The organism is Rhodococcus sp. 15-2388-1-1a, from assembly GCF_002259145.1.
GTDB lineage: Bacteria > Actinomycetota > Actinomycetes > Mycobacteriales > Mycobacteriaceae > Rhodococcoides.
Window position 1 is genome coordinate 115,343 of record NZ_NPFP01000048.1, and the last position, 40,576, is coordinate 155,918.

Sequence of the window (40,576 nt, forward strand, 5' to 3'; positions counted from 1 at the left end):
CGGTCGGAGCCAACATGCCCTGGTGCACGCCACCCATGCAGCGCATGGCGGCCGCCGCGATGATGCCCTCGGGAGTTCCACCGGTGCCCATGAGGATGTCGATGGGGGAGGTGGGGCGAGCGGCGGCGATGGCACCGGCGACGTCGCCGTCGGAGATCAGTCGAATGCGGGCACCGGTGTCGCGGACCTGCTGGATCAGCTCGGCGTGCCGGGGTCGGTCGAGGATGCACACCGTGACGTCGGAGGTGGATCCCTTCTTGATCTTGGCGACGCGGGCGATGTTCTCGGCGACCGGTGCGGTGATGTCGATGACGTCGGCGAAGTCGGGTCCGACGGCGATCTTCTTCATGTAGAAGACGGCGGACGGATCGAACATCGCGCCGCGCTCGGCGACGGCGAGAACCGAGATGGCGTTGGGCATGCCCTTGGCCATCAACGTCGTGCCGTCGACGGGATCGACGGCGAAGTCGACCTCGGGTCCGTTGCCGTTGCCGACCTGTTCGCCGTTGTAGAGCATCGGCGCTTCGTCCTTCTCGCCCTCGCCGATGACGACGACGCCGCGCATCGAGACCGAGCTGACCAACTGACGCATGGCGTCGACTGCTGCTCCGTCGCCACCTTCCTTGTCGCCGCGACCGACCCAGCGACCCGAGGCGAGCGCACCGGCCTCGGTGACGCGTACGAGTTCGAGTGCGAGGTTGCGATCTGGCGCCATGGCGCGAGTGGACTCGGTGCTGGCCGTCATCGGTTTGTAGCCTCCTGGTTGGTGGGGTGTTACCCAGGCGCGATTATCTCACTTCTGTGATGCCCGCGGTGGGGTCGGGTCGTCTGTGAGGCACGCGCCGATCGAGCACTGCTGCGCAGAGGGGATACTGGTGGGGTGGCAAACAGCAAACCTCGGATTCTCAACAACAGTCGCGACATGGTGTGGTCGCTCATTCCGCTGGTCATCGCGTGTTTGTTGATTGCGGGCATCGCCAGTCAGTGCTCGCTGAGCCCCGGCGGGCCCCAGCAGGGCCCCATCCCCAACTTCGACATCGACACCGCATTGCAGTACGACGCGTCGGAAATCGGCTTTCCGGTGCGTAATCCGGCTGTTCCCGAGGATTGGACGCCCAACTCGGGCAGTCGCCCGACGATCGCAGGCGACAACGGCGGACCGGTGTCGACTGTCGGATACATCACCGGATCGGGTGCGTATCTGCAGCTGACCCAGACCAGCGCCGTCGAGGAGGTGTTGGTTCCCTTCGTGGCAGGCGACGAGACGGTGTACGCGTCGGGCGCGCAGAACGTGTCGGGTCGAGACTGGGTCGTCTACGGCGAGGAAGGCTCGCGGAAGTACTGGGTCTCGGACTTCGGCGATGTGCGGATCCTGCTGGGCGGTACCGCGAACGATGGGGACTTCACCACGCTCGCCGAGTCGCTCGAGGTCACCGAACCGCTCGCGCCCTAGCTGTCCTTCTCGGTGCTCGCGAGCGCGGTCTCGATCCGCTTGCGGGCACCGGCGAGCTGTTCCTCGCAGCGAGTGGCCAGCTGCTCTCCCCGCTCCCACAGGGCCAGGGAGGCGTCGAGATCGAGGCCGCCCTGCTCGAGGATCTTCACCACGCCCACCAGTTCGTCGCGGGCCTCTTCGTAGCCCAGTTCCGATACCGGCTTGTCGTTCTCGCTCATCCGTACTCCTTCTGTCATTTGACTCGCCCCATGACTGCGGCGGTGACGGCACCGTCGGCCACGCGCACTCTGATCTGTGTACCCGGTGGCGCGTCCTCGACCGAACGCAGAACCTCGGGATCCGAACCCGCGACCACCCGCTGTACGACGGCATAGCCCCGAGCAAGTGTGGCAGCAGGTCCCAGCGTCGACAGCCTGGCCCGCAGGTGTTCGACGAGCGTGTCCTGGGTGGTGAGTTCGCGTTGAACGTCGCGTCGGGCCGCGTCGAGCAGCCGCCGAACCTCCTCGCGCCGTTGCTCGAGCGAGGCCAGTGGGTCGGCCAGCACCGGCCGGTGTCGGAGCATGTCCAGGCCGCGTGCCTCGCGCTCGACCCAATTGCGGAGCGCTGCAGCGCTTCTCGACTTCAGTTCCGAGACCAGAGCTTGTTCGGCGACGGCGTCGGGCACCACGAGTTTGGCGGCATCGGTGGGGGTTGCGGCCCGCAGGTCCGCTACGTGGTCGCTCAGAGGGCTGTCGGGCTCGTGGCCGATGGCACTGACGATCGGCGTGGTGGCGCGAGAGATGGCGCGGCACAGAGCCTCGTCCGAGAACGGCAGCAGATCCTCGACGCTACCGCCGCCGCGGGCGAGGATGATGACGTCGACGCTTGGGTCGTCGTTCAGTTCCTTCAGCGCGTCCAGAATCGCCGGCACCGATTGTGGGCCCTGGACCGGGGTGTTGCGGACCTCGAATCGGACCGCGGGCCAACGTCTCTGCGCGACGGTCAGTACGTCCTTCTCCGCCGCGCTGGCGCGCGCGGTGATCAGGCCGATGGTGCCCGGCAGGAACGGCAGCGGACGTTTGAGGCGTGGGTCGAACAACCCCTCGGCGGCGAGCAGGGCTCTGAGTCGTTCGATGCGAGCCAGCAGCTCGCCGACCCCCACCGCACGAATGTCGGTGGCGCGCAGCGAGATCGTTCCCCTACCGGTGAAGAACGACAGCTTTCCGTAGAGGATGACGCGCGCACCCTCGGTCAGCGGAACGGGTGAACGCTCGAGCAACTGCGGCGAACACGTGACCGACAGCGACATGTCGGCCGACGGATCACGCAGCGTCAGAAAGGCAGTCCTGGTGCCGGGGCGAGCATTGATCTGGGTGAGCTGCCCTTCCACCCAGATGGAGCCGAGCTTGTCGATCCAGCCGGCAACCTTCATGGCGACGGTACGCACCGGCCATGGCTGTTCGGCGGTGCTCGCGCCTGGCTGGGTGGGACCGGACTGGGGTGGGGGAGTGCTCACTTGGCCTTGGCGGTGGTGATGCGGTTGGCGAGCATCGTCTGGAAGGGCGCGCGGGAGAGCGTGTCGTTCTCGTAGTCGAGCAGGGTTTCGAGGTCCTCGATCGAGAGCGTGCGCAGTCGGGCGCGCAGCTGTGCAAGGGCAAGGGTGTCGAAGTCGATCATCTCGACGATCTCGGGCTTGTCGGCGGATCGAGCGCGCTTGGCCGAGGTGTCCTGGACCGGCTCGTCCAGCGGAGGCGTCGAGTACAGAGCGAAGCGACCGTTCGCCGCGACCGGCTCGGCCACGGGGGCGTCGGGGACATCGACGTCGTCGGTGATCACGGGGGCGAGGAAGGTGTTCTCGTCTTCGTCCTCGTCGAAGCTGGCCCAGGAGGGCTGCTCCTCGGTCGGGGTGCCGATGACCGGCAGGCTCGCGATGACCAGATCGCCCTTGATGGCCAACGCCGTCACCTGCTGCTGGAATCGCATGCTGCGCGCCAGTGCCTCGCTGACGACCGTCATCGGCAGCATCAGGGCGGAACCGGGAAGCTTGCGAGCCTCTTCCACGACGGTCACGGCGACGCCTGCAGCCACACGCGCTGCAAAGGGGACTCGAGTCATGTGCACCAGACTGCCCGAAACGGTGAACTTTGGGTAGCCGACAGGCTGTACGCCCCTCTTCAGCCGGGGCTGAGGGACGTGGAAAAGAGGCGGGCGAGCTCGGTGCACGTATCCTGGGAAGTATGTCTTCGGCTGTTCCACTGAATCTTGGTATTGCACAGTCCGCCGGTGCGGGTAAGTCCGCCTACGCCGGGGGTAAGCGAGTGCTGCTCGCGGAGCCGCGGGGCTATTGCGCGGGCGTCGATCGCGCGGTCGAGACCGTCGAGAAAGCGCTGGAACAGCACGGTGCGCCGGTGTACGTGCGCAAGGAGATCGTGCACAACCGGCATGTGGTCGAGACTCTGTCCGATCGCGGCGCGGTGTTCGTCGAGGAGACCGACGAGGTTCCCGAGGGATCGCTGCTGGTGTTCTCCGCGCACGGCGTCTCACCCGCCGTGCACACCTCCGCGGCCGAGCGAAACCTGCGCACCATCGACGCCACCTGCCCGTTGGTGACCAAGGTGCACCAGGAAGCCAAGCGCTTCGCCCGAGACGACTACGACATCCTGCTCATCGGTCACGAGGGCCACGAGGAGGTCGAGGGCACCGCAGGCGAGGCTCCCGAACACATTCAGCTGGTGGACGGCCCGGATTCGGTCGACAGCGTCACCGTCCGAGACGAGAACAAGGTCATCTGGCTGTCCCAGACCACGCTGAGCGTCGACGAGACGATGACGACGGTCGCCAAACTGCGTGAGCGCTTCCCGACGCTTCAGGACCCGCCGAGCGACGACATCTGCTACGCCACGCAGAACCGTCAGGTCGCGGTGAAGGCGATGGCCCCGGAATGCGATCTGGTGATCGTCGTCGGGTCCAAGAACTCCTCGAACTCGGTGCGGTTGGTGGAGGTCGCACTGGGCGCGGGTGCACGGGCGAGCTACCTCGTCGACTACGCCAAGGAAATCGACCTGGCCTGGCTCGACGGAGTCGAGACGATCGGCATCACCTCGGGTGCATCCGTACCGGAGATCCTGGTGCAGGGCGTCATCGAACTGTTCGCCGAGCACGGCTACGCAGACGTACAGCCGGTCACGACCGCAAACGAGACTCTGGTGTTCTCCTTGCCCCGCGAGCTGCGCCCAGCTCGCTAGCAGCGAGGTCGGGCAACGAATTAAGCCCCGTACCGGGATTCCTGCGCAGGAGCAGGAAAACCGATACGGGGCGTTTCTCGTGTTCGGGCTAGTCGCTGTGACGGTCGCGGTAGCGAACCTTCGGCACCGGATGCGGGGGAATGTCGTCCCGGTGCGGGGTTGGTAGCGAATGACTGCCCTGGCCGCTACCGGCGGTGGAGTCGGCGGCAGTGGAACCGCTCGCGGGGGCGCTCGTCCGAGGAGTCACGACGGGCCTGGCTCCGGTGTTGTACGGATCGGCGACCTCGCGAGGAGCGTGTACCCGGTCCGATCGCTCGCGACGAGGTTCGGTCGAGTACCGGGACTGTGCTTCTCGCGGCACCTGCCGAGACTGTGCCTGCGGATACTGCGTTCGCGAGTAGTCGGGCTTCTGGTACTCGGGCTTGTAATCGTGCCGGGGGGAGTCGGTGGCGGCGTATCGAGTCTGTGGTGCCGGTGCCGACGCAGCCGATCGTCGGGGGCTCGCGGTGGGATCCGCTGCAGTACGCGAGCCGGGGCGAGGGGTCGAACTCGCGCGAGGGTCGGTATCGGGACGCGGACGAGAATCGGTGCTTCGGCGACCGACGTACGGCCCGGGCACGATGTCGGTGGCCTCGGCCGCAGAGTCGGTGCTGCGATCGACTGCGGCTGCCCGCCTGCGGGATCGTTCGGGGCGCTCTGCCTGTGCCCGACGCTGTGCTCTGGTGGGCTTGTCGTCGCTGGGCTTCGGACTGCGTCGAACAGCAGGGGCGTGCGTGTTCTGCCGTTTGAGCACGATGCGCAGTACTCCGAGTCCGACGGCGACCAGGGTGCCGAGCAACATCAGCGGAAAGCGGTTGACCAGCGGAATGGCAACGTTGAGGATGATGTCCTTGAGGCTGGTGCCGGCGTTGTCGGTGAAGTACTGGTACGACAGCGGCACGGCCACGAACAGGATCAGAGGGGCTTGCACCATCGCCGTGAACAGTCCGCGGAAGCGGACGAGCAGGACGCCGGCGATGCAGCCGAGGACGTACATGAACGCGAACGCACCGGTCAGCTCGGTACCGCGTGCGGCATCGATCAGAAATCCGAGAAAAGTCAGTCCCGCGGCGATCGCGACGGCACCCCATGCAGGAACGCCGGGCAGGGTCGCGAGTATGGATCGGTGATCCAGCGGTACCCCGGAGCGGGCACGTTGGGAGGTAGACACCCCCCGAGGTTAGCCGTTGTTCAGCCCACTGCATCGCTGACATGACCGAAGTCGTGCCGGTAGCGGGACGAATCGGACAGTTTGGGTCGCTCGTCCACTCGGGCGATGTCCACCGGCTCGGCGTCGAACAGCTCGAGCTCGTGCAGCTTTCTCGCCGTCACGCTCACCCTGGTATCGACGGAACCGACGGTGGAATTGAACGACTCCACGGCCTTGCCGAGGTGGGCACCGAGCTTGTCCAGGTGCGTCGAGACGACACCGATTCGCGTGTACAGCTCGCGTCCCAGTTGCTGGATGCGCGCAGCGTCCTCGGCCAGAGACTCCTGCTTCCACGTGTAGGCGACGGTCCGTAGCAACGCGACCAGGGTGGTCGGGGTGGCCAGGATCACGTTCCGGCCGAAGGCGTACTCGAGCAGGCCTGTGTCCGACGTCAGAGCCGCGTCGAGAAACGGGTCGCCGGGAACGAACAGCACGACGAATTCCGGTGTCGGCTCGAATGCCTGCCAGTACGCCTTGTCGGCCAATTGGTCGATGTGGGTCCGTAGTTGCTTGGCGTGGCGTCGCAGATTCTTCTCCCGCGCGCCGAGATCCTCGTCCTGAGCGGCATCGAGGTACGCCGCGAACGGCACTTTGGCATCGACCACTATCTGCCGACCGCCGGCGAGACGGACGATCATGTCGGGTCTGATGCCGTCCTTGCTGACCTGCGTGTCGAAATCGCAGTGCTTGAGCATGCCCGCCAGCTCGACGACACGTTCGAGCTGGATCTCGCCCCACCGGCCGCGGATCTGCGGTGCGCGCAGTGCCGTGACCAGCTGACCGGTCTGGGTGGACAGATGCATCGACGCTCGATGCATACCGGTGACCTGCTCGGACAGTCCCGCGTATGCCCGGATGCGGTTGTGCTCGACCTGCCGCACGTGCTCGGAGAGAGCGTCGACGGCATCGTGCAACGGCTCGACCAGGTGTGAGACCTGCTGGCCGATCACGGTCGAATTGCGCCGCGCGGAATCCTCGTTGACCGCACTCAGTGACTGCCGAAGCATGCCCTCGTGCTCGCGCATCGCGGCCAGTTGGGCTTCGGCTCGGACCGCACGATCGCCCATCCGCGAGGCGTGCAACAACCAGCCGACGACCGCGCCGATACCGAGAGCGACGAGCAGGCCGAACGCGGTGAGAATGTTCATGGAGCAGATGATGCAGGACGGTACCGACAACTTCGGTGCGCGAAGCCTGTGGACCGAGCTCACGTCCGACAGGCCGAGGCACCTCGGGGAGTTTGTCGGTGGTTCCCGATAGCGTCGAACGCATGAGAATCCTGCACACCTCGGACTGGCACATCGGTCGCACCTTTCACGGTGTCGACCTGTTGGCCGATCAGGGCGCTGTGCTTGGGTCCATCGCGGAACTGGTTGCGGCACAATCGATCGACGTGGTGGTGGTGCCGGGCGACATCTACGACCGCGCTGTTCCCAGCGCCGACGCCGTCCTGGTCTGCAATCGCGGGCTGGAGGCGATCAGAGCGGCCGGTGCGGTGATCGTCGCGACGTCGGGAAACCACGATTCACCCGCGCGGCTGGGCGCAGGCGCTGCTTTCGCCTCGGCAGGAGGGCTGCATCTGATGACGCGGGTGGGCGACGTCGCCACTCCGGTCGTCATCGAGGACGAGCACGGCTCCGTTGCGTTCTACGGCATTCCGTACCTCGAGCCCGAAACCACTCGCCTCGAACTCGACGTTCCCACTGCGCGTACTCATGCCGAGGTGCTCGATGCCGCGATGGATCGGGTACGCGGCGACCTCGCGACGAGAAGCGAAGCAGGGCAACATGTTCGCTCGGTCGTGCTCGCCCACGCTTTCATCGTCGGCGGTGAGGCGACCGGATCGGAGCGATCGATTTCCTCCGGCGGCATCGAAACTGCACCGGCGTCGGCGTTCGACGGTGTCGACTACGTGGCGCTCGGACATCTGCATTCGCCCCAGATCCTCAGCGACCGGGTGCGGTACTCCGGTTCCCCCCTGCCGTATTCGTTCGGTGAGCGGTCGCATCGCAAGGCGGTATGGATTCTCGATCTCGACGCGGACGGGCTCGGCAGTGTCGAGCGCGTCGATCTGCCGGTGGTGCGCGGACTCGCCCGCATCGAAGGCACGGTAGAGGAATTGACAACGGACACAGCGTATTGCGAGTTCGAGGATCATTACGTCTCCGCCGTGCTCACCGACGAGGTACGTCCGGTGGACGCAATGCGCGCGCTGCAGCAGCGTTTCCCGCACGCGATCCATCTGGAATGGCGTCGCCCCGAGGGATCCGGCGAGCTTCGCTACCGCGACCGTGTGCGCGGCCGTAGCGATCTCGACATCGCCACCTCGTTCGTGACGGACATGCGCAGCGTGCCGACGGCAGCGGAGTCCGCGCTCCTGGCTCGCGCTCTGGCCACCGTGCAACGCGAGACCGAGGCCACCCGCGGGACGGCCACCACAGCCGACCGCGGTGCTGCATGAGGCTGCATTCGCTCGAGATCACCGCCTTCGGCCCCTTCGCGGGCACCGAGACGGTGGACTTCGACGCACTGGGGGCCGACGGGCTCTTCCTGCTGCACGGTCAGACCGGAGCCGGCAAGACGACGGTGCTCGACGCGGTGGCGTTCGCGCTGTACGGAACTGTGCCCGGAGCTCGTCGGGAGGGCAAGCGCCTGCTGTCCGATCACGCAGCCAAGGGTGCGGTGCCACAGGTCACGTTGGAGGCGACACTCGGTGGGCGGCGCATCAGAATAGTGCGCAGTCCGGAGTTCCTGCGGCCCAAGCTCCGCAGCACGGGCACCACCAAGCAACACGCCAAGGCCAGTCTCACCTGGCTCGACGGCCGAGGACAGAACCTCACCCGGCTCAGCGAGATCGGCGACGCCGTCAACGCGCTGCTCGGGATGAGTGCCGATCAGTTCTTCCAGGTGGTGCTGTTGCCGCAGGGTGAGTTCGCGCGATTCCTCCGAGCCGACAGCGACGAACGCGGCAATCTGCTCGAAAGGCTCTTCGACACAGGCCGATTCGGTGATGTCGAAGAGTGGTTCGCACAGCGCCGCCGGGAGCTCGCCGCCGAGCTCGCCGACGCCCACCACGCCATCGACATCATGCTCGGCCGGGTGTCGCAGGCGTCGGGAGTGCCCGAGCCCGAGGGCGAGGACAGCGAGCAGCCGGACCCGCTCGAATGGGCGGCCGACGTCCTCGACGATGCCCGGCAGAATCGGACCCTCGCACAAGGTCGGGCGGTACTGATCGACGCGGCAGCTCGGCGTGCGTCGGCAGCTCTGGCGAAGGCCACCACCGTTCTCGATCTGCAGCGGCGACGTACTCTCGCCGAGGGTCAGCTCGCGCAGTACCGGGAGAGCGAGACGGCACGAGCAGCACGCCGAAGCGAGCTCGCCGATTCCGCGGCCGCAGGGCCGATCGCGGCCACTGTCGCAGACCTCCGCCTGGCACGCCTCGCCACCGACGCCGCAACCTCCGCACTCGCGGCGGCGGAGCGTGCGCTACCGACGACGGCGGAGGGACAACGCTTCCACGCCGCGCTGCATTGGCCACCCGCGCCGGCGGATCCGTCGGCCGAGCGCACGGTCGTTGCACAGTTCGTGCGTGACTGGACCACCGATGTCGCGCGGTTGCAGTCCCTGCTCGGTCTCGCCCGTGAAGCCGATCGACTCGACGGCACCCTCGCCGATTATCGTGCGCAGCAGCGCACTACCGCAGCGGCGATCGAACGCACCGTGCAATTGCAGGCCTCGATGCCCGAGCAGATCGCCGCGGTCGAATCACGGATGGCACGAGCCTCCTCGGCTGCGGCAGAGTTGCCCGGCCTCGAGGAGCGCTGCAGTCGCGCCCGCGTGGCAGCCGAGTCTGCACTCGAACTGGTACGCAAGCGAGCGACTCTGGCCGAGGCCGAACGTGCCCGAGACACCGCAGGAGCAGCCCACAACACAGCCCGGTCGCACCTGCTCGACCTCCGTGAGCGACGCATCGACGGGATGGCTGCCGAGTTGGCGGCGCGTCTGGAAGCGGGCGAGCCCTGTGTCGTGTGCGGATCGGAGGTGCACCCGCATCCCGCTGCACCGTCGACGTCGACGGTGACCAGGGCACAGGAAGACAAGGCCGCCGCTGCAGAACGCAAGGCCGCCGCTGCGCTCGATCACGCGGTCGCGGTTGTCGCTCGAGCGCAACGGGACGTGGATCTGCTGCACGACCGCACCGGTGGGGCCTCCGCTGCGGAGTTGACCCAGATGCTCGATGCCGCGACCGCCGCACTGCGGGACGCCCGCGCGCGTGCCGCCGATGTCGAACCGGCAACCGCGGAACTCGATCGCCTGCGGAGCGAATCGGACGCGCTGACGGTCACGCTCCACGACCTGGTCGCCTCGCGTGGTGCCGTGGACGAGCGCATCTCGGCCACCGAGGAATCGCTGGCGAAGATGCGTGCGTCGGTGGCCGAGGAAGTGAACGAGGGCGCGTCGCTGGCAGACCGAATCTCGGAGCGGGAGGCCTTGATCGACGGTGCCCGGCGAATTCAGGAGGCGCGCATCGCCTGGCTCGACGCCACTGCGCGGGCCGATGCACTGGCAGCCGAACTGGACCGACGGGTGGAGGCGTCGAGCTTCGAGTCCGTCGACGCTGCGGCCGGGGCAGTGTTGGCCGCCGACCGCGTCGAGCAGATCGAGACCGAGCTGCGCACCGCCGAGGAGGCGCGTGCGCATGCCGAGCACGTGTTGCGCGAGCCCGCCATCGTCGACGTGGCCGGTCGGCCGCCGGTGGATCTGGGTCCGTTGGAGCAGGCGTGCGCCGAGCTGGACGACGCGGTCCGGGCGGCCGCCGCGGGGGTGGCTGAATGTCGAAGGCGCGCAGATGATCTGGAACGGCTGATCGCCGAACTGTTCACCGCGGCCCAGGCCATCGCGCCACAACGTGCCGAATTCGACGAGCTCGCCAACCTCGCGGACGTGGTGGCAGGGCGGGGGCAGAATGCTCGCAAGATGTCGTTGCGCTCGTACGTCCTCGCGTCGCGCCTCGAGGACGTCGCCGAGTCCGCCTCCGCGCGGCTGCGTCGAATGTCCTCGGGGCGCTACGAATTCGTGCACTCCGACGAGGCCGGCGTCCGCGGCAAGCGGGGCGGTCTCGGACTGGACATTCGGGACGACTACACCGGCGTCGTGCGCTCGGCCAAGACCCTGTCGGGCGGTGAGGCGTTCCTCGCGTCGCTCTCGCTCGCGTTGGGCCTCGCCGATGTCGTGGCCGCCGAATCCGGCGGTGTCGTCCTCGACACCATGTTCATCGACGAAGGATTCGGCACGCTCGACGCCGACACCCTCGAATCGGTGATGGCGGTTCTCGACGAACTACGTGCAGGCGGACGCGTCGTCGGCGTCGTCAGCCACGTCGACGAGATGCGTCAACGCATTCCCAGCCGCCTCCACGTCAAGCGTGAGCGCACCGGTTCGACGCTTCAGGTCGTTGCGTCCTGACCTGACGCCTGCTTGTCCGACTTCGACTCGTCCTGGTCGTCGAGGCCGGCCTGTTCGTCGGTCAGTCCCTCGGGCGGCGGGATTTCGTCTTCGAGTTCGTCCTGATCCGGTTCGTTCGAGCGCGCGTCGATCTGCTCGGACAGGTACCTGATCAGCACGGCGGCAACCGCGGCAGCCGGGACGGCGAGGAACGCGCCGATGATGCCGAACAACGAGCTGCCGGCCGTCACGGCGAGCAGCACGATCGCCGGATGCAGGTTCATGCTGCGACTCTGCAGAATGGGCTGCAGCACATTGCCTTCCAACTGCTGCACCGCGACGATGATGGCGAGCACGATCAGCGCCGTGGTGAGCCCGTTTGCGACCAGGGCCACGAGGACGGCGAGTGCGCCCGCGACGAACGCGCCGACGATCGGAATGAAGCCACCGATGAACGTCAGGGTCGCCAGTACCAGGGCCAGCGGAACGCCGAGAATGACCAGTCCGAGACCGATGAAGAATGCATCGATGAAACTGACGATGGCCTGAGTTCGGATGAATCCGCCGAGGGTCCCCCACATCCGCGAGAGCACCTCGCCCAGATGGGTTCCGGCGCGGCCGCCGGAGAACCCGTGCAGCCACGGCAGGAACTTCGGTCCGTCCTTGACGAAGAAGAACGTCAGCACCAACACCAGCGCCAGGGTGACCAGCAGCGAGCCTGCGGCGGATACGCCGGTGAACACGCCGGTGGCGATGACCTCGCCGCTGTCCTGTAGACGCGACACGATCGCCGACACGGCCGAGTCGATCTGGTCGTCGCCGATGTTCAGCGGCGGCCCCTTCAACCAGTCCTGTACCTGCGCGATACCGCCCGATGCCTGGTCGACCAACTCCGGTGCCTGCTCGGCGACCGACGGAACGATCAAGGTGATGATGCCGCCGATGACGACGAAGAACACCACGAGCGATACCGACGCGGCCAGGGCGGGCGGAGATCCCAGACGCATCATCAGCTTCGCCGGCGGCCACAGCACCGTCGCGACGATCACGGCGAGCAGGACCGGCAGCAGGATCACCCAGAGGTGCCCGATCAGCCAGCCCAACACCCACGCCCCGGCTGCGATCGAGATGAGGATCAGCGACCACTTGGCCAGCCACAGGCCGCCGACCCCGATGAGGTCACCACGATCACTGCCGGACGTCTTGGACTTCGACGTACTACCGGGCACTGCCGATTCGGTCACTGTGGCTTCCTCACATTCGGCGGATGGCGGATCGTGAAGAACCATAACGTCTCGGCCTGCCCAGCTGTGTGCCACCGCCGTCCAAGGCGAGGCCGGTCAGGCCGCCTCGTGTGCCAACAGCCATTCCTTGACGGGCAGTCCCCAGCGGAAACCGCCGAGAGCCCCGCCGATTCGAACCACCCGGTGGCACGGCACGAACAGCGCGGCAGCGTTGCGAGCGCATGCCGACGCAGCACCGCGGATTGCTGCCGGTCTGCCGGACAGTTCTGCGAACTGGGAGTAGGTCACCGGCGCACCGGGTTCGACGGTGCGCAGGACGCCCCAGGCATGCATGAGAAATTCGCCGGATCGTTGCGCGACGGCAACGGAGTCGATGACGGTCAGCTCACCGCGGTGATAGTTCTCGACGGCGCGCGTCACATTGCCGAGATCGGCCGCGGTGCGCACGCTGTCGGGTCGCATCGTCGGGTGGATCAGGACGCGGAGTTCTTCGACGTCGGCGGTCCAGCCGGACGCGAGCACGCGCTGATCTTCGTCGACGATGGTGCTGAACGGCCCGATCGGGGTGTCCTGGGTGGCGGCGGTGGCTGTCATGGCTGTCTTCTTTCCAGTGCGGTGACCCACAGGTGCATCGAGACGTACGAACGCCACGGAGCCCAGCGGGCGGAATCGTTCAACGAGATGCCGAGTGCCTGAGCACCTTGGCGGACGACGAGATCGGTATCGAGCAGAACATCGGGATCACCGAGCAGGCGCATCACGACGTACCGGGCGGTCCAGGGTCCGATTCCTTTGAGCGCGAGCAGTTCTCGCTCCAGTTCCGGCCCTTCTCGCGCGGGATGCAGCACGACGGTTCCCGACGCGATGGCGTCGGCGACGCGGATGACGGTCTGCACACGGGCGGCCGGTCCGGTGAGAACCTCGTGACCGCGTTCGGCAATGACGGCCGGTTCGGGAAACAATCTGGTGACGGTGTCGTTGCCGAGATCGACCGGTGCACCGAGAGCGTCGACGAGCCGGGCGGTGTGGGTGGCCGCAGCCTTCAGCGAGATCTGCTGCCCGATCACTGTGCGCAGCAACATCTCTGCGCCGTCGACCACACCCAGTGCGCGGATGCCCGGGTGGGCGTCGACGCTCGGTGCCAACTGCGGGTCCGAGCGCAGTGCGTCGTCGACGGCGAGTGGGTCGGCGTCGAGATCGAGCAGGTGGCGGATTCGGGCGACGGCAGGGGCCAGGTCTCGCATGTCCTGCAATGTCACTGCCGCGCTGACGAATCCGTCCATCACCCGTAGTGCGACGAGCCCGGCTGCGTGCGGCAGTCGCAGGGAACGTACGTATTCGCCGTCCTCGGCGAAGAACTCGATGCCCTCGACCACGTGGCCTCGAAGGAACCACTCGATCCAGCCGCGGTCCAGCGGTGGTCGGTACGGCAATCGCAGAGTGACGGTTCCGCCCGCGGTCGGTACGGCGGTGCGGTGTGCTTCTCGACGCAATGTCGACGGGTCGACTGCGAAGACTTCCTTGATGGTGTCGTTGAATTGCCTGACGCTGGAGAAGCCGGCCGCGAAGGCGATGTCGGCCATCGACATGTCGGTGGTCTGAATCAGCGTGCGGGCGGTGTGAGCGCGGTGCGCGCGGGCCAGGGCGAGCGGTCCTGCACCGACCTCGGCCGTGAGCACGCGGGTCAGCTGCCGGGTCGAGTAGCCGAGGGTGCTGGCGAGGCCGTCGACGCCACCGCGTTCGACGGCTCCATCGGAGATCAGCCGCATGGCGCGAGAACTGAGGTCCGAGTGGATGTTCCAGCGTGGGGAACCGGGGGTGGCGTCGGGCTGGCAGCGGCGGCAGGCGCGGTAGCCGGATTGTTGGGCCGCCGCTGCGGTGGCCAGAAACGAGACGTTGCCCGGCTTGGGGGTGCGGGCCGGGCAGGAGGGTCGGCAGTAGATGCCGGTGGTGGAGACGGCGGTGAAGAACTGGCCGTCGAACCGTGCGTCGCGCGAGGAGACCGCGCGATAACACCGATCGAAGTCCAGTTCTTGCACCTGCCGTTCACTGCTCATGCACCTACTGTGTCAGCGCGGACGCGTCGGTGCTAGCGGAAATCGGACATCACCGTGTCAGCAGCACCGAGCCCCCGGGTTTCGGTCCGCCTCCGCGTGCCGGTCCTTCCAGTACTGCCGCACGGTCGGTGGTTCCTGGCCCGGGTGGTGGCGGGCCAGATGGGCGACGTAGCGGTCGTAATCGTGGTCGCCCATCACCGAGGTGATCCACCACCACAGGCCCCGCATCTAATGCGCCGATCCGGGGCGACGGACGGTGCCCGCCTCGATCAGCTCGTCCCATTCGGCCTGAATCTTCTTCTCGGCCGGGGTGAGGACGAAACCGGTGGGGCCGAAGATCTTCGACGGCACCTCGGGCTCCTCGTTGTCGGGCAAGGTGTCTCCTCGAACTGCCTTGATGCACACCCACACTCCGGCGAACACGACGACCAGGACGAGCACCGCGAAGATGATCGACAGCGTGCCCTGAATGAAGGTGTTGCGGATGACGGCGTCGATGGCCTCGGGGGTCTTGGCGCTGCCGAATTCGGTGAGCCCCTGAGCCTTGGCGTCGCGGAACTGCGAGTGCTGAGTCCAGTAGCCGATGGCCGGGACGGAGGAGAAGATCTTCTGGTACGACGCCGTCATGGTGACGATGAGGTCCCACGCCAGCGGAACCCCGGGAATCCAGGCCCACTTGTAGAGGCCACGCTTGACGACGATGACCATCACCACCGTCAATGCGATGGCGGCGAGAAGCTGGTTGGCGATACCGAACAGCGGGAACAGGGTGTTGATGCCGCCCAGCGGGTCGGTGACGCCCATGAGAAGGATTGCGCCCCAGGCTGCGACGACAATCAGCGAGCAGATCCAGGCGCCGGGACGCCACGACGGATCCTTGAACTTCTTGGCCGAGGCTCCGGGCAGGTTGCCGATGCTGTCGGAGAGCATGAAGCGTGCGACGCGGGTGCCTGCGTCGACCGTGGTGAGGATGAACAATGCCTCGAACATGATCGCGAAGTGGTACCAGAACGACTTGAGTGATTCGCCGCCGAACACCTGGTGCAGTACCTCGGACATGCCGAACGCGAGTGTCGGTGCGCCGCCGGTGCGGGAGATGATCGATTCCTCACCCACATCGGTTGCGGCCTGGCTCAGTTCGGCGGGGGTGATGTCGCCGCCGCTCAGTCCCAGTCCGTTGACGTAGGTCGCTGCGGTCTCGGGAGTGCCGCCGGTCAGGGTGGCCGGAGCATTCAGTGCGAAGTAGATGTGCTGATCGAGGACACATGCGGTGATCAGAGCCATGATGGCGACGAACGACTCGGTGAGCATGCCGCCGTAGCCGATCATGCGCATCTGCTTTTCCTTCTCGAGCAACTTCGGCGTGGTGCCGGAGGAGATCAGAGCGTGGAAGCCGGACAGCGCACCGCAGGCGATGGTGATGAACAGGAACGGGAACAGCGATCCCGCGAACGCCGGTCCGTTGCCTTCGGTGGCGAAGGTTGTCATCGCAGGCATCTGGATTTCGGGACGTGCGATGAGAATGCCCACGGCCAGCAGAGCGATGGTGCCGACCTTCATGAACGTCGACAGGTAGTCGCGAGGTGCCAGCAGCAGCCAGACAGGCAGGATGCAGGCGAGCAGGCCGTAGCCGATCAGCAGCCACGCGACGGTGACCTTGGAGAGGGTGAACCAATCGGTGCCCCAGTCGGTTTCGGCAACCCAGCCGCCGGCGACGATGGCGAGCAGGAGCAGTACGACGCCGATGAGCGAGACCTCGGTGACGTTGCCCGGTCGCAGGAAGCGCAGGTAGACGCCCATGAAGAGTGCGATCGGAATGGTCAGTGCAATGGAGAAGACGCCCCACGGGCTTTCGGCGAGTGCGTTGACGACGACGAGCGCGAGCACCGCGATGAGGATGATCATGATGACGAACACCGCGACCAGAGCGGCGGTGCCGCCGACGACGCCGAGTTCGTCGCGGGCCATCTGGCCGAGGCTGCGGCCGTGCCGACGCGTCGAGATCCACAGCACCAGGAAGTCCTGTACGGCACCGGCGAACACGACGCCGATGATGATCCACATGGTGCCGGGCAGGTAGCCCATCTGAGCGGCGAGGACGGGGCCGACGAGCGGGCCTGCTCCGGCGATCGCGGCGAAGTGGTGGCCGAACAGCACCCGACGGTCCGTCGGCATGTAGTCCTTGCCGTTTTCCAGGATCTCGGCCGGTGTCGCTCTGTCGTCGCGTGGGAAGACGATCTTGCGTTCGATCAGCCTGGCGTAGAAGCGAAAAGCGAAGATGTACGTACACACCGCGGCGATGACGAACCAAACGGCGTTGGGGTTCTCTCCGCGGACGATCGCGATGATCGTCCACGCGACACCGCCGAGTAGGCCGATGGCAACGAGCATCAGACGCTTGATCGGCGTCATGGGATGAGAGTCGACGACCCCGACGGGTGGGAGGTCGGGGTCGGTCTTCAGCAATTCGACGTGTGGATCGTCGGGCGCTTTCAATGACATGTGTGGGGTCTCCATGCTCGCAGTTTGTGACTGCGATCACCCTATGTGCGCCGCGGGTGTGCGTCCTCGAATCGGCACATCGTCGTGCGCCCGGCGGTCGCTGGAGTGCGACGAGCGGAGGGGGCGACGACGCATCCCCGTGGTCAGCTACCGAGAGCCTCGTCGACGGCCCGGGCGCTGAGCACCTGATCCAACACCAGCGCTGCGCTGCCGATGACACCCGACAGGTCGCCGTGGGTGGTGGCCTGGATGGTCAGTGCTTTGGTGGCGAGCGCGGTGGCGTTGCCGTAGACGGTCTCGCGCAGTCCTGCGACGAAGATGTCGTAGGCGTTCGCCATGTCGCCGCCGATGATGAGTACCTCGGGGTTGAGCAGGTTGACGGCCCCGGCCAGGGTTTCGCCGATGTGGCGTCCGCTGTCGCGGATGAGTCTGCGCGCTTCGGGGTCACCGCTGACCGCGAGGTCGACGACGCCGCGCACGTGGCCGACTTCGCGGCCCTGCTCGTTCAGTGCGCGCACCAGAGCCCAGCCACCCGCGATGGCCTCGAGGCAGCCGCTGTCGCCGCACCTGCACGCGACCCCTGCGGCTGCTGCGGTCTTGGTGTGGCCGAATTCGCCTGCAGCGCCCAATGATCCGCGCTGCAGTGCGCCGCCGGCGACGATCCCGGCTCCGAGACCCGTCGAGGCCTTGACCAACAGGGCGTTCTGGAAGCGATCTCGATTGTCGCGGCGTTCGGCCAGCACCATCGCGTTGGCGTCGTTGTCGAGAAACACCGGAGCCGACGTGGTGTCGGCGAAGAACGGTGCGAGCGGCACCCCGTCCCAGCCGTGCATGATCGGCGAGTCCAGGCTGCAACCTCTGGCGGTGTCGGCGGTGCCGGGGATGGACAGCCCGACCCCGAGGATGCGATGTCCGGTTCGGTGCGACTCCTCGAGAAGTACCTGCAGCCGCTTGGTGATCTGCGGCATCAGCTCGTCCGGTCCGACGCCGATCTCCTGGTCGACGGTGTCGCTCGCGAGCAACTCACCGCCGAGGGTGAAGACGCCCAGTTGGGAGCGGCTGCGTCCGATCGCGGCGGCGAGCACGACACCCGCGTCGATGTCGAAGGACAGTCTCGCCGGGGGCCTACCGCCGGTCGACTGAGTGTCCTCGGTTTCGATGACCAAGCCGAGCTCGGTGAGCGCGGCGACGCGGGAGGCAACGGCCGATCGGGAGAGGCCGGTGATCCGTCCGAGTTCCGCGCGGGTTTCGGCGTCTCTGTCGCGCACGAGAGCGAAGATCTCACCTGCCGTCGCAGGTGGAGCGGTCAGGCGCGGCATGGACATAGACGCCATTCAACCAACTGGCAACTTTTACGGCAACAGCCTAAGAAGTGTCACTTATGACTTCGAAAAGCATAAGTTGGGTTGCTGATGGACCTAACCGGCTTTAGGCTGGGTCGTGAGAGACCGAACATCGGAGATACTCATGGACACACTTCATCCGGTCCTGCGTCAGGTCACCGACCGCATCGCAGACCGCAGCCAGTCCGACCGCACCACATATCTCGCTCGAATCGCTGCTGCCGGGGATCAGGGCCCGGCCCGTGGCCGACTCGCCTGCGCCAACATCGCCCACGGCTTCGCGGCCTCCGGTAAGGCCGACAAGCAGGCGCTGCGCGGCATGGTCAAACCCAACATCGCGATCGTCTCCGCCTACAACGACATGCTCTCGGCGCACAAGCCGTTCGAGACGTACCCGGCCGTGCTGAAGAAATCGGTCATCGATGCGGGCGGCATCGCGCAGTTCGCCGGTGGCGTCCCCGCCATGTGCGACGGCATCACCCAGGGCCGCGACGGCATGCAGCTGTCTCTGTTCAGTCGGGACATCATTGCGATGTCGACGGCAATTGCGTTGTCCCACGACATGTTCGACGCCACCTTGATGCTCGGGGTGTGCGACAAGATCGTCCCCGGAATGCTCATCGGCGCACTGAGTTTCGGCCATCTGCCTGCGGTGTTCGTGCCCGCTGGGCCGATGACCTCCGGACTTCCCAACGGGGAGAAGGCAAAAGCGCGCCAGCTCTACGCCGAGGGCAAGGTTGGCCGAGAAGCACTACTGGACGCCGAGGCTGCGTCGTATCACGGCAGTGGCACGTGCACATTCTTCGGAACGGCCAATTCCAACCAGCTGCTCATGGAGGTCATGGGCCTGCATCTGCCCGGCTCGTCGTTCGTCAACCCCGGAACCGCGATGCGCGACGCATTGACCCGCGAGGCCGCCCACGTCGTCACCGGTCTGACGTCTCTCGGGGACAACTACACCCCGGTGGGGGAGGTCGTCGACGTCAAGTCGATCGTCAACGGCTGCGTTGCACTGCTGGCCACCGGCGGCTCGACCAATCACACGATGCACCTCGTCGCCATCGCGAAGGCCGCCGGAATTACGTTGACCTGGCAGGACCTGTCCGACCTGTCGGCCGTTGTGCCGCTGATGGCCCGGATCTACCCGAACGGCAAGGCCGACGTGAATCACTTCCACGCGGCCGGTGGACTCGGGTTCGTCATCGGGTCTCTGCTCGATGCCGGGTTGATGCACGAGGATGTGAAAACCGTTGCCGGGCCGGGTCTGCGGCGCTACACGCAGGAGCCGAAGCTCGACGGCGACGGGGTGATGTGGCAGGACGGTACTCGGATGAGCCACGACGACACCGTGTTACGTGGCGCGAACGAGCCGTTCAGTGCCGACGGCGGACTGAAGATGCTGACCGGTCCGATCGGAAAGTGCGTCATCAAGACTTCTGCACTGGCACCCGAACACCGCGTGGTCACCGGACCGGCGCGAGTCTTCGACGATCAAGCCGATTTCCTCGAGGCGTTCGACGCAGGGCTTCTCGACGGCGACTTCGTTGCCGTGCTGCGTTATCAGGGCCCGAAGGCCAACGGTATGCCCGAGTTGCACAAGCTGACCCCGGCTCTCGGAATCCTGCAGGACAAGGGGCGGTCCGTCGCGCTGATCACGGACGGCCGGATGTCCGGTGCCTCCGGCAAAGTCGCGGCGGCAATTCACCTGACGCCCGAGGCCGCGAGCGGTGGGCCGATTGCGAAAATTCTCGACGGTGACATGATCACCCTCGATTCCCTCGGTGGCACATTGTCGATCGACGTACCGCTGGCCGAGTTCGAGGCCCGGCCGGTCACCGGTCGAGTGTTGGACGCCGACGAGTGGTCGAGCACCGGTCGTGATCTGTTCTCGGGCATGCGTGCGCTCGTCGGCCCTGCCGACGAGGGCGCGATGTTCGTCATGCGCTGAGTCCCTGTAACTCCAGAAGAAGGTAAGAACGTGACTGCATCTCTGCTCGACCGTGTGCCCGTCATCCCCGTCGTTGTCATCGAGAACCTCGATCATGCCGTTCCGATCGCCCGCGCCCTGGTGGCGGGCGGAGTGCCCGTCATCGAGCTGACGTTGCGGACTCCGGTGGCGCTCGACGCCATCGAGCGCATCGCAGCGGAGGTCCCCGAGATCCTCGTCGGTGCCGGCACCATCATCACTCCCGGCCAGGCCAAGCAGGCCGCCGACGCGGGCGCTCAGTTCCTGGTGTCGCCGGGCTGCACGCCTTCCCTGACGAAGGCCATGCGAGATACCGGATTACCGCATCTGCCCGGTGCCGCAACGGTGTCCGAGGTGCTCACCCTCCTCGAAGCCGGCTACACCGAGCTCAAGTTCTTCCCCGCCGAAGCATCCGGTGGTGCGAATTTCTTGAAGTCGATCCACTCGCCGATCCCGGCCGCACGCTTCTGCCCGACGGGTGGCATCTCGACCGCCAATGCGTCGGCATACCTGGCTCTGCCGAATGTCGGATGCGTCGGGGGATCGTGGCTCACTCCGGCCGCGGCTGTAGCAGAACAAGATTGGGATGCCATCGTCGCTCTCGCGACAGCTACGGCCGAACTGGTCTGAGATTCCCGTCTCCGGCGATGGAACCCAACGGGTCGGTGCAGCGTCCAACTAGCTGTCCGTCATCGAACAATCGGGGGAAATGATCATGTCGAATCCGTACGAGCAGTCGGAGTTCCAGCAGACCCAGCAGCCTTATCCGGCAGCGCAGCCCTATGTGCAGGCACCGACTCTGCCGTCGTCCAATGCGGGATGGGCCGTGGTCGCCATCATCTTCTTCTGGCCGTTGGCCATCCCGGCGTTCAATCACGCACTGAAGGTGTACCCGCTGTGGATGATGGGTGACGCTCAGGGCGCGCTCTACTCGTCGAATCGTGCCGGGTTCTTCGGGAAACTGTCGCTGGGGATATTCGTCGTCCTCATAGTTCTGTACTTCGCCTTCATTGCACTGGTCGTCGCCAACTCGTACTAGGTCCCGACCCTTGACCTCGACATAACTCGAGGTTCTAGCGTCGCGGGCATGGACACACTCGGCCTCGGCAGACTCGGCATTTCCATCGACGTATCGCCGTCGTATCTCGACGACGTGCGCGAGTTGGAGACACTCGGGTTCACCTCGTTCTGGCTGCCGGGCGGGCAAATCGATCGACTCGGCAGGCTGACCGATCTGGTTCGGGCGACCGAGACAGCGACCGTCGTTCCGGGCATCGTGCCGGTCGATGTGTACTCGCCTGCGCAGACAGGGAAGCTGTTCGACGAGCTCTCGCCCAGCGGTCGTTTCGTCCTCGGGCTGGGTGGGCCGCAAACCGCGCGGCCATTGGCGGGGCTGCATCGCTACCTCGACGAGTTGGCTGTGCCGTCGGATCGGATTCTGCTCGCGGCGCTCGGGCCGAAGAAGCTGGAGATGGCCAGAGACCGCGCTGCCGGCGCGATCGGGCTGCTCGTCGCGCCCGAGTGGACGGCGCAGGCGCGCCACTCTCTGGGGACGGCCGAGCTGGTGGTCGATCAGTTCGTCGTCGTGGAGTCCGATCCGGATCGAGCCCGTACTGCGGCACGGAAGCCGCTGAGCTTTCTCGCCACCGTCCCTGGCTATCGGCAGAACTTTCTGCGCATGGGATTCACAGGGGCCGACGTCGACCAGCTCAGCGACCGTTTGGTCGACGCGCTGGTGGTGTGGGGGAGCGTCGAGAAGATCGCTTCGCGGGTGGCCGCCCACCACGAGGCCGGGGCGGATCACGTCGTTCTTGCGCCGCTCGGCGCGTCGAGCATCGCTGCTGGCCGGGCACTGTCCGAGCTGGTGGTGTCGTCAAAGTAGACTCCATAGACCGTGAGCCTCACCCTCGGAATCGTCGGACTGCCCAACGTCGGCAAGTCCACCCTCTTCAATGCACTGACCAACAACGATGTGCTGGCCGCGAACTATCCGTTCGCCACCATCGAGCCCAACGTCGGTGTGGTCGCGCTGCCGGATCCCCGGCTCGGGAAGCTGGCCGAGGTGTTCGGTTCGGAGAAGCTCGTGCCTGCGCTGGTGTCGTTCGTCGATATCGCCGGCATCGTCAAGGGTGCGTCCGAGGGCGCAGGTCTGGGCAACAAGTTCCTCGCCAACATTCGTGAAGCCGACGCCATCTGCCAGGTCGTTCGTGTCTTCGCCGACGACGATGTGGTGCACGTCGACGGTCGCGTCGACCCGACCGCCGATATCGAGGTCATCGAAACCGAACTCGCGATCGCCGATCTGCAGACCCTCGAGAAGGCCATCCCGCGCCTCGAGAAAGAGGTGCGGATCAAGAAGGATCGCAAGCCTGCACTCGACGCGGCGCTGGCAGCGCAGGCTGTGCTGAACGACGGCAAGACGCTGTTCTCGGCCAAGGCGAAGCTGGACTTCGAGCTGCTCGGTGAATTCCAGCTGCTCACCACCAAGCCGTTCCTCTACGTCTTCAACGCCGACGAGTCGGTGCTCACCGACGATGCGAAGATCGGCGAACTCGCTCGCCTCGTCGCTCCCGCCGACGCGGTGTTCCTCGACGCGAAGATCGAGTCCGAGCTGCTCGAACTCGACAAGGAATCGGCAGCGGAACTGCTCGAATCCGTCGGACAGACCGAGCCCGGTCTCGACGCGTTGGCTCGCGCCGGCTTCCACACTCTGGGCCTGCAGACCTACCTCACCGCAGGCCCGAAAGAGGCTCGCGCGTGGACCATTCATCGGGGTGACACCGCGCCCCAGGCAGCGGGCGTCATTCACACCGACTTCGAGCGCGGCTTCATCAAGGCCGAAATCGTTTCCTTCGACGACCTCGTCGCCGCAGGTTCCATGGCCTCGGCCAAGGCTGCAGGCAAGGTGCGCATCGAGGGCAAGGACTACGTCATGTCCGACGGCGATGTGGTGGAGTTCCGCTTCAACGTGTAGCTCGAACAGCCGTTCTGGCTGTCACTCGCAACGCAAATCGGGTGTCGTCCACCACATCTACGACGCCCGAGTTGTGGTGCGAGTGATCGCAATTGCTCATCGGCGGGACGTCTGTCGGTGATCATCGCGGCATGTTCTGCGAGTGGGCGTCGTCGTCTGCGCCGCCCAACGATGTTGACTACGCTCCGAATCAGAGGATGGGAGAACGTAGATGGGTCTGCAGGAACTCGAAGCATTGGTGCACCGAACAGCCACTGCTGGGGAACCTTTCGAGCGTGGAGCCGATGAGGCGGAGCAGGCATACTTGTCTTCGCTTGCGGCCCGGCCGAGTACCAAGCTGATCTGTGAGGTCGGGTTCAATGCCGGCTTCTCGAGTTGGGCGTTCCTCGACGCATCGCCTGATACGACCGTCGTGTCCTTCGACCTGGCCGCCTATGCCTACAGTGACGCCGCGAAAGCCCATATCGACGAACACTTTCCGGGCCGACACACCCTGATTCAGGGTGACTCGCACGCCACCATCGCGGCCTATGCGCAGGAACACCCGGACATGCGGTTCGACGTCATCTTCATCGACGGAGACCACTCGGTGGAGGGTGCTCGCGCAGACCTCGACGATCTACGTGCGCTCGCTACCGCAGAATCGGTCGTGATCATGGACGACATCACCCCGTGGCTCTGGTTCGGCGAAGGCCCCACCCAGGCGTGGCAGGAAGCGATCGACACGGGTCGGATTCTGCACACGCAGTACTTCCGCGACGGAGAACCTGTCGACGCGGTGACACCTCCGGCCGCTCGCGCCTGGGCCGAGGGCCGCTACCCCTTCTGAAGCTCCGTGCGGTTCCAACCAGCGTTCATCTACGACTGTCGGACACGGCCTGCCGAACCAACTCGGCGGCCTCGTCGGTGGTCGATGCGAAGCGGACGTTGTCGAAGCGGTGCAGGTAGGCGTCGTAGATACCGGATACCTTCTTGTTCGCGTTGTCCATCGCCACGACACGCTTGCCCATCATTGCGGCCAGCACGGCAGCGTGCAGTCGATCGGTGAGGACGACAGGACCAAGGTTCAGAATACGTTGAGCCACACGAAGGTTGAGCTTCGCTGTCTGCTCGTACGAGCGTAGAAGAGCGGGGTAGAGCAGCCGATTCGCTTTGGGGAAATGTTGCGCGATCAGAGTCGGCAGCATCACCGCCGTCGAGATCGCCAGATCCGTTCCGCGCAGGCCCCAATCGTATTGCACGGACGACGCGTCGATCTTCACCGATTCGTGGCCGAGGCTTTCCGAATCGGCGCGCAGGAGCTTCACGACGTCCACTGCAGAGCCTTCGGCGCTTCGAGCGACGTCGGCACCGAACGCCATGTCCGGACAGTATTCGACGCGGTTGCCCGGGAAATGGGCGAGCGCCAATTCGTACGAACGCCTTTCACGCAGCATGAGAGTCAGATCCGGGTGCTCTGCGTACAGCGCCGCGGTCCTTGTAAGGGCGTCGGTGTCGGCAAAGTCGATGCTCTGGGGAAGGCAGACGATCTTGTTCCGAGGAAACCGCGCAACGATCGACTCACGAAATTTCTGGTCGATCGGCCAGCGGTCACCGAAATTCCCCCCGCCTTGCAAAAACAGGGTCCCGTCACCGATTCGTTCTTCGAGAAGAGCATCGTTGTGGGTGAACGGATCCGACACGTAGTCGACGTGTACGTTCAACCGCTTCAAGTACTCGACTTCACCGGCGTAGATGAGGGAGTCACCGGCATTGTAATGATTCGGAAAGTCCAAGTGAGCCACACGATCTCCCGGTGACGCGTGAGGCCTCAGGACGGCGAGAGTCTCCTCGCGGATCGCATCGATGGTCTCGCGTGTCATCGGAGGCTCGGTCGCTGTCGTCGGCCGAGCGTCGTCACTCGAATCCGCAGTGCGCCGTAGTGGATCCCGATGTAGTGAGCCCACAAACCGACGGGCATCGGTCTCAGTATCTTCGGTAACCACGGATTACGAACTGTCGCAAGATAAAGGATCGACACCGCATGTACGGGGATGCGGACGAACGACGACGGGTGCGGGCAGCCCGATGCGCGGTGCTTCGTCGACAGTAGGTACGACGTGTGTCCATAGGCGCGGCCTTGGATAAACGATCGGCGAACAGTCGTTCTGATGCGGTAAGCGACCAACGCATCGGCGGCATGTCCGAGCGTCAATCCCGCTTGCTGAATCCTCCACGAATAGTCGACGTCCTCGGCCCCGCCGACGAGGTCTTCGTCGAAGTCTCCGACTTTCTCGAAAACCTCCCGCCACATCGCGAAGTTGCTGCCCGGTGCGTACGGCAGGTAGGCAGTGGGGAACAGAGCGCCGGGCGGCGGGACATTTCGCCATGCCGCCACGTCCCCCGAATTGAGGGATTCGATCTCGAGCGCGCCGCCCACCGCGTCGACACTGTCGAGTGCGCGCACCATTGCAGTCAGCCAGGTCGGATGAGCGACGTCGTCGTGGTCGACGACGGCAACGATGTCACCGCGTGCGGCTTTCACTCCGACGTTTCTGGCGTACGAGACTCCACGCTTGGCGGAGGCGTCGACCCTACGAATCGACAGAGGCAGAGAGAGTTCTTCGAGGTGTGCGCGCAGGCCGTCGGTCGAGCCGTTGTCGCTGACAATGAGCTCGACATCGCCCGTGTAGTCCTGTCCGGCGATGGCTTCGAGCTGCTCATCCAGATCGGGCAAACCGTTGTACACGGGGAGGACGATGGAAACCAGACTGATCGGCACGGTCTGACCCTACCGCGAATTCGGGCGCCGTTCGGTCACGTGCCCCGCTGCCCAGGCAGATATCGGCTACGTCTTCCCACGCAGTTCTTTCTCGAGCGGTGTCGGGAAGGATGGGACCACCGGGGTGCCGTCGAGCAGAACAGTGAGTCGTTCTGCCTCGGCTGCAACGGTTTTCGACACCGTCGATCCGACGCCCTCCAGGAACTCGGTCACCACCTCTCCGGAACCGGTCACCGCCCAACCGCCGACGATGCGACCCCCGGACCAGATGGTCGGGCCGATGTTGCCGAAGGTGTCGAACAGCGGTGCCTTGTGTTCGCCGAGATACCAGGCGCGGTGCTTCCATCCCATCGGCGTGGGATCGAGCGCAGGTAGCAGCATGACGCTCGTACCGGAATGCTTCTCGAAAACAGTGCTGGACAACATGATTCCATCGCCCTCGGCCAGTTCGACGGCCACGGTGTCCAGGCTCGAGACCGCCCCACGAGTCTGCGTCTTGTTCCAGCCCGTCCACCACTGCAGATCGTCGAGGGTCGCAGGTCCGAACACCTCGAGCCACCGTCGAGCCACGTCCGTTCTGGCCTCGGTCTCGTCGAGTTCGGGAATCCCGTCCGGCCACCAGTGATCGATCGGTGCCCACGCGTGCCGTCGGGATGTCCACGCGCCCCGCGGTTCGACGCGCACCAATTTCCCCTCGGCGGCCATCATCACCAGCACCTCGGAGGTGACGTACCGCTTGACGTCGTACACCTTGTCGGTGGTCGGTAGCAGCGCTGTCTTGAGGCCTGCAACTGCAGAGGACAGTTCTGCACCGGTGGCAGTTCCCATCGATCGCAACGCCGAGTCGGTCTCGGCTTCGGTTGCGGAGAGCCAAGATTCGACGTCGTCGATCACCGGCTCGGTGGGCAAAGTGGAGACCTGTTTGATCAGGCGCGCCCGCATGGTGCGCGCAACCCCGAGGCTCGCCGCAGCGTGAATCATCGGAACGTCGTCGTGAGCGACGACGAACATCGTGCGCCGCATCGCCATCAACCGCACCAGGCTCCGGCGCTCGTACATCGCATCACGAACATCCGAGAGCCCCAGTGTTCGAGCGCGGGCGAGCACCGACAGATACACCGTCGCCGGATCGGTGGCATGCAACGCGAGGAGTGACGACACCACCGCTTCGGTGGTCGATGCACGGGCGAAGTGCTGCGCGACGAGCCGGTGTCGGCGCTGAGCGTCGGTGATCTTCACGCGATCAGTGTGACGGCATTTGTGGCGCAGGGCCGACAAATCCGGTGAGAAGTGCGTCGGCGATGTCGCTCATCCCGTGCGCGCGGGCATCGGCGGCTGCACCGACGTGGTCGTACTCGACCAGCTCGAACGAGACTGTCCAGCTGCCACGGCCGTGATCGTCGAGTACCGCGTAGCGCGCATGCGGAGAGCCGGATTCCATGACGTGCGGGTGGGGCTGATCGTCGTCGTACGCGGGCGCGCCGACGCTCCCCGGATTGACCACGAGTGTGCCGCTGGGGAGAGTCCATCGTCGCTGCAGGTGGGTATGGCCGCAGGCTATGACAGCTCTGTCGGTGAAACCTGCTGCTCTGTCGAGAATTTCGGCTTCGGTTGCCTCGCGAGAGCCGTCGAGGTCCACCGAGTGCAGAAAATACTGCTGATCATCGGTGGGCGTTCCGTGCACTGCGAGGATTCCGCAATCCAGCTCGAGTGAGAACGGCAGCGAGGCCAGCCACTGTCGATGCTCGTCGTCGAGTCGATCATGGGCGTGCCGATCCCAACTGCCCATGGAATCGGGAGCCTGCTCGAGCAGATAGCGGTCGTGGTTGCCTGCGATCGTTGGCATGTCCAAGGCCATGAGTCGATCCGCAGTTCGACGCGGATGCAGGCCGCCGGAGAGCAGATCGCCGAGATTGATCACCGAGTCGACGCGATGGCGTTCGATGTCCTCGAGCACGGCGTCGAGCGCCGTGATGTTGCCGTGAATGTCGGCTATGAGAGCTACTCGCACGACCACAGAATCGCAGCGTGGGCAGTCGACTGCAACACGGCGGCCCGTGGCAAGTGCTGGAGACTTCGCCCTCAGGCTTCCGTCTTCGGTGGGTGGTTTCTCCGTAGACCTGCGCTCGGGTCGTCCATAACGTGGTGGCTGACCGAGCCGTGGCTGGCCATAGGCGTCGTGGTTGCGGTTCTTGTGCTGGTCAACGGACTGCCTAGCCTGCTGGTGACCGTGCTGCACAACGGCAATCTGCGCACTCGAACATAGGATCTCAGCGCTGTCAGGCTGTGAATACTTTGCCCGGGTTGAGGATTCCGTGCGGGTCGAGCGCCTTCTTCACCGCGCGGTGCATGTCCAACACCACCGGATCGAGTTCTTGCTCTAGGCCGTCCATCTTGAGCAGCCCGACTCCGTGCTCGCCGGTGACGGTGCCACCGAGTTCCAATGCAGCGTCGATGATCTCGGCGAAGGCGGCCTGGGCCCGCTCGCGAGCCGGAAGGTCGTCGTGTGGAGTGATGAGCAACGGGTGCAGGTTTCCGTCGCCTGCGTGGGCGATGTTGGCGATCGTCGTCTCGTAACGCAGGCCGATCTGCTCGATGCGTGAGAGCATCTCGGGCACTTGCTTCTTCGGCACGCAGACGTCCTCGGTCAATACCGGCCCCAGGCGCTCCATCGCCGGATACGCCAACCGCCGGGCCGCGAACAGCGCGTCGGCCTCCTCCTGATCGGTCGAGACCGCAGACCACGTGGCCCCGGCCTCTTCGAAGCACGAGAGCATCTTCTCGGCTTCCTGGTCTCCGATGAGTCCCGGATCGTCGATCCGCCCGAGCAGCACCACATTCGCCTCCACCGACAGTCCCATGTTCTTCCAGGCGTCGACGGCGATGAGGCACTGCTTGTCGATCAGCTCCAACGCGGAGGGCGTCAATCCGGCGGCGGCCACCGCGGCGACGGCACGCCCGGCGTCGACGATCGAATCGAAGTAGCCGGCAACGGTCCGCTGCGGATCCTGGAGCGGGCGCAGCTTGAGGGTCACCTCGGTGATGATGCCGAGAGTGCCCTCCGACCCGACCATCAGACCTGCAAGATCGTATCCGGCAACGCCTTTGGCGGTTTTACGTCCGAGTCTCACCAGCTCTCCGGTTCCGGTGACCACCTGCATGCCCATGACGTAATCGCGGGTGACGCCGTACTTCACGCAGCACAGTCCACCGGCGTTGGTGGCGACGTTGCCACCGATGGTCGACCACGGCGCGCTGGCCGGATCCGGTGGGTACCAGAGACCCTGTTCGGCGACCGCTGCCCGCAAGTGGTCGTTGACCACCCCTGGTTCGACGACGGCGTAGCGCTCGAGCGGGTCGATCTCCTTGATCGCGTCCATGCCGTCGAGAGCGAGGACGACGCATCCGTCGGTGGCGTTCGCGCCGCCGGACAGTCCGGTGCCCGCCCCGCGAGTGACGACGGGTGCGCCGTGAGCGAGGCATGCACGGACGACACTCTGCACTTCCTCGGCGGTGCGGGGGCGCACGACGGCAACAGGCATCGCAAACGGGGCCCATTCCGCCTCGTCGTGCTGGTACGACGCGATGACGTCGGGATCGGCAACGACGCGGTCCGCGGGGAGAGAGTCCGACAACTGTTCGACGAGCGACATGATTCGACTCTAGCTGTGACCTGCATCTCGGCCAATGTAGGTTTTCTCTATGTCGCCTGCGAAGTCATGGATGGAACTGCTGCTCGACGACGCGTCCGTCGACGAGTTGGAAGCCCATCGCCGGGACCTTCCCGGTGCCGAGGCGCATGCGGCACTACGGCTGCGCACCCTGCTCGATCAACGCAAACAGCGCAGCACCGAGCTGTCGGCGCTCAACGACATCGCGGTGCGTCTGACGACGGTGCGAGACAACCGGATTCTGTTGCAGGAAGTGGTGGACCAGGCGCGCAGACTGCTCGGCGTGGATCTGGCCTACATGGGTTCGGTCTACGGGGACGAGTTCGTCATCGAGGTCACCAGTGGTGCACTGACGCCGAAGCTCGTGGGCATCAGGCTCGCGCAGGACGAGGGTCTCGTCGGCCTCATCGTGCGCGGAGCCTCGCCGTCGTGGACCCCCGACTACCAGAGCGAACCGGCGTTTCGGCATATCACCGGGGCAGACAGCGCGGCGCGGTCGGAGAACATGCGCGGCTTGCTGGGCGTACCGCTGCGGGTGGGCGACCGGGTGATCGGCGCATTGTTCGCGTGCAAGCGGCAGGAGCGCGACTTCGCAGACAGCGAGATCGCTCTGCTGTCGGCACTGGCCGCACACGCGGCCATCGCCATCGAGAACGTGCGGGCGATCGACAAGCTCGAAACTCTCAACACCGAGTTATCGCTTCGCACTGCGGAATTGGAGCAGACGCTGCAATGGGACCGCACGTTGACGCAGGTCGTCCTCCGCGGAGGCGGCGTGCGGAGTCTGGTTCGGGAGGTGGCGACGGCCACCGGACGCCCGGCGCACTTCCTGGCCGACGGCGCGTCGGTACCGGCTGCGTTGGAAGGCCGGTCCGCCCAGGTCGAAGCCATGGTCGAACGGTGCAGAGCAGGCGCGGACACTGCCGTCGACGGCGACATGACAGCTCGTCGGGTGGTGGCAGCCGGCAACTTTCTGGGGGTGTTGATCTCCGTCGGACGGGACGACAATCAGACTCACTTACTTCTCGATCGAGCTGTGCCGGCCATCGCACTGTCGCTCGCAGAGGAGCGTGCGGCAGCGGAATCCGCACGCCGGGCACAGGACGCATTCTTGCTCGACCTACTCCTCCATCCAACCTCGTCACCCGATGACGAACGCAGGCAGTTCCACCGTGCCGGACTGGCACCGGACGTGACGTACTGCGTCGCGGTTGCGCAGGGAGACGCGTCGAGACCTGAGTTGGAGTCCATCGCACTGCCGCCGGGTTCTGTTGTGGCAGAGCAAGGATCGAGGGTTCTGCTGGTGGTTCCTGCTCGAGAGTCGGCTGCTGTACGCCGTATGCTCGTCACCCGTGCGACCGTGGGAATCTCCGAGCCCGCACGAGGTGCCGACGCTCTGGCGACGGCGTTCCGAGAAGCGCAACAAACAGTGGACGTACTGACGACTCTCGGCAGGGATGGCGACGTGTCCTCGGCGCGCGGCCTGGGGATCTATCGAATCCTGCTGAGCCACATGGCCCGTGAGCACTTGGACGAACTCACCGAGGACAAGCTCGGGCCGCTGCTCGCCGAGCAGAACAAGCGCGGGGTTCCGCTGATGGAGACGTTGTCGACGTATCTGGCTCACGGCCGCCATCATTCGGCTACCGCGTCGAGCTTGGGGGTGCACGTCAACACGCTCTACCAACGGCTCGAAGCCATCGACCGGTTGATCGGTACGCAGTGGCGTGACCCGGACGATGCTCTCGATCTCCAGGTGCTCATGCGCCTGCGACGATCGGCCGACCTGCTGGGTCTGTGATCCGAGCGAATCGGTGCTCGTCGGATAGCGTCGGGGGATGGCAGTCGACTTCTCGTGGTCTCGATTTCTGTGGATAGTCTTCGTTTTCGTCGGTGTGCCGTCGACACTCTGGGCTCTCTTGCTGTGGGCCCGGTTCAGGAAGCGCAGGGAGAGAGCGGGGACCGGCCCGCTGGGCTTGTGGGCCACCGGATCGATAGCTGTCGCATCGGGTTTCGCCGCGTGTGCAGGCTGGTTGAGCTGGTCTGCCGATCAACGGGGCGAGTTCCGTGGACCTGGGCTCCCTGCCCCGAACGCGTTCCCGTCATGGCAGGTGGCCGCGTGCGGTGCGACGGTGGTGTTGTTGTTCCTGCTGGCCGCGCATCTGTCACGATGGCCGAAGACCGGCGGGCACGTCGCTGCGTTGGGCACGACGGCGGGGTTCTCGACGGCGTTCTGCATCGAAGCGAGCACCGATGCCACCGGGCAATCGGGCGTGGGTGTCATTCTGTGCATGATCGGCTGGGGAACCAGCTTGACCCTGCTGGTGCTCGTTCGGAACGCGGTCGGTGGGCTGAAGCGGCCGACAGCCGAGCGGTGAATCGAGTCAGAGCTCGACGCCCGTTGCTTCGACCACGCTCGCCCACAGTGCATCTCGCACGCGAGGTGAATCTCCACGCCACGACGGGTAGTGCGTCGGACGCGGGGCCCGGTCGTGCCAGAACGTACCGGTACTGGTCAATGCCTGATCGGATGCGACGAGCCAGACGATGGTGTCGGCCCCGTCGTGCGCGCTGCGAAGAATCGGCTTCATCACCGAACCGAACAGTGGCATCGACCCGGTGACCCCGGGAGTGGCCGCCCAGCCGGGGTGCATGCTGTGCACCACCGGGTCATCTTCGAGCGAAAAGCGTTCGGCCAGTTGCTCGGTCACGACCACCTGCATACGTTTGGTCCTGGCGTATGCCGTCATACCGGAGTATCTGCCGTTCTCGAACTCGAAGTCGGCCGACTGCAACGGCACCGGGTACATGCCGCCGCTCGAGACGAACACGACCCGCGATCCGGCGTCGAACAGCTCGCGCAGTCCCACCGTCAGCGCGACCGGTCCGAGAACATGGGTGGCGAAAGCGGATTCGTGCCCCTGCGCGGACAGCTGCCGCTCGTCCGGCATCACCCCGGCGCAATGCACGAGCGCGTGCACCGACGTGAGTTCGGACGCCAGCGCCGCGGCCAAGGCGGCCACCGAGTCGAGGTTGCTGATATCGCACTCACGCACCACCAGGGAGGCGTCGGGAACCTCGGCTCGGATGGCGGCGGCCGCGGACTCCAGCCGATCGGCAGACCTGCCGACCAGGTGCACCCGTGCCCCGAGCCGCGCAAGTTCCTTCGCAGTGGCAGCTCCCAGACCGGACGACGCACCGGTCACCACCATGTCGATGGGGGAGGGGAACGGCGTCGGATCCGCGGCCCAGAATCGTCGCCGCACCGTGGCGCCGATGCGGGAGTATCCGGGAACGACTGCTCGGTCGAGGATCGTGTCCAGCGTGCGGGTCAGCAATGACATGCAGCTCTGATACCCCGCGGTAACCGGATGTATGCGCGTCCGCACGCCGGGGTCGATGCCAGAATGAGTGCATGGTTCACCCCGCCGTCTCCGATGTCACCCGCGAGATCCTCGCCGAACTTCCCGCACACCGACGCGAGACGTTCGAGTTGCGTCTCGAGCAGTGGTTTCCCGATCTGCACGACGCGGTCACGGCCGTCTACCCCGATCCCGACGCCGTGGCGGCGACCCTGGTGGAGATCGCTGCGCGCGCCTATGCCGCCCGCCCAGAGGATCTGCACCGGCTCGATCAGCGCCGTTTGCTCGAACCGGACTGGTTTCAGCAGCCGGACATGTTCGGCTACGCCTGTTACGTCGACCGGTACGGACAGACGCTGCGTGGGGTGGGCGAACGGCTCGACCATCTGACCCATCTGGGCGTCACCTACCTGCATCTGATGCCGCTGCTGCAACCGCGGCCCGGCGACAACGACGGCGGATACGCGGTGATGGACTACCGAGCGGTGCGCGAGGATCTCGGTACCAACGAGGACCTGCGGGCGCTCGCGGAGACGCTGCGCGGACGCGGCATCAGCCTCGTGGTCGACCTGGTTCTCAATCACGTTGCTCGCGAACACGAATGGGCCGAGAAGGCGCGCTCGGGTGATCCGAAGTACCGAGACTACTTCCTGATCTATCCCGATCGCACCACCCCGGACTCGTACGAGCGCACTCTCCCCGAGGTGTTTCCCGACTTCGCGCCCGGCAGCTTCACGTTCGACGACACTCTCGGCGAGTGGGTGTGGACGACGTTCAACGAATGGCAGTGGGATCTGAACTGGGCCAATCCTGCTGTGCTGCAAGAGTTCGCGAGCATCGTGCTGCACCTGGCCAATCTCGGGGTCGAAGTGCTTCGCCTCGATGCGATCGCATTTCTGTGGAAACGGCTCGGTACCAACTGCCAGAACCAACCCGAGGTGCATGCGGTCACCCAGGCCCTGCGCGCCACCGCTCGACTCGCTGCTCCGGCCACGTTGTTCAAGGCCGAGGCGATCGTCGGACCCCGCGATCTGCTGCCGTACCTGGGTCAGGGGCGGCATACCGGACGGGTCTCGGACATCGCCTACCACAACTCGCTGATGGTGCAGGTGTGGTCGATGTTGGCAACGGGCAGTACGGCTTTGGCGCGACACGCATTGGCGTCGTTGCCCCCGACACCGCCGAGCGGCACCTGGGTGACCTACGTTCGCTGCCACGATGACATCGGCTGGGCCATCGACGACGGCGACGCGGCGTCTCTCGGACTCTCGGGCGCAGGGCACCGCCACTTCTTGGCCGACTGGTATTCCGGGGAATTCGACGGCTCGTGGGCCGAAGGCCTGGTGTTCCAGTACAACCCGGACACCGGCGACCGCCGGATCAGCGGAACCGCGGCAGCGCTGACCGGTCTCGGCCCGTCCCGTCTGGATCCCGACGGCGGATTCGGGCGAATCTTTCTGGCGCACGCCATCATTGCCGGATGGGGCGGAATCCCGGTGGTGTGGAGCGGCGACGAGCTCGGCTCCCCGGGAGATCCGAACTGGGCCCAGGAACCAGCTCATGCCGAGGACAACCGGTGGGTGCACCGGCCGCGCGTGACCGACGCCGACCGCGCCGGCCGATTCCAGCAGGGGAGCGACGCGCAACGAGTGTTCGACGGTATCGCGCGGATTGCGAAGGTGCGCGCCGGACTGCCGATGTTGCACGCCGAGGCGCCGGTGGACGTGCAGAGCGAGTCGGACGACGGTCTGCTCGTGGTGCGCAGGCGGCATCCCAGCGGCACTCTCGTCGCGCTCTACAACGTCACGGCCGAACACCGGTCGTTCCCGCACGCGCAGCTGATCGAACTCGGAATTCCGGCCCCGGTCGAGGTTCTCTCGCAGCACGATCTGCAGGTCGACGACACCGGCTCGGTGTGGTTGCCGCCGTACGCGGCGTGGTGGATCGTCGACAACCCGCTGCGCTAGAAGAGGCGATGCCGTGACCGGGCTGTTACCCTCCCCGAGACGGTCGGCCGGATACGAACAAGGGGACAATCTCGATGCTGCATGCTCGGATACGAAGTCTGGTGCTCGCTGTGGTGGCGGTGTTGGTCGCCACGATGGCAACGGTGCTGATGGGGACCGGTGTGGCGAAGGCCGACTCCGAGCTCGTCTACGTCTACTCGCCGTCGATGGACAAGAACATCCCGGTCAAGGTGCTCAAAGCTGCAGGCGGCGGCCCCGCACCCACTCTGTATCTGCTCGACGGCCTGCGTGCGCCCGAGAACGACAACGGCTGGCTCATCGAGACCGACGTCGAGAGCTTCTTCGCCGACAAGCACGTCAATGTGGCCATCCCGTTCGGCGGCGGCGGTACGTTCTACTCCGACTGGCAGCGCGACGACCCCAAGCTCGGACGGGTGAAGTGGGAAACGTTCCTCACCCAGGAGCTGCCTCCGTTCATGGCCGATCGGTTCGGCAGCGACAACGTCAACAACGCGGTGGCCGGACTGTCGATGAGCGGAACCTCGGCTCTGAACCTGGCCGCCCACCACCCCGACTTCTACAAGGCCGTCGCATCGTTCAGCGGTTACCCGACCGCCAGTAGCCCCGGGTTCGCGCAGGGCATCGCGGTCGCCGTCGGCGAGATGGGCGGCAACGCTCGCAACATGTGGGGTACCTGGCCGTCCGCGGACTGGATCCGCAACGATCCGTCCCTCAACGTCGGTGCGTTGCGCAACACGGCAGTCTTCGTCTCCTCGGGGAGCGGCTCACCGGCCACGGACCCTGTGTTCAATCCGGCCAGCAGCAGCTTCGACCCCGTCAAGTTCGCGCAGATGGTGCCGCTCGAGACTGCAGCGGGAATGAGCAGTCGGGCATTCGTCCCCCTCCTCCAGGCAGTGGGCGGGCGTCCCAACGTCAAGATCACCGGCACCGGTGTGCACTGGTGGAACCACTGGGAGCAGCACCTGCACGAGGCGTGGTTCGAGACAATCGCTCCTGCTGTCGGCGGCTGACAGCTACTCTGTCCGCCATGACGCCACCGCGGATCACCGTCGACTACACGGTGCTCGACTGCCCGGATCCCGCCGCACTCGGCCGGTTCTACAGCACCATCCTCGGATGGGAGCCCGTCCGCGACGACGGGGACTGGGTGGTGGTGCACGGCCCGGGCGAACTGCGGCTCGCCTTTCAGAAGGCGCCGGACTTCACCCCCATCGACTGGCCGAGCGAGGGCATCAAGATCCACCTCGACCTGGTGGTCGACGACATGGAACAGGCCAGGGACTTCGTCGTCGACGCCGGGGCCGAACTCATCGACCACGCGCAGCCCTCGTTCTGGGTGTATCGCGATCCCGCGGGGCACATCTTCTGCCTGTGCAAAAGAGAATGAAGGAACCGTCATGGTCAGCGAAGCCCACCCGGTACTCGTCGAGCGATCGGCCCTCGTCCGGGCGGACACCGCCACCGTGCACGCTCTGATCGACAACTTTCACCACTGGCAGCAGTGGTCGCCCTACGAGGGACTCGACCCTGGTTTGCAGCGCACCTACACCGGCCCCGACGCCGGAGTGGGGGCGTCGTACTCGTGGTCGGGTAACCGCAAGGCCGGCGCGGGGACGATGACGATCACCGAATCGATTCCCGAACGAATCGTGCTCGACCTCGCGTTCACCAAGCCGCTGAAGAACCGGAACGTCACGGCGTTCCTGCTCGAGCCCGTCGCCGACGGAACCCGGGTGACCTGGCGCATGTCGGGAAAGCAGAACAAGCTGTTCGCACTGATCGGAAAAGTGTTCTCGATGGACAAGCTCGTCGGGCCGGATTTCGAGAAGGGGCTCAGGCAGCTCGCGGCTGTGGCCGAGAAGGCCTGAGCATCTCCTCGCGTCGATCTGCTTGCTCGCCCAACCACCGGGCGAGAACCTGACATCCGGTCGAGTCGTCCTCGTACGGTTCGCACGCGTATGCGATGTGCCTGCCGCCGCCGGGATTGGCCCATTCGAATCGGTGCCAGCGCAACGACTGCGGTAGATACCCGGCCACTTCGGCGGCCGCGGTGCGGAGGCGTCGAACATCCTTCGCCCACTGCGAGGGCCGAAGGCGGGTTCGGGTCGCGTTCTGAAAGCTGTTGCTGCGCAGTAGGTTCCACAGTTCACGCAGCCAGATCTTCGGGGTCCGAAACGACATCCATCGGGTGAGGTCCGCGATGTCACGGATCAGGCTGTCGTCGCTGGCGTTGCAGATCATGTCGGACTTCAGACCGATCCACTCGACCGGAATCGACTCGGGCAGAGCCGGACCCGCACCGGCGACGCCACGTCCGGTGCATCCGTCGACGGCACCGACCGGCTGCTGAGGATCCGATATCAGACCAGCGGCAACGATGCGGCTGCCGTCGATCGTTCCGTCGTGCACCAGACCGAGCACCTCGCGGACGACGGTCGCTCCCTGGGAGTACCCGATCAGGGCGATCGGTCCGCTGGTGCCCTCGACGGCGCGGCGCAGGCGTCTGACGCCGATGTCTGCGCTGTGTCGAAAGCACAGCCCGCCGAATGCGACCGGACCGTACGACGCCGGATAGCCGACCCACCGGCCGACGAAGCGGTCGTCGAGCTCGCCCACGACGCAGGCCAGCAGGCCGGTCACCCGCGTCCGGTGGTCGGACGGATGTGATTCTCCGGTACCTCCGACGGCGAGTACGGTGACCTTCTCCTGGCTCATGGCTGTCAGTCTGGTGGGCGAACCTGAGCCGGACGCCCGACAAATACTGAGAACTGTCTGGCAGTTCGGTCCGGGTCAGGCCAGAGCAGCGCGTACGTCGTCGAGGGCGTCGCGGAGGAGCGCCTCGTACAGATCCGGGTCGGGTACGGCCGCGCTGTTGGACGTGATGCCGACGGTGACGGTATCGCCGATGCCGTGAACTCCGTGGGTCAGGCTCATGGCGGGGGACAGGGCCGGGAAACCTGCGGTGAATCGGACGGAGCCGCCGCCGAACGTGAGGTCTGCGGCACCGCGCGAGACACTGGACACGACGGTGTTCCCGGTGACCGCCGGAGGGGCAGCGGTCGGATCGAACTGCGCGACGCCCCATTCGGCGAGAAAAGCCGGCACGTGGGCTTCGACGTCGTCCTGTGATGCGCGGGCTGCCCGCGACAGCGGATGATTCGCCCGAGTTCGGCGCGCGGCCAGATCGGCGGCGACGAGTCGGCTGCGAGTACGGATGTCCGGTTCGGCGGGAAACAGTCCGACGCCGACGTTTCCGAAATTGTTTCGCGCGTCGGCCCGCGCATCCCTGGCGACGGTGACCTCGGCGGCCAGATCCGCCGGATCGTCGAGAAAGCGTTGGAGCGCAACAGACAGTGCGGTCAGCACGAACGTGGTGACGGTGGTACCGCCGGACTGCAGGTCGGCCTTGCGGAGCACGATGGTCCGCACGGACGTCCGTCCGGTGGGGGCGACGTCGAGCGCGGTCAGAGGGCGCGAATGTGTGGGCGGGGGAATCTCACCCGAGTCGGTGCATCGTTCGAGGCTCAGCGCGTCGCGTCGGGCACGGACGCCGCCGCGAACCATCTGTGCCAGTCGCAGCGGAAGAGCCGCAGCGGCAACCATCGAGGAAGCCAGCTCTGATACCGGAGGGAGTTCTTCCGGGGCCGAAGCCGGTGGGAGTGGATGCGTGCCGAACAGGTCACGGGCAGTGCGAGCGGCCAATGTGCCATCGGCCGCTGCGTGCGAAAGCTGTAGCACGGCAACGAGGGCCGTGCCGCCGGGAGCGTCGGCGATGTTCGGATACAGGTGGAGGTGCCACACCGAAACTCGGGGGTCGACCTGACGCTCGAACGAGGCTGCGATCGCATCGAGGCACTCCGACCAGGTGATCGTCGTCCGGTGGACGGAGATCGTGTCGGACCGCGGACCCGCCTCGGTCCAGCGCGGGTAGTCGAGGCCGCATGCCACGTCGGTGATGCGTCGACGCAGGACCTCCATGCGGCTGCTGCGCTCGTACAGTCGTGCCAGCTCGGCGTCGACGTTCGCGGACCCGCTGTCGAAGCAGTACAGCAGAAACTGGTCGCTCGGAATCTTCGACGCCATCCAGTACGCGCGAGCATCGGCCGGATGCAGGCGCGTCGATCCGGGGCGTCGGTGGTCGGCTCGAGCGCGGGGCACGCGTCGAGCCTATGCGTCGCACTACGAATCGAGATTTTCCATACTGACCGGTCCTGTTCTGTGAAGTATCACCAGGACGGGCCGAGGACTTCTTCGATTGCCTGGAGGTCTACCGGCGGCATCGGCGCTAGCCTGATCCAATGCATCGACCAGCACTGTGGCCGCAACGCTGCGGCACCTCATGGCGGGTGTCGTGACGCCCAGAGTTGCGTCGGGCTATCGGGCGGGACTGCGTTCCTCGACCAACGCCGCTGCATCGGCCGACTTCGTCACCGACATCTCCTACACCGAGTACGGCTCCGCGGCCTGCACCCTCGGGGTCGCCGCGGACAATACCGTCTTCGTCGCGCCCGCGTACACCGTCGACGGCGTCGGTGTACTGCGCTCCTCCGACTTCGGAAAGTCATGGCGTGCATCGGTTCCCGAGGGTGTGCAACAGAGTCGCAATCGTCCGTATCTGTACTTCGACGACATCGACGAGCGACTGTTCCTGCACGCCGGCCGATTCGACGCGGTGCCGCCCCATCCGCTGAGAACGGGCTTCACCCTCGGAGTCAGTGACGATCGGGGCGAAACCTGGCGCACGCGAAAAGTGGCATCGAAAGCCAGGGCGGACGCCAAAGTATTTGCTGGACCGAGTATTTCACGGGAGGGAAGGGTTACGTACCTCTCTGCGCCGACGCCGTTCGCAGTGCGGGTGCGGCCACTGATCAACGTCACCCGTCAGGTCATCTGGCGGTCCTTCGACGGCGGTGTGAAGTGGGAGGTGGCCGGTGGTTTCGACATCGACTCGAAGAACATCCCCGGGTTACCGAGCCGGGAGTACGTTGCCTTCGGTAAGGGCGTCGTCGGTCCGGACGGCACGGTCTACATCGGTGGCCGCTACGGTCGACGGTTCGCGGTGGCGGTCAGTCGCGACGAGGGCCTGACGTGGGACGTTCGGATGGTTCCGGGGTCGGCGTTGGCGAAGTACCACAACGCTGTGCATTTTCTGCTGCTCGGTTCGCGTTACCTGCTGCCGGAGTCGATGGCCGTCGACGACGACGGAAACGTGTACGCGGTGTGGCCGGACCGCGACGGATTGCTGCATGCCGCCTGGTCCTCGGACGGTGCGGTCAGCTGGTCGAGGCCGGTGGTGGTATCGGCACCAGGAGTGCGTGACGCTCGCTTCGGTCAAAC

The 40,576-nt window shown here is 65.7% G+C and carries 37 protein-coding genes (1 of these 37 only partly in view); 17 read left to right on the plus strand and 20 right to left on the minus strand.

Annotated elements, in window-relative coordinates:
* Nucleotides 1-745, minus strand: partial view of a class II fructose-bisphosphatase gene (glpX, locus tag CH302_RS27080; protein ID WP_037191409.1) — the 5' portion only. The gene continues 296 nt to the left of window position 1, outside the view; the window shows 745 of its 1,041 coding nt (coding positions 1-745); it begins with the start codon at nucleotides 743-745; the stop codon falls past the left edge of the window.
* Between the two features lie 135 nt (nucleotides 746-880).
* Here glpX and CH302_RS27085 point away from each other — a divergent pair, with 135 nt between their 5' ends.
* Nucleotides 881-1,453: a DUF4245 domain-containing protein gene (locus CH302_RS27085; RefSeq protein ID WP_037191411.1), complete on the plus strand. Its 573-nt coding sequence runs from the start codon at nucleotides 881-883 to the stop codon at nucleotides 1,451-1,453.
* Here CH302_RS27085 and CH302_RS27090 read toward each other — a convergent pair.
* From CH302_RS27090 to CH302_RS27100, 3 genes are read right to left on the minus strand one after another with little or no spacing between them, the layout of a single operon-like run.
* Nucleotides 1,450-1,671, minus strand: a complete 222-nt coding sequence (locus CH302_RS27090) for an exodeoxyribonuclease VII small subunit (protein WP_037191413.1) — start codon at nucleotides 1,669-1,671, stop codon at nucleotides 1,450-1,452. The genes CH302_RS27085 and CH302_RS27090 overlap by 4 nt on opposite strands.
* A gap of 14 nt (nucleotides 1,672-1,685) precedes the next feature.
* Entirely contained in the window at nucleotides 1,686-2,948 is a 1,263-nt protein-coding gene (gene xseA, locus CH302_RS27095; protein WP_052047730.1) for an exodeoxyribonuclease VII large subunit, read from the minus strand.
* On the minus strand, nucleotides 2,945-3,547 hold the full coding sequence (locus CH302_RS27100; RefSeq protein ID WP_037191417.1) for a lipid droplet-associated protein: 603 nt from the start codon (nucleotides 3,545-3,547) through the stop codon (nucleotides 2,945-2,947). The genes xseA and CH302_RS27100 overlap by 4 nt, the downstream gene beginning before the upstream one ends.
* Nucleotides 3,548-3,669: 122 nt before the next feature.
* On the opposite strand from CH302_RS27100, the gene CH302_RS27105 reads away from it, so the two are divergent.
* The gene (locus tag CH302_RS27105; protein ID WP_037191419.1) at nucleotides 3,670-4,677 is read left to right on the plus strand and encodes a 4-hydroxy-3-methylbut-2-enyl diphosphate reductase; all 1,008 of its coding nucleotides are present in this window, start codon (nucleotides 3,670-3,672) and stop codon (nucleotides 4,675-4,677) included.
* Between the two features lie 88 nt (nucleotides 4,678-4,765).
* On the opposite strand, the gene CH302_RS27110 is transcribed toward CH302_RS27105, so the two are convergent.
* Nucleotides 4,766-5,887, minus strand: a complete 1,122-nt coding sequence (locus CH302_RS27110; protein ID WP_037191420.1) for a DUF6542 domain-containing protein — start codon at nucleotides 5,885-5,887, stop codon at nucleotides 4,766-4,768.
* Between the two features lie 20 nt (nucleotides 5,888-5,907).
* The gene (locus tag CH302_RS27115; protein ID WP_037191421.1) at nucleotides 5,908-7,074 is read right to left on the minus strand and encodes a DNA recombination protein RmuC; all 1,167 of its coding nucleotides are present in this window, start codon (nucleotides 7,072-7,074) and stop codon (nucleotides 5,908-5,910) included.
* A gap of 122 nt (nucleotides 7,075-7,196) precedes the next feature.
* Here CH302_RS27115 and CH302_RS27120 point away from each other — a divergent pair, with 122 nt between their 5' ends.
* Nucleotides 7,197-8,387, plus strand: a complete 1,191-nt coding sequence (locus tag CH302_RS27120) for an exonuclease SbcCD subunit D (RefSeq protein WP_037191422.1) — start codon at nucleotides 7,197-7,199, stop codon at nucleotides 8,385-8,387.
* Nucleotides 8,384-11,392: an AAA family ATPase gene (locus CH302_RS27125; RefSeq protein WP_037191425.1), complete on the plus strand. Its 3,009-nt coding sequence runs from the start codon at nucleotides 8,384-8,386 to the stop codon at nucleotides 11,390-11,392. Before CH302_RS27120 ends, CH302_RS27125 begins: the two co-directional genes overlap by 4 nt.
* Here CH302_RS27125 and CH302_RS27130 read toward each other — a convergent pair.
* The 6 genes from CH302_RS27130 to CH302_RS27155 all read right to left on the minus strand — a co-directional run bounded on the left by CH302_RS27130 (nucleotide 11,374) and on the right by CH302_RS27155 (nucleotide 18,499).
* Nucleotides 11,374-12,660, minus strand: a complete 1,287-nt coding sequence (locus CH302_RS27130) for an AI-2E family transporter (RefSeq protein ID WP_082323692.1) — start codon at nucleotides 12,658-12,660, stop codon at nucleotides 11,374-11,376. The genes CH302_RS27125 and CH302_RS27130 overlap by 19 nt on opposite strands.
* Nucleotides 12,661-12,711: 51 nt before the next feature.
* On the minus strand, nucleotides 12,712-13,209 hold the full coding sequence (locus CH302_RS27135; RefSeq protein ID WP_037191427.1) for a methylated-DNA--[protein]-cysteine S-methyltransferase: 498 nt from the start codon (nucleotides 13,207-13,209) through the stop codon (nucleotides 12,712-12,714).
* Entirely contained in the window at nucleotides 13,206-14,672 is a 1,467-nt protein-coding gene (locus tag CH302_RS27140) for a DNA-3-methyladenine glycosylase 2 family protein (protein WP_037191429.1), read from the minus strand. The genes CH302_RS27135 and CH302_RS27140 overlap by 4 nt, the downstream gene beginning before the upstream one ends.
* Before the next feature lie 57 nt (nucleotides 14,673-14,729).
* Nucleotides 14,730-14,900 carry a YbdD/YjiX family protein gene (locus tag CH302_RS27145; protein WP_072692145.1) on the minus strand — a complete coding sequence of 57 codons (171 nt, stop codon included), beginning with the start codon at nucleotides 14,898-14,900 and terminating at the stop codon, nucleotides 14,730-14,732.
* Nucleotides 14,901-17,174, minus strand: coding sequence for a carbon starvation CstA family protein (locus CH302_RS27150; RefSeq protein ID WP_037191430.1), 2,274 nt, complete (start codon nucleotides 17,172-17,174; stop codon nucleotides 14,901-14,903).
* A gap of 143 nt (nucleotides 17,175-17,317) precedes the next feature.
* Nucleotides 17,318-18,499, minus strand: a complete 1,182-nt coding sequence (locus CH302_RS27155; RefSeq protein WP_037191431.1) for an ROK family transcriptional regulator — start codon at nucleotides 18,497-18,499, stop codon at nucleotides 17,318-17,320.
* 142 nt (nucleotides 18,500-18,641) lie between these two features.
* Between CH302_RS27155 and edd the strand changes: the two genes are divergently transcribed.
* The 6 genes from edd to CH302_RS27185 all read left to right on the plus strand — a co-directional run bounded on the left by edd (nucleotide 18,642) and on the right by CH302_RS27185 (nucleotide 24,286).
* A complete protein-coding gene (gene edd, locus CH302_RS27160; RefSeq protein WP_037191432.1) occupies nucleotides 18,642-20,465 on the plus strand; it encodes a phosphogluconate dehydratase in 1,824 nt (607 codons plus the stop codon).
* A gap of 30 nt (nucleotides 20,466-20,495) precedes the next feature.
* A complete protein-coding gene (gene eda / locus CH302_RS27165; RefSeq protein ID WP_037191434.1) occupies nucleotides 20,496-21,113 on the plus strand; it encodes a bifunctional 4-hydroxy-2-oxoglutarate aldolase/2-dehydro-3-deoxy-phosphogluconate aldolase in 618 nt (205 codons plus the stop codon).
* Between the two features lie 79 nt (nucleotides 21,114-21,192).
* On the plus strand, nucleotides 21,193-21,522 hold the full coding sequence (locus tag CH302_RS27170; protein WP_052047731.1) for a CD225/dispanin family protein: 330 nt from the start codon (nucleotides 21,193-21,195) through the stop codon (nucleotides 21,520-21,522).
* Nucleotides 21,523-21,570: 48 nt separating this feature from the next.
* Nucleotides 21,571-22,365, plus strand: a complete 795-nt coding sequence (locus CH302_RS27175) for a TIGR03620 family F420-dependent LLM class oxidoreductase (protein WP_037191436.1) — start codon at nucleotides 21,571-21,573, stop codon at nucleotides 22,363-22,365.
* A 12-nt stretch (nucleotides 22,366-22,377) separates the two neighbouring features.
* Entirely contained in the window at nucleotides 22,378-23,457 is a 1,080-nt protein-coding gene (gene ychF / locus CH302_RS27180) for a redox-regulated ATPase YchF (RefSeq protein ID WP_037191439.1), read from the plus strand.
* Nucleotides 23,458-23,668: 211 nt separating this feature from the next.
* Nucleotides 23,669-24,286, plus strand: coding sequence for a class I SAM-dependent methyltransferase (locus CH302_RS27185; RefSeq protein WP_037191440.1), 618 nt, complete (start codon nucleotides 23,669-23,671; stop codon nucleotides 24,284-24,286).
* A 25-nt stretch (nucleotides 24,287-24,311) separates the two neighbouring features.
* On the opposite strand, the gene CH302_RS27190 is transcribed toward CH302_RS27185, so the two are convergent.
* The 5 genes from CH302_RS27190 to CH302_RS27215 form a co-directional block, all read right to left on the minus strand.
* Nucleotides 24,312-25,319 carry a polysaccharide pyruvyl transferase family protein gene (locus tag CH302_RS27190; RefSeq protein ID WP_037191441.1) on the minus strand — a complete coding sequence of 336 codons (1,008 nt, stop codon included), beginning with the start codon at nucleotides 25,317-25,319 and terminating at the stop codon, nucleotides 24,312-24,314.
* On the minus strand, nucleotides 25,316-26,218 hold the full coding sequence (locus CH302_RS27195) for a glycosyltransferase family 2 protein (protein WP_052047732.1): 903 nt from the start codon (nucleotides 26,216-26,218) through the stop codon (nucleotides 25,316-25,318). Before CH302_RS27195 ends, CH302_RS27190 begins: the two co-directional genes overlap by 4 nt.
* A gap of 66 nt (nucleotides 26,219-26,284) precedes the next feature.
* Nucleotides 26,285-27,457, minus strand: a complete 1,173-nt coding sequence (locus tag CH302_RS27200) for a winged helix DNA-binding domain-containing protein (protein WP_037191442.1) — start codon at nucleotides 27,455-27,457, stop codon at nucleotides 26,285-26,287.
* Between the two features lie 4 nt (nucleotides 27,458-27,461).
* Nucleotides 27,462-28,229, minus strand: coding sequence for a metallophosphoesterase family protein (locus CH302_RS27205; RefSeq protein WP_037191443.1), 768 nt, complete (start codon nucleotides 28,227-28,229; stop codon nucleotides 27,462-27,464).
* 268 nt (nucleotides 28,230-28,497) lie between these two features.
* Nucleotides 28,498-29,871, minus strand: a complete 1,374-nt coding sequence (locus CH302_RS27215; RefSeq protein WP_037191448.1) for an FAD-binding oxidoreductase — start codon at nucleotides 29,869-29,871, stop codon at nucleotides 28,498-28,500.
* A 70-nt stretch (nucleotides 29,872-29,941) separates the two neighbouring features.
* On the opposite strand from CH302_RS27215, the gene CH302_RS27220 reads away from it, so the two are divergent.
* Together CH302_RS27220 and CH302_RS27225 are read left to right on the plus strand one after the other, a co-directional pair.
* Nucleotides 29,942-31,690: a helix-turn-helix domain-containing protein gene (locus CH302_RS27220; RefSeq protein ID WP_037191450.1), complete on the plus strand. Its 1,749-nt coding sequence runs from the start codon at nucleotides 29,942-29,944 to the stop codon at nucleotides 31,688-31,690.
* A 37-nt stretch (nucleotides 31,691-31,727) separates the two neighbouring features.
* Nucleotides 31,728-32,267, plus strand: a complete 540-nt coding sequence (locus CH302_RS27225) for a hypothetical protein (RefSeq protein ID WP_037191452.1) — start codon at nucleotides 31,728-31,730, stop codon at nucleotides 32,265-32,267.
* Between the two features lie 6 nt (nucleotides 32,268-32,273).
* Here CH302_RS27225 and CH302_RS27230 read toward each other — a convergent pair whose 3' ends face one another.
* On the minus strand, nucleotides 32,274-33,233 hold the full coding sequence (locus CH302_RS27230; RefSeq protein WP_037191454.1) for an SDR family NAD(P)-dependent oxidoreductase: 960 nt from the start codon (nucleotides 33,231-33,233) through the stop codon (nucleotides 32,274-32,276).
* A 71-nt stretch (nucleotides 33,234-33,304) separates the two neighbouring features.
* On the opposite strand from CH302_RS27230, the gene CH302_RS27235 reads away from it, so the two are divergent.
* The 4 genes from CH302_RS27235 (at nucleotide 33,305) to CH302_RS27250 (ending at nucleotide 37,107) form a co-directional block, all read left to right on the plus strand.
* Nucleotides 33,305-35,218, plus strand: coding sequence for an alpha-amylase family protein (locus CH302_RS27235; protein ID WP_037191456.1), 1,914 nt, complete (start codon nucleotides 33,305-33,307; stop codon nucleotides 35,216-35,218).
* 74 nt (nucleotides 35,219-35,292) lie between these two features.
* Nucleotides 35,293-36,249: an alpha/beta hydrolase gene (locus tag CH302_RS27240; RefSeq protein WP_037191458.1), complete on the plus strand. Its 957-nt coding sequence runs from the start codon at nucleotides 35,293-35,295 to the stop codon at nucleotides 36,247-36,249.
* A 17-nt stretch (nucleotides 36,250-36,266) separates the two neighbouring features.
* Nucleotides 36,267-36,626, plus strand: a complete 360-nt coding sequence (locus CH302_RS27245) for a VOC family protein (protein WP_037191459.1) — start codon at nucleotides 36,267-36,269, stop codon at nucleotides 36,624-36,626.
* Nucleotides 36,627-36,636: 10 nt separating this feature from the next.
* On the plus strand, nucleotides 36,637-37,107 hold the full coding sequence (locus CH302_RS27250; RefSeq protein WP_037191460.1) for an SRPBCC family protein: 471 nt from the start codon (nucleotides 36,637-36,639) through the stop codon (nucleotides 37,105-37,107).
* Here the strand turns inward: CH302_RS27250 and CH302_RS27255 are convergent.
* On the minus strand, nucleotides 37,073-37,954 hold the full coding sequence (locus CH302_RS27255) for a PE-PPE domain-containing protein (protein WP_037191462.1): 882 nt from the start codon (nucleotides 37,952-37,954) through the stop codon (nucleotides 37,073-37,075). The two genes, CH302_RS27250 and CH302_RS27255, sit on opposite strands and share 35 nt — an antisense overlap.
* Nucleotides 37,955-38,029: 75 nt before the next feature.
* Nucleotides 38,030-39,397, minus strand: a complete 1,368-nt coding sequence (locus CH302_RS27260) for a WS/DGAT domain-containing protein (RefSeq protein WP_052047733.1) — start codon at nucleotides 39,395-39,397, stop codon at nucleotides 38,030-38,032.
* Nucleotides 39,398-39,590: 193 nt separating this feature from the next.
* Here CH302_RS27260 and CH302_RS27265 point away from each other — a divergent pair.
* A partial coding sequence (locus CH302_RS27265) for a sialidase family protein (protein ID WP_141216742.1) occupies nucleotides 39,591-40,576 on the plus strand: 986 nt, incomplete at its 3' end.

Coding starts and splice junctions, on each gene's coding strand:
- CH302_RS27090 (WP_037191413.1), bottom strand. CDS start 1,671: ATGAGCGAGAACGACAAGCCGGTATCGGAACTGGGCTACGAAGAGGCC.
- CH302_RS27100 (WP_037191417.1), bottom strand. CDS start 3,547: ATGACTCGAGTCCCCTTTGCAGCGCGTGTGGCTGCAGGCGTCGCCGTG.
- CH302_RS27105 (WP_037191419.1), top strand. CDS start 3,670: ATGTCTTCGGCTGTTCCACTGAATCTTGGTATTGCACAGTCCGCCGGT.
- CH302_RS27115 (WP_037191421.1), bottom strand. CDS start 7,074: ATGAACATTCTCACCGCGTTCGGCCTGCTCGTCGCTCTCGGTATCGGC.
- CH302_RS27120 (WP_037191422.1), top strand. CDS start 7,197: ATGAGAATCCTGCACACCTCGGACTGGCACATCGGTCGCACCTTTCAC.
- CH302_RS27125 (WP_037191425.1), top strand. CDS start 8,384: ATGAGGCTGCATTCGCTCGAGATCACCGCCTTCGGCCCCTTCGCGGGC.
- CH302_RS27130 (WP_082323692.1), bottom strand. CDS start 12,660: ATGGTTCTTCACGATCCGCCATCCGCCGAATGTGAGGAAGCCACAGTG.
- CH302_RS27135 (WP_037191427.1), bottom strand. CDS start 13,209: ATGACAGCCACCGCCGCCACCCAGGACACCCCGATCGGGCCGTTCAGC.
- CH302_RS27140 (WP_037191429.1), bottom strand. CDS start 14,672: ATGAGCAGTGAACGGCAGGTGCAAGAACTGGACTTCGATCGGTGTTAT.
- CH302_RS27145 (WP_072692145.1), bottom strand. CDS start 14,900: ATGCGGGGCCTGTGGTGGTGGATCACCTCGGTGATGGGCGACCACGAT.
- CH302_RS27150 (WP_037191430.1), bottom strand. CDS start 17,174: ATGTCATTGAAAGCGCCCGACGATCCACACGTCGAATTGCTGAAGACC.
- CH302_RS27155 (WP_037191431.1), bottom strand. CDS start 18,499: ATGTCCATGCCGCGCCTGACCGCTCCACCTGCGACGGCAGGTGAGATC.
- edd (WP_037191432.1), top strand. CDS start 18,642: ATGGACACACTTCATCCGGTCCTGCGTCAGGTCACCGACCGCATCGCA.
- CH302_RS27170 (WP_052047731.1), top strand. CDS start 21,193: ATGATCATGTCGAATCCGTACGAGCAGTCGGAGTTCCAGCAGACCCAG.
- CH302_RS27175 (WP_037191436.1), top strand. CDS start 21,571: ATGGACACACTCGGCCTCGGCAGACTCGGCATTTCCATCGACGTATCG.
- CH302_RS27185 (WP_037191440.1), top strand. CDS start 23,669: ATGGGTCTGCAGGAACTCGAAGCATTGGTGCACCGAACAGCCACTGCT.
- CH302_RS27190 (WP_037191441.1), bottom strand. CDS start 25,319: ATGACACGCGAGACCATCGATGCGATCCGCGAGGAGACTCTCGCCGTC.
- CH302_RS27215 (WP_037191448.1), bottom strand. CDS start 29,871: ATGTCGCTCGTCGAACAGTTGTCGGACTCTCTCCCCGCGGACCGCGTC.
- CH302_RS27220 (WP_037191450.1), top strand. CDS start 29,942: ATGGAACTGCTGCTCGACGACGCGTCCGTCGACGAGTTGGAAGCCCAT.
- CH302_RS27225 (WP_037191452.1), top strand. CDS start 31,728: ATGGCAGTCGACTTCTCGTGGTCTCGATTTCTGTGGATAGTCTTCGTT.
- CH302_RS27230 (WP_037191454.1), bottom strand. CDS start 33,233: ATGTCATTGCTGACCCGCACGCTGGACACGATCCTCGACCGAGCAGTC.
- CH302_RS27235 (WP_037191456.1), top strand. CDS start 33,305: ATGGTTCACCCCGCCGTCTCCGATGTCACCCGCGAGATCCTCGCCGAA.
- CH302_RS27240 (WP_037191458.1), top strand. CDS start 35,293: ATGCTGCATGCTCGGATACGAAGTCTGGTGCTCGCTGTGGTGGCGGTG.
- CH302_RS27245 (WP_037191459.1), top strand. CDS start 36,267: ATGACGCCACCGCGGATCACCGTCGACTACACGGTGCTCGACTGCCCG.
- CH302_RS27250 (WP_037191460.1), top strand. CDS start 36,637: ATGGTCAGCGAAGCCCACCCGGTACTCGTCGAGCGATCGGCCCTCGTC.
- CH302_RS27255 (WP_037191462.1), bottom strand. CDS start 37,954: ATGAGCCAGGAGAAGGTCACCGTACTCGCCGTCGGAGGTACCGGAGAA.